This window comes from Novosphingobium sp. HNCC26BN242 (assembly GCF_057180525.1).
In genome coordinates this window covers 1-55134 of sequence record NZ_JBXUGM010000003.1, presented here as the reverse complement: position 1 = coordinate 55134, position 55134 = coordinate 1, and the positions used below count along the sequence as shown (strand labels likewise).

General features: G+C 60.6%; 61 protein-coding genes, 1 tRNA gene and 1 pseudogene (1 of these 63 only partly in view). 37 read left to right on the top strand and 26 right to left on the bottom strand.

Features of this window, described 5'->3' with window-relative positions:
• The 5 genes from fusA to AC2A1F_RS12330 form a co-directional block, all read right to left on the bottom strand.
• A protein-coding gene (fusA, locus tag AC2A1F_RS12350; RefSeq protein WP_484209092.1) for an elongation factor G crosses the window boundary here: on the bottom strand, positions 1–1249 show its 5' portion. It extends 824 nt beyond the left edge of the window; the window shows 1249 of its 2073 coding nt (coding positions 1–1249); its start codon is at positions 1247–1249; its stop codon lies beyond the left edge, outside the window.
• A gap of 150 nt (positions 1250–1399) precedes the next feature.
• A complete protein-coding gene (rpsG, locus tag AC2A1F_RS12345; RefSeq protein WP_292632077.1) occupies positions 1400–1870 on the bottom strand; it encodes a 30S ribosomal protein S7 in 471 nt (156 codons plus the stop codon).
• A 144-nt stretch (positions 1871–2014) separates the two neighbouring features.
• Entirely contained in the window at positions 2015–2386 is a 372-nt protein-coding gene (gene rpsL / locus AC2A1F_RS12340; RefSeq protein ID WP_292632075.1) for a 30S ribosomal protein S12, read from the bottom strand.
• Between the two features lie 319 nt (positions 2387–2705).
• Positions 2706–4091: a DNA cytosine methyltransferase gene (locus AC2A1F_RS12335; RefSeq protein WP_484209091.1), complete on the bottom strand. Its 1386-nt coding sequence runs from the start codon at positions 4089–4091 to the stop codon at positions 2706–2708.
• 58 nt (positions 4092–4149) lie between these two features.
• Positions 4150–5007: a hypothetical protein gene (locus AC2A1F_RS12330; protein ID WP_484209090.1), complete on the bottom strand. Its 858-nt coding sequence runs from the start codon at positions 5005–5007 to the stop codon at positions 4150–4152.
• A gap of 877 nt (positions 5008–5884) precedes the next feature.
• On the opposite strand from AC2A1F_RS12330, the gene AC2A1F_RS12325 reads away from it, so the two are divergent.
• Positions 5885–6484 carry a hypothetical protein gene (locus AC2A1F_RS12325; RefSeq protein ID WP_484209089.1) on the top strand — a complete coding sequence of 200 codons (600 nt, stop codon included), beginning with the start codon at positions 5885–5887 and terminating at the stop codon, positions 6482–6484.
• A gap of 82 nt (positions 6485–6566) precedes the next feature.
• Here the strand turns inward: AC2A1F_RS12325 and AC2A1F_RS12320 are convergent, their stop codons facing one another.
• Entirely contained in the window at positions 6567–6935 is a 369-nt protein-coding gene (locus AC2A1F_RS12320; protein ID WP_484209088.1) for a hypothetical protein, read from the bottom strand.
• Between the two features lie 274 nt (positions 6936–7209).
• Between AC2A1F_RS12320 and AC2A1F_RS12315 the strand changes: the two genes are divergently transcribed.
• Together AC2A1F_RS12315 and AC2A1F_RS12310 are read left to right on the top strand one after the other, a co-directional pair.
• Positions 7210–7641, top strand: coding sequence for a protocatechuate 4,5-dioxygenase subunit alpha (locus AC2A1F_RS12315; protein WP_484209087.1), 432 nt, complete (start codon positions 7210–7212; stop codon positions 7639–7641).
• Entirely contained in the window at positions 7641–8483 is an 843-nt protein-coding gene (locus AC2A1F_RS12310) for a class III extradiol dioxygenase family protein (RefSeq protein WP_484209086.1), read from the top strand. Before AC2A1F_RS12315 ends, AC2A1F_RS12310 begins: the two co-directional genes overlap by 1 nt.
• Here AC2A1F_RS12310 and AC2A1F_RS12305 read toward each other — a convergent pair whose 3' ends face one another.
• From AC2A1F_RS12305 to AC2A1F_RS12295, 3 genes are read right to left on the bottom strand one after another with little or no spacing between them, the layout of a single operon-like run.
• Positions 8484–8852: a Rap1a/Tai family immunity protein gene (locus tag AC2A1F_RS12305; protein ID WP_484209085.1), complete on the bottom strand. Its 369-nt coding sequence runs from the start codon at positions 8850–8852 to the stop codon at positions 8484–8486. It abuts the gene before it with no gap.
• Positions 8853–8906: 54 nt separating this feature from the next.
• Positions 8907–9533, bottom strand: a complete 627-nt coding sequence (locus AC2A1F_RS12300) for a response regulator (RefSeq protein WP_484209084.1) — start codon at positions 9531–9533, stop codon at positions 8907–8909.
• Positions 9530–11134, bottom strand: coding sequence for a sensor histidine kinase (locus tag AC2A1F_RS12295; RefSeq protein WP_484209083.1), 1605 nt, complete (start codon positions 11132–11134; stop codon positions 9530–9532). The genes AC2A1F_RS12300 and AC2A1F_RS12295 overlap by 4 nt, the downstream gene beginning before the upstream one ends.
• 389 nt (positions 11135–11523) lie before the next feature.
• Between AC2A1F_RS12295 and AC2A1F_RS12290 the strand changes: the two genes are divergently transcribed.
• The 5 genes from AC2A1F_RS12290 (at position 11524) to AC2A1F_RS12270 (ending at position 15176) form a co-directional block, all read left to right on the top strand.
• Complete coding sequence (locus AC2A1F_RS12290; protein ID WP_484209082.1) at positions 11524–12144, top strand: helix-turn-helix transcriptional regulator; 621 nt, start codon at positions 11524–11526, stop codon at positions 12142–12144.
• A 149-nt stretch (positions 12145–12293) separates the two neighbouring features.
• Positions 12294–12707 (top strand): hypothetical protein, encoded by a 414-nt coding sequence (locus AC2A1F_RS12285; protein ID WP_484209081.1) that lies wholly within the window; start codon positions 12294–12296, stop codon positions 12705–12707.
• 58 nt (positions 12708–12765) lie between these two features.
• On the top strand, positions 12766–13197 hold the full coding sequence (locus AC2A1F_RS12280; protein ID WP_484209080.1) for a hypothetical protein: 432 nt from the start codon (positions 12766–12768) through the stop codon (positions 13195–13197).
• 229 nt (positions 13198–13426) lie between these two features.
• Complete coding sequence (locus AC2A1F_RS12275) at positions 13427–13942, top strand: winged helix DNA-binding protein (protein ID WP_484209079.1); 516 nt, start codon at positions 13427–13429, stop codon at positions 13940–13942.
• 298 nt (positions 13943–14240) lie between these two features.
• Positions 14241–15176, top strand: a complete 936-nt coding sequence (locus tag AC2A1F_RS12270; protein WP_484209588.1) for a sensor histidine kinase — start codon at positions 14241–14243, stop codon at positions 15174–15176.
• Between the two features lie 20 nt (positions 15177–15196).
• Here AC2A1F_RS12270 and AC2A1F_RS12265 read toward each other — a convergent pair whose 3' ends face one another.
• Complete coding sequence (locus tag AC2A1F_RS12265; protein ID WP_484209587.1) at positions 15197–15787, bottom strand: PAS domain-containing protein; 591 nt, start codon at positions 15785–15787, stop codon at positions 15197–15199.
• A 181-nt stretch (positions 15788–15968) separates the two neighbouring features.
• Here AC2A1F_RS12265 and folE point away from each other — a divergent pair, with 181 nt between their 5' ends.
• Entirely contained in the window at positions 15969–16565 is a 597-nt protein-coding gene (folE, locus tag AC2A1F_RS12260) for a GTP cyclohydrolase I FolE (protein WP_484209586.1), read from the top strand.
• A 22-nt stretch (positions 16566–16587) separates the two neighbouring features.
• Positions 16588–17556: an NAD(P)/FAD-dependent oxidoreductase gene (locus tag AC2A1F_RS12255; protein ID WP_484209078.1), complete on the top strand. Its 969-nt coding sequence runs from the start codon at positions 16588–16590 to the stop codon at positions 17554–17556.
• A 1-nt stretch (position 17557) separates the two neighbouring features.
• On the opposite strand, the gene AC2A1F_RS12250 is transcribed toward AC2A1F_RS12255, so the two are convergent.
• Positions 17558–18631, bottom strand: a complete 1074-nt coding sequence (locus AC2A1F_RS12250) for a hypothetical protein (protein WP_484209077.1) — start codon at positions 18629–18631, stop codon at positions 17558–17560.
• Between the two features lie 147 nt (positions 18632–18778).
• Between AC2A1F_RS12250 and AC2A1F_RS12245 the strand changes: the two genes are divergently transcribed.
• Complete coding sequence (locus AC2A1F_RS12245) at positions 18779–19255, top strand: PaaI family thioesterase (RefSeq protein WP_484209076.1); 477 nt, start codon at positions 18779–18781, stop codon at positions 19253–19255.
• Positions 19256–19299: 44 nt separating this feature from the next.
• Here AC2A1F_RS12245 and AC2A1F_RS12240 read toward each other — a convergent pair whose 3' ends face one another.
• The 10 genes from AC2A1F_RS12240 to AC2A1F_RS12195 form a co-directional block, all read right to left on the bottom strand.
• Positions 19300–19602, bottom strand: a complete 303-nt coding sequence (locus tag AC2A1F_RS12240; RefSeq protein ID WP_484209075.1) for a HigA family addiction module antitoxin — start codon at positions 19600–19602, stop codon at positions 19300–19302.
• Positions 19592–19882, bottom strand: coding sequence for a type II toxin-antitoxin system RelE/ParE family toxin (locus AC2A1F_RS12235; protein WP_484209074.1), 291 nt, complete (start codon positions 19880–19882; stop codon positions 19592–19594). The genes AC2A1F_RS12240 and AC2A1F_RS12235 overlap by 11 nt, the downstream gene beginning before the upstream one ends.
• 281 nt (positions 19883–20163) lie before the next feature.
• Positions 20164–20637, bottom strand: coding sequence for a BLUF domain-containing protein (locus AC2A1F_RS12230; protein WP_484209073.1), 474 nt, complete (start codon positions 20635–20637; stop codon positions 20164–20166).
• Between the two features lie 57 nt (positions 20638–20694).
• Entirely contained in the window at positions 20695–21141 is a 447-nt protein-coding gene (nusB, locus tag AC2A1F_RS12225) for a transcription antitermination factor NusB (RefSeq protein WP_484209072.1), read from the bottom strand.
• On the bottom strand, positions 21138–22427 hold the full coding sequence (gene hisD / locus AC2A1F_RS12220) for a histidinol dehydrogenase (RefSeq protein ID WP_484209071.1): 1290 nt from the start codon (positions 22425–22427) through the stop codon (positions 21138–21140). The genes nusB and hisD overlap by 4 nt, the downstream gene beginning before the upstream one ends.
• On the bottom strand, positions 22427–23098 hold the full coding sequence (hisG, locus tag AC2A1F_RS12215) for an ATP phosphoribosyltransferase (RefSeq protein WP_484209070.1): 672 nt from the start codon (positions 23096–23098) through the stop codon (positions 22427–22429). The genes hisD and hisG overlap by 1 nt, the downstream gene beginning before the upstream one ends.
• Positions 23099–23190: 92 nt before the next feature.
• Positions 23191–24078, bottom strand: coding sequence for an alpha/beta fold hydrolase (locus AC2A1F_RS12210; protein WP_484209069.1), 888 nt, complete (start codon positions 24076–24078; stop codon positions 23191–23193).
• Positions 24079–24208: 130 nt separating this feature from the next.
• A complete protein-coding gene (locus tag AC2A1F_RS12205) occupies positions 24209–25618 on the bottom strand; it encodes an efflux transporter outer membrane subunit (protein ID WP_484209068.1) in 1410 nt (469 codons plus the stop codon).
• A complete protein-coding gene (locus AC2A1F_RS12200; RefSeq protein WP_484209067.1) occupies positions 25615–28752 on the bottom strand; it encodes an efflux RND transporter permease subunit in 3138 nt (1045 codons plus the stop codon). The genes AC2A1F_RS12205 and AC2A1F_RS12200 overlap by 4 nt, the downstream gene beginning before the upstream one ends.
• Before the next feature lie 6 nt (positions 28753–28758).
• Positions 28759–29850 carry an efflux RND transporter periplasmic adaptor subunit gene (locus AC2A1F_RS12195; RefSeq protein WP_484209066.1) on the bottom strand — a complete coding sequence of 364 codons (1092 nt, stop codon included), beginning with the start codon at positions 29848–29850 and terminating at the stop codon, positions 28759–28761.
• A 456-nt stretch (positions 29851–30306) separates the two neighbouring features.
• Here AC2A1F_RS12195 and AC2A1F_RS12190 point away from each other — a divergent pair, with 456 nt between their 5' ends.
• Positions 30307–30582 carry an HU family DNA-binding protein gene (locus AC2A1F_RS12190; protein ID WP_292629933.1) on the top strand — a complete coding sequence of 92 codons (276 nt, stop codon included), beginning with the start codon at positions 30307–30309 and terminating at the stop codon, positions 30580–30582.
• A gap of 58 nt (positions 30583–30640) precedes the next feature.
• Here AC2A1F_RS12190 and AC2A1F_RS12185 read toward each other — a convergent pair whose 3' ends face one another.
• Complete coding sequence (locus AC2A1F_RS12185; protein WP_484209065.1) at positions 30641–32236, bottom strand: fatty acid--CoA ligase; 1596 nt, start codon at positions 32234–32236, stop codon at positions 30641–30643.
• A 105-nt stretch (positions 32237–32341) separates the two neighbouring features.
• On the bottom strand, positions 32342–32929 hold the full coding sequence (locus AC2A1F_RS12180) for an HD domain-containing protein (protein ID WP_484209064.1): 588 nt from the start codon (positions 32927–32929) through the stop codon (positions 32342–32344).
• 209 nt (positions 32930–33138) lie between these two features.
• Between AC2A1F_RS12180 and AC2A1F_RS12175 the strand changes: the two genes are divergently transcribed.
• Positions 33139–33215, top strand: a tRNA-Pro gene (locus AC2A1F_RS12175).
• A 225-nt stretch (positions 33216–33440) separates the two neighbouring features.
• On the opposite strand, the gene AC2A1F_RS12170 is transcribed toward AC2A1F_RS12175, so the two are convergent.
• A complete protein-coding gene (locus AC2A1F_RS12170) occupies positions 33441–33680 on the bottom strand; it encodes a hypothetical protein (RefSeq protein WP_484209063.1) in 240 nt (79 codons plus the stop codon).
• 334 nt (positions 33681–34014) lie between these two features.
• Between AC2A1F_RS12170 and chrA the strand changes: the two genes are divergently transcribed.
• The 24 genes from chrA to AC2A1F_RS12050 all read left to right on the top strand — a co-directional run bounded on the left by chrA (position 34015) and on the right by AC2A1F_RS12050 (position 53808).
• Entirely contained in the window at positions 34015–35328 is a 1314-nt protein-coding gene (gene chrA, locus AC2A1F_RS12165; RefSeq protein ID WP_484209062.1) for a chromate efflux transporter, read from the top strand.
• Between the two features lie 27 nt (positions 35329–35355).
• Complete coding sequence (locus tag AC2A1F_RS12160; protein ID WP_484209061.1) at positions 35356–36105, top strand: superoxide dismutase; 750 nt, start codon at positions 35356–35358, stop codon at positions 36103–36105.
• Positions 36106–36167: 62 nt separating this feature from the next.
• A complete protein-coding gene (locus tag AC2A1F_RS12155) occupies positions 36168–36746 on the top strand; it encodes an ANTAR domain-containing response regulator (protein ID WP_484209060.1) in 579 nt (192 codons plus the stop codon).
• On the top strand, positions 36743–37966 hold the full coding sequence (locus AC2A1F_RS12150) for an ABC transporter substrate-binding protein (protein ID WP_484209059.1): 1224 nt from the start codon (positions 36743–36745) through the stop codon (positions 37964–37966). Before AC2A1F_RS12155 ends, AC2A1F_RS12150 begins: the two co-directional genes overlap by 4 nt.
• Positions 37967–38183: 217 nt before the next feature.
• Complete coding sequence (locus tag AC2A1F_RS12145; RefSeq protein ID WP_484209058.1) at positions 38184–39590, top strand: CmpA/NrtA family ABC transporter substrate-binding protein; 1407 nt, start codon at positions 38184–38186, stop codon at positions 39588–39590.
• 15 nt (positions 39591–39605) lie between these two features.
• The gene (locus tag AC2A1F_RS12140; protein ID WP_484209057.1) at positions 39606–40613 is read left to right on the top strand and encodes an ABC transporter permease; all 1008 of its coding nucleotides are present in this window, start codon (positions 39606–39608) and stop codon (positions 40611–40613) included.
• Between the two features lie 12 nt (positions 40614–40625).
• On the top strand, positions 40626–42305 hold the full coding sequence (locus tag AC2A1F_RS12135; RefSeq protein ID WP_484209056.1) for an ABC transporter ATP-binding protein: 1680 nt from the start codon (positions 40626–40628) through the stop codon (positions 42303–42305).
• An 80-nt stretch (positions 42306–42385) separates the two neighbouring features.
• The gene (locus tag AC2A1F_RS12130) at positions 42386–43645 is read left to right on the top strand and encodes an alginate export family protein (RefSeq protein WP_484209055.1); all 1260 of its coding nucleotides are present in this window, start codon (positions 42386–42388) and stop codon (positions 43643–43645) included.
• A gap of 361 nt (positions 43646–44006) precedes the next feature.
• The gene (nirB, locus tag AC2A1F_RS12125) at positions 44007–46487 is read left to right on the top strand and encodes a nitrite reductase large subunit NirB (protein WP_484209585.1); all 2481 of its coding nucleotides are present in this window, start codon (positions 44007–44009) and stop codon (positions 46485–46487) included.
• On the top strand, positions 46484–46825 hold the full coding sequence (gene nirD / locus AC2A1F_RS12120) for a nitrite reductase small subunit NirD (protein ID WP_484209054.1): 342 nt from the start codon (positions 46484–46486) through the stop codon (positions 46823–46825). The genes nirB and nirD overlap by 4 nt, the downstream gene beginning before the upstream one ends.
• Positions 46822–49389, top strand: coding sequence for a nitrate reductase (locus AC2A1F_RS12115; RefSeq protein ID WP_484209053.1), 2568 nt, complete (start codon positions 46822–46824; stop codon positions 49387–49389). Before nirD ends, AC2A1F_RS12115 begins: the two co-directional genes overlap by 4 nt.
• Positions 49386–50168, top strand: coding sequence for a uroporphyrinogen-III C-methyltransferase (cobA, locus tag AC2A1F_RS12110; RefSeq protein WP_484209052.1), 783 nt, complete (start codon positions 49386–49388; stop codon positions 50166–50168). The genes AC2A1F_RS12115 and cobA overlap by 4 nt, the downstream gene beginning before the upstream one ends.
• Positions 50169–50679: 511 nt before the next feature.
• Positions 50680–50862 (top strand): hypothetical protein, encoded by a 183-nt coding sequence (locus tag AC2A1F_RS12105; protein ID WP_484209051.1) that lies wholly within the window; start codon positions 50680–50682, stop codon positions 50860–50862.
• Positions 50859–51035 (top strand): hypothetical protein, encoded by a 177-nt coding sequence (locus AC2A1F_RS12100; RefSeq protein WP_484209050.1) that lies wholly within the window; start codon positions 50859–50861, stop codon positions 51033–51035. The genes AC2A1F_RS12105 and AC2A1F_RS12100 overlap by 4 nt, the downstream gene beginning before the upstream one ends.
• A complete protein-coding gene (locus AC2A1F_RS12095) occupies positions 51032–51379 on the top strand; it encodes a Lar family restriction alleviation protein (protein WP_484209049.1) in 348 nt (115 codons plus the stop codon). Before AC2A1F_RS12100 ends, AC2A1F_RS12095 begins: the two co-directional genes overlap by 4 nt.
• Positions 51376–51579 (top strand): hypothetical protein, encoded by a 204-nt coding sequence (locus tag AC2A1F_RS12090; protein ID WP_484209048.1) that lies wholly within the window; start codon positions 51376–51378, stop codon positions 51577–51579. Before AC2A1F_RS12095 ends, AC2A1F_RS12090 begins: the two co-directional genes overlap by 4 nt.
• Entirely contained in the window at positions 51576–51836 is a 261-nt protein-coding gene (locus tag AC2A1F_RS12085; RefSeq protein ID WP_484209047.1) for a hypothetical protein, read from the top strand. Before AC2A1F_RS12090 ends, AC2A1F_RS12085 begins: the two co-directional genes overlap by 4 nt.
• Positions 51826–52263, top strand: a complete 438-nt coding sequence (locus AC2A1F_RS12080) for a hypothetical protein (protein WP_484209046.1) — start codon at positions 51826–51828, stop codon at positions 52261–52263. Before AC2A1F_RS12085 ends, AC2A1F_RS12080 begins: the two co-directional genes overlap by 11 nt.
• A complete protein-coding gene (locus AC2A1F_RS12075) occupies positions 52260–52472 on the top strand; it encodes a hypothetical protein (protein WP_484209045.1) in 213 nt (70 codons plus the stop codon). The genes AC2A1F_RS12080 and AC2A1F_RS12075 overlap by 4 nt, the downstream gene beginning before the upstream one ends.
• A complete protein-coding gene (locus tag AC2A1F_RS12070; protein WP_484209044.1) occupies positions 52462–52752 on the top strand; it encodes a hypothetical protein in 291 nt (96 codons plus the stop codon). The genes AC2A1F_RS12075 and AC2A1F_RS12070 overlap by 11 nt, the downstream gene beginning before the upstream one ends.
• Positions 52745–52990, top strand: a complete 246-nt coding sequence (locus AC2A1F_RS12065) for a hypothetical protein (protein ID WP_484209043.1) — start codon at positions 52745–52747, stop codon at positions 52988–52990. The genes AC2A1F_RS12070 and AC2A1F_RS12065 overlap by 8 nt, the downstream gene beginning before the upstream one ends.
• Positions 52987–53289 carry a hypothetical protein gene (locus tag AC2A1F_RS12060; RefSeq protein WP_484209042.1) on the top strand — a complete coding sequence of 101 codons (303 nt, stop codon included), beginning with the start codon at positions 52987–52989 and terminating at the stop codon, positions 53287–53289. Before AC2A1F_RS12065 ends, AC2A1F_RS12060 begins: the two co-directional genes overlap by 4 nt.
• Positions 53286–53651: a hypothetical protein gene (locus tag AC2A1F_RS12055; protein ID WP_484209041.1), complete on the top strand. Its 366-nt coding sequence runs from the start codon at positions 53286–53288 to the stop codon at positions 53649–53651. Before AC2A1F_RS12060 ends, AC2A1F_RS12055 begins: the two co-directional genes overlap by 4 nt.
• Complete coding sequence (locus tag AC2A1F_RS12050; protein WP_484209040.1) at positions 53641–53808, top strand: hypothetical protein; 168 nt, start codon at positions 53641–53643, stop codon at positions 53806–53808. The genes AC2A1F_RS12055 and AC2A1F_RS12050 overlap by 11 nt, the downstream gene beginning before the upstream one ends.
• A gap of 189 nt (positions 53809–53997) precedes the next feature.
• Here the strand turns inward: AC2A1F_RS12050 and AC2A1F_RS12045 are convergent, their stop codons facing one another.
• Together AC2A1F_RS12045 and AC2A1F_RS12040 are read right to left on the bottom strand one after the other, a co-directional pair.
• Positions 53998–54912 (bottom strand): hypothetical protein, encoded by a 915-nt coding sequence (locus AC2A1F_RS12045; protein ID WP_484209039.1) that lies wholly within the window; start codon positions 54910–54912, stop codon positions 53998–54000.
• Positions 54912–55134, bottom strand: a pseudogene (locus AC2A1F_RS12040) (hypothetical protein); the annotation flags it as partial. The gene AC2A1F_RS12045 and the pseudogene AC2A1F_RS12040, both read right to left, overlap by 1 nt.

The following is a 55134-nucleotide window of genomic DNA, read 5'->3' as shown; positions in this document are numbered from 1 at the left end:
CCTTGGTCTTGGGTTCCACCGACAGTTCGATCACCGGCTCGGGGAATTCCATGCGCTCAAGAATGATCGGCTGCTTTTCCGAACACAGGGTATCACCCGTGGTCGTTTCCTTGAGCCCTGCCAAAGCAACGATATCGCCTGCGAAGGCTTCATCGATATCTTCACGGCTGTTGGCATGCATCAGCAGCATGCGGCCAACCTTTTCCTTCTTGTTCTTCACCGAGTTCAGGTAGCCGCCCTTGTTGAGCGTGCCCGAATAGATGCGCGTGAAGGTGAGCGAGCCAACGAACGGATCGTTCATGATCTTGAACGCCAGCGCCGAGAACGGTGCGTCGTCTGCCGTTGCGCGGCTGTCCGGCTCGTTCGTGTCAGGGTGCACACCCTGCACGTCCTCGATATCGAGCGGCGAAGGCAGATAATCGACCACGGCATCAAGCAGGGGCTGCACGCCCTTGTTCTTGAACGCCGAACCGCAAATGACCGGAACGAACGACTGGTTCAGCGTGCCCTTGCGGATCAACGCCTTGAGCGTCGCCACATCAGGCTCGTTGCCGTCAAGATACGCTTCCATCGCGTCATCGTCCTGCTCGACGGCAAGTTCGATAAGCTGGTTGCGATAATCCGCAGCCTTGTCGGCCATGTCTGCCGGAATTTCCTCGTAGAAGAATTCAGCGCCCAGCGCCTCGTCCTTCCAGATGATCGCACGGTTCTCAACCAGATCGACGAGCCCCTTGAAATCGGCTTCTGCGCCGATCGGCAGATACAGCACCGCAGGCTTGGCACCCAAGCGATCGATGATCGTCTGGACGCAATAGTAGAAGTTGGCGCCGGTGCGGTCCAACTTGTTGATGAAGCACATGCGGGGGACTTTGTATTTGTCCGCCTGGCGCCATACGGTTTCGGACTGGGGTTCGACCCCGGCGACGCCATCAAATGCGGCGACAGCGCCGTCCAACACGCGCAGCGAACGTTCGACTTCGATGGTGAAATCAACGTGGCCGGGGGTGTCGATGATGTTCAGGCGGTGGTCGTTCCAGATGCAGGTCGTGGCGGCCGACGTGATCGTGATGCCGCGCTCCTGCTCCTGTTCCATCCAGTCCATGGTCGCAGCGCCGTCATGGACTTCGCCGATCTTGTAGGACTTGCCGGTATAATAGAGGATGCGCTCGGTCGTCGTCGTCTTGCCGGCGTCGATGTGCGCCATGATTCCGAAGTTGCGGTAGCGCTCGAGCGGATGGCTGCGTGCCATGGTGCGTTTCCTTGGGAGTATGGGGGGACCGGGTAGGCCCCGCCCATATGGTTACCAGTGTGACCGTTTGAAGACGTTCGTCCGTTGGTCCTTCGATCCTTCGACAAGCTCAGGATGAGCGGAACGCGGGTTGAACGGCTCCAAAGACAATTACCAGCGGTAGTGGCTGAACGCGCGGTTTGCGTCGGCCATGCGGTGGGTGTCTTCGCGCTTCTTCACAGCGTTGCCACGGTTGTTGGCGGCATCGAGCAGTTCGGCCGAGAGGCGCGCGGCCATCGTGGTTTCGCTGCGGTTGCGCGCTGCGGTGATCAGCCAGCGGATGGCGAGCGCCTGGGCACGTTCGGGGCGAACCTCGACCGGCACCTGATAGGTCGCACCGCCAACGCGGCGGCTGCGCACTTCGATCTGCGGACGGACATTGTTCAGCGCATCGTGGAACAGCTGAACCGGGTCCGCCTTCGCACGCGTCTGCATGGTTTCGAGCGCACCGTAAACGATGCTTTCTGCAACCGACTTCTTACCATCGAGCATGAGATTGTTCATGAACTTCGACAGGGTCTGATCACCGAACTTGGGATCGGGCAGGATGACCCGCTTTTCCGGACGACGACGACGTGACATACTTTTAACTCCTTCGGAGTGCGGCCCGCCCATCCGGGCGTGCCTTCCAGTTCCGGCCCGCTCCCCCGCCCGGCCACCCAAATGCTACCTTCGCAAAGGTAACCGGGCGGGGGAGCGGGCCGGAACCGGACCTGACCAATTGGCTTACTTCGGGCGCTTGGCGCCGTACTTCGAGCGGGACTTCTTGCGGTTCTTCACACCCTGCGTATCGAGCACGCCGCGCAGGACGTGGTACCGAACGCCGGGAAGATCGCGCACGCGGCCGCCGCGGATGAGCACGACCGAGTGCTCCTGCAGGTTGTGGCCTTCACCCGGAATGTACGAAATGACTTCGCGGCTGTTGGTCAGGCGGATCTTGGCGACCTTGCGAAGTGCCGAGTTCGGCTTCTTCGGGGTGGTGGTGTAAACGCGGGTGCAAACGCCGCGCTTCTGCGGGTTCTGCTCCATCGCAGGGACCTTGGACTTGGCCTTCTGCGGTTCGCGGCCCTTGCGGACCAGCTGATTGATTGTGGGCATGAAGTACTCTTCACCTGTGTTGGTGGCGCTGGTGCCAAAGGTGAAGGATCGCGGATGCCGCAAAAGCATGTGCGCGGGAACACAAGCGCCCCGCCCTCAAGCGATCACGAACCGAAACGCTCCACCCGCAACATTCGTCGCCGGGTTACTTTGACGGATTATCTTCGGCCCTTCGACAAGCTCAGGGTGAGCGCAGACGCACCGGCAATGTTCAGCTCAAGCCACTGGCAGGGGTCGGCCCACCTGTGGAAGTGAGCGCCCTTAGTTGGGTTTGGGGGTGGGGTCAAGCACGATCAAAAATCGAAGGTCTGCATCACTGCTAAACGTCAGCAGCGTCTAGAAGAGCCGAAAAATGCTTAGCGACGGCTTCAGCCAATTTGACGGGCACAGCGTTTCCAATCTGTGTATATTTCGGCACTTCGCGGTCAAAGTTGCCTGCCTGAGGATTGCCCGCGCGGCGAAGACCGCCAGTCGTTCGCTTGCCCTTAAAAACGTAGTTGTCTGGAAAAGTCTGGAGACGTGCCCATTCTCTTACTGTCAAAGAGCGCGGCTGACTATAGTGAACATAATCATCGGCTAAAGAGCACGCAGTAATAGACGGACCTTGGTTATTCCAAGATCTAGGCAAAACTCTTTGAGCGAATTTCTTCGTCTTAAACTCTTCTGGTATTTTTCCTCCGTTGCTTATCATGGCGGAGAATTTCTCTACCACCTTTGCTGAATGCCGACTATACTCTTGTTCGAAAAGCGGGGCCATCGACCTCGACATTGATCCCGGGCGAAAATACTCTTGCCATTTGCCAGAGGCTGCCTTGGGATAAAAATGTGTCGCAAACCTCTCGTCAAAATCTTGCGCCCGAAGCATTCGAGAGACCTGTTTATCTTCTAAGTCAGCGAAAATCTCTTCAAGGTCAGGCGCTTTGTCGCCATATGCTGGAAGCATACCACATAAAACAGCGTCCTCGCTGTGCGCGTCAGGCCTTACCCGTTCACCCAGACTATCGACAAGGTCATTGCGAAAGCCGACGATCAATACACGAGGGCGATTTTGCGGCACGCCGTAATCTTTGGCGTGGACAAGTTTCCAACGGACGACATACCCATGCTCTTCACCCAAGCGCACAAAGCGACCATAAACGTCACGCCAGATTTCACCTTTTTCACCTTCGGACGTCCATCGGGATGAGAGGAGTCCCTTCACATTCTCAAACAAGAAAATGCGAGGTCTGACAGTTTCGATGATAGAGGCCATCCTTGCATAGAGCTGATTAGATGGCAGACATGCTTTATCCACAGCATAAGACCGACGGTGTCCAATACCAGAGAACCCCTGACACGGAGGCCCTCCGGCGAGAACTGCCAAGTTGCTACGCTCTCCGAACTTCAAGCCAATATCCAACGACTCCAAGTGCTTCATGAGAGATTCAAGACGTGGTCGATCCAAGTCGTTTACATCAGCCGAGTGAAGCTCCCGTCGCTCATTAAAAGGCTTCCCCGCAATGAGATACGAGCGGTTTGCGAGATAGGTAGCCCGCGCGTCATCATTGAGTTCGTTTACAAAAACAGGGGTAAAATTGGCTTGCTCAAAACCAAGAGAAAGACCGCCGCACCCGGCAAAAAGGTCAATCATTGGCCGAGCAATCTTTGATGCGGCAGAATCTTTCACCGCTTCACTCTCAAGATCACGGCTAATTTCAAGCAGCATATCTGCGTCCTATCAACTCAGAAGATACGGTACAAATCGCGAACAAGGCATGCCTGTGTCAAGACTCCCTGAGGCTAATGGAGCCATTCCCGATCTGTCTGGCGATATGGCCCTTTATATCACCGTCAAAGGCCAACTTAAACACGCGCTTGAAAATTTCCGATACGCCTTCCGCAACGCCTGCCGCACTGGGCTTTCCCCAGTAGTTTCCACCAGAAAGCGACTCCACCCTACGTACTGCCATTGAATTCGGTTTGATATCCTTGCTCTGGCTAGGCACCGTCACGAAAGAGTATGTAAAAGCTGCTAAGTCGTCTAGATCAAAGCCAGACGATCCAATATGCACACTCTTCGACTCAACTCCACTAAATTGATAAATCATATCCCAAAGCATCGGAACTTGCGCATTATCATTCCAATTTGTTTTACATTGAATATTGTGAAGTGAAAAATCGCGAATGTGCTTCTCAATGTAATCATCAAGCAATTTTTTGTTATAGCCTGAATTAGCCAGAGAAAAATTCTTTGGAAAAACTATGCCTGACAAGTCAGACTCGGTGTTTGTAGGGACATTTTTGTAAGTAATGGTCATAGCATTGAGAAGTGGTGATGGCATCAAATTTTTGCTTTGCTTTATCACGACTGCCCTCGATCCGGTCATAACCGTGTTTAGGTACCAGCAGACTAATCCTTCCCAGGCCGCCCCCCCGCCGGAAAGTGATCCCTGATCACGGCCACTTTCAGCTGTGAGCTTGAATACGTCTCGCAACCGACCTCCAAGCTCGTAAATCTTTGTTGGATTTGAAAAGTCGTCGGTCAGATCTAAAATCATAGCGCGCCAACTAGGCCAACAAGCTTGAAACGTTCCCATCCTGAAAATGGAGTCCAGTGCCCCGGAACGCAGACCTTCAATCATTAAGAACCCCACCCAGTTTTAAGTCGTCGCCAGGATAAGTGCCTATTTCGAAGAGTTGATGCAACAATTTCGGCTCTCGGCAAACATCTTCACAGACCTTGGGGGTGGAAGATAGGGTGAGGCCTCTCCTGCTTGCGGGAGGGGTGTTGGCTTTGTTGCCGGGGCTTGGCTTAAAACGGCTGAGGCCCCCGCCTTCGCGGGGTAGCGGGGTTTGGGGGGTGGGTGCCCCTCTACCACCGCGGATCAGGTCCGAGGTGGTCCCCCTCCCCGTTCCGGGGAGGTTTTTGGGTGGGAGCTTGGCCTCCCCGCCTTCGCGGGGACAGGCTGGGGAGGAATTTCGGTTGGCTCCGATTTTTGGGAGCGCGAGGGTTTTGACCCTCGCGGTTTTGGTGGGTGCTTTTGCGCTTTTTCCTTTTTTGCTTTCCTACATTTAACCGTATGGGTTAGTTTCCCTTCGGCAGGCTCAGGATGCCCCTTCGACAAGCTCAGGGTGAGCGGGGGGTGAGGCGGGAGCGGAGGTGGTATGGTCCTTCGACAGGCTCAGGATGGGCGGGGTGAATCGCTTGGGGGCGGGTGCGCCTGTGGCGTTTGTGGTGGTTTTCTTCCGGCGGTGGGGGAGGGTTGTGACGGGTTGCGGCCTTCCGACCCCTCCACCACCTGCTACGCAGGCGGTCCCCCTCCCTCCCCGCCTTCGCGGGGACAGGCTGGGGAGGTTTTGAGTGGGAGCTTGGCCTCCCCGCCTTCGCGGGGACAGGCTGGGGAGGTATTTTCTGTGGCGCTTGGTGGTGAGGTTTCGACCCCTCCACCACCGCGTCGCGGCGGTCCCCCTCCCCGTTCCGGGGAGGAATCAACGAAGCGGACTTCTCGGGTGGCTCGGGTGGATTTGGTGGATGAGGGGGTGTTGGACTTTGCGCCTTATGTGCATGTGGCGCCGCGGCGCAATTCTATCACGCCGGACAAGCAGCGGCGGTTTATTGCTACGCTGGCCGCGACCGGCATCGTGAGTCAGGCGGCGCGGGCTATCGGGGCTTCGATGGAGGCGCTTTACAAGTTGCGGCATCGCCCAGGGGCGGAGGGCTTTGCCGCGGCGTGGGATGCGGCGGTGGAGCGGGGGTATGCTCGGCTGGAGGATTGTGCGCTGGAGCGGGCGATTGCGGGGGAAGTGCGGCCGGTGGTCTCTCGCGGGAAGGTCGTCGCCACGTGGACGCATCACAACACCGGGCTGCTGATGTTCCTGCTGCGCGCGCGGCGGCCCGAAAAGTATGGGGCGGTGAAGCTGGGCGATCTGCGCGAGGGACATCCGGTGTATGAGGCGCTGAAGGCCAAGTGGGCGGCGGAGCGGGAGGCGGAGGACTTTGCGCGGACCGAGGACGTGCGCGCTTCGCTGCATGCGCGGTTGCTTGCGATGCGGGATGAGGTTTTGGCGGCGCGGGCGCTGGGGCAGGCTCAGGATGATCCTTCGACAGGCTCAGGATGAGCGGGGTTGGTTGGACCTTGCACACGTTCCGCTCATGCTGAGCTTGTCGAAGCAGGGGCTGGGCGCGAACGGGGTTCCGGGTTCAGGTGCTGGAGATGTGGATGGGTGTGGGGGTGGCGAGGCGCAGGGCGTCGGCGATCTGGATCACATCGGCCACGGTGCGGGCCTCGGCAGGGGTGAGGCCTTCGAAGCCGGGGAGGAAGGCGCGGCAGGCCTGGATGAGGTTGCCGGGCGAGCGTTCAAGCTCTGACCGGTACTGGCCCAGCGTGTGGCAGCCATCGATATTGGCCCATGATACGCCGCCGGGGCCGGGCCGCTGATGATAGGCCCAGAGCGCGTGGATGGCGCGCTCAACCGCGGATTGGACTTGCTCGACCACATTGGCGCCGCTGGCCTTGGCTTTGAGGCGCTGGCGATAGCGGCGCTGGCGATCGGCGTTGGTGAGCGGCATGGCGCGTGGGGTAGCGCTTTGGTTTGGGTGGGGAAATTCCGTTACGTTACTTATATATGCCGAAACCTTTTCGGTTTCGGAGGCGGCACCGGCCCGCTCCCCCGCCCGGCCACCCATTCAGGATACTTGCGTGGGTGGCCGGGCGGGGGAGCAGGCCGTTGCCGCAGGCCTCTGACGGATGGAGGGACGCAGCGACCGGTGTGTTTGATCTGGGTCAAGGCGGGATTGTATGTGTTGCATATGAATTGTCCCGAGCCAATGGGAGGGCGATTCGATGTCAGTTGATCTGGTGAGCGACAATATGGCCATGTCAGACAAAGAGCTCCGGCGGGCGATACCGCTGTTTGATGGCGGGCTGGCGCGGCGGGGCTTTGCGCTCAATGCGATGTGCTTTTCGTTCAATGACAGGGCGAACCGGGAGGCTTTTGTGGCCGACGAGGAGGCCTATTGCGCGAAGTTTGGGCTGACGCCTGAGCAGCGCGATGCGGTGGCGCGGCGCGATGTGCTGGCGATGCTGGAGGCGGGTGGGAACGTCTATTACCTGGCCAAGCTGGCGGGGATATTCGGGCTTGGCGTGCAGGATCTGGGCGCTTTGCAGACCGGCATGTCGGTGGACGAATTCAAGGCGATGCTGGCGCGCTGGGCGGACAAGGTTCCGGCAGATGCGCGCGTGCCTTTGTCTGCAAACTTTGGGGAGGCGGTGTGATGGCCAAGATCATCGGAGGCTATTTCACCAGCCACGTGCCCGGTATCGGCGGGGCGATTGTGCGGGGCGATCAGGAGACGCCTTATTGGAAGCCGTTCTTCGCAGGCTTTCCGCCGATCCGCGAGTGGCTGGCGCAGGCAAAGCCCGATGTGGCAGTGGTGTTTTCCAACGACCATGGGCTGAACTTCTTCCTCGACACGATGCCGACTTTCGCGGTGGGGGCCGCTGCGCAGTATGACAATGCGGACGAAGGCTGGGGGCTGCCGGTCTACAAGAGCTTTGCGGGGCATCCGGCGCTGTCGTGGCATGTGATCGATGCGCTGGTGCGCGACGAGTTTGACATCACGACGTGCCAGAAGATGCTGGTGGACCATGCGGTGTCGATCCCGTTCGAGCTGATCTATCCGGGGGTGGAGAGCTGGCCGATCAAGCTGGTGCCGATATCGATCAACACGGTGCAATATCCGCTGCCCAGCCCGAAGCGCTGTCTGGCGCTGGGGCGCGCGGTGCATCGGGCGTTGACGAGTTGGGGCGGTGACGAGCGGGTGCTAGCGTGCGGGACGGGCGGGCTATCGCACCAGCTCGACGGGCCGCGCGCGGGGTTCATGAACCCGGACTATGACATGTTTTGCCTGGACAACCTGGCCGCCCATCCCGACGCGCTGACCGGGCATTCGGCCGAGCAGGTGGCGGAGCTGGCAGGCACGCAAGGGGTGGAGATCCTCAACTGGATCGCCGCGCGCGGGGCGATGGGCGATGCGGCGATGACTGAAGTGAGCCGCAATTACCACATCCCGATCAGCAATACGGCCGCGGCGAGCCTGCTGCTGGAGCCGGCCTGACTAGCGACGCTTTTTGCGGGGTTTGGGTTTGGGTTTGGCGGGCTGAAGCGTCGGCCATTGCGCTACGATGGCGGCGCGGATGACCTCGCGGCCCTGGAGGATGCGCTGTTCGGGGTGGTCTGCGAGGTAGCGGGTGACGACGTCGCGCACTTGCCCGGCGCTGGCATCGATCGGGGTTTTGGGCGGGCGATCCAGATCGCGGAAGCCATCGAGCACGCCGATCACGTAGGACAGGCACATCGCGCGGTCTACCGGGGCTTTGGCCACGCAAGTTTCGTGCAACTGTTCGCCGCTCATCCATTCGGCGTGGGCGGGGGTGGCGGTAGCGGCGAGGACAAGCAGCGCGAATGGCAGGGTGCGGGCGGTCATGACAAGCCTAACGCATCACGCCCGGCAATTGATCCCCTCACCCGTCCTGGCCCATTACCCATCCTGTTCGTTGACCGCCAGCAGCGCGAGTTCGGTGCGATTGTCGATGCCGAGCTTCTGGTAGATGGTGTGGAGGTAGACCTTCACGGTGCCCTCACCAATCCCGAGTTCAGCGCCGATATCGCGGTTGCGCATACCGCGTGCGACCAGCGCTGTGATCTTGCGTTCACGCGGGTTGAGTTTGGACAGCGGCCCTTGGACGTTCGGGCGGAGCGAAAGATCGACCGCGCGCTGGAGGAAAGCAGGTTCGATGGCCTTTTGCCCGGCATGGACCTTGTCGAGCACATCGATCAACGCATCTTCGCCACCGTCTTTTGACACGATGCCTTCCACTCCGGCCCGCATGACGGAAATGAGCTGGCGATCATTGATCTCGGCAGTGAGCAGGACCACGGCGCGGGTATCGCCACGCGCGCGCAGCGCTTCGAGTGTCTGCACGCCATTCATGCCCGGCATGTTGATATCAAGCAGCACAATCTTGGGATCGTGCGTTTTGATAGCATCGAGCGTTTCCTCGCCGCTGGCCGTGGCTGCCACGATCGAGAACCGGGTGCCGCGCAGCACGGCTTCGACCCCGGCCCGGATAAAGCCATGATCATCAGCAACGAGTACGGGAATCATGCCATTTCTCCAGATTTCAAAAGGATTTCCAGACGAGCGCCCCGGCTGGTGCTGTGAAGTTCGAATTGCCCGCCCAGCGCTTCGACCCGTTCGCTGATCGAACGGGGCCGACGCGCCGCGGCGATTTCGGAAAAGCCGATGCCATCATCACTGATGCTGAGCCGCAATTGCCCATCGGTATGGCCAATCCGCACGATGACTTTCTTGCACTGGCCATGGCGCGCAGCGTTGGCAATGGCTTCGCGCACCAACTGGCGGATTTCGTGGCTTAGCTGAACCGATACCGGCAGCGGGGCATCGGGCGAGAGCAGTTCAGTGGTGATGGACCAGTGCACGCCTGCTTCGGCCAGTAGTGCCTTAAGCTCATCTGTAATCTCGGTGCGCCGATCGCTTTCCTGACCGCGCCTGAGCCGTTCGATCAGCAAGCGCAGCTGGGACTGTTCGCGCCGCAGCGCATTCTTGATCGAATCAATCTCACCATCAGGATCATGGCCTTCGCGAATCCAGCGACGCAACGCTTCAAGACGGAACAGGGTACCGGCCAGAAACTGGGCTACGCTATCATGCAGATCGCGGGCAACCGCTTGCCGGACACCCGTTTCGACCTCGACACGGGCCAGACGCGACATTTCTTCGCGATCCAGCGCGCGGCCAATCTCTTCGCCAAAAGCGGCAAACAGGCGGATATCGTCGAAGCTGAGTGTTTCAGCTTCCCAGATAATGATCTGCCCGCTGCCGGTGGCACAATATACCGGGACGACCAGTCCTTCATCAATTCCGAGGTGGACCGCAAGCTGGGGACAGACCGCGCCGCTTTTTGCCCCTGCCCTGGCAATCAGGAGCGTGCCGTCATCGGATTGCACCAGTTCGCGCTGCTTGACCGTGCTGAACAGAGCAGTGCGGTGCAAAGACAGCAGTTCTTCGGCAAAGAGTTCGGGATCGAGCTGGCGCGAAGTGAAGCCTTCAGGACCAAGCATGCGCAGATCAATCCAAGGTTCTTCGCTGCCGGCAAAGGCAAATGCGGCTTTTTTGGCTTCGAGCATGGAGGTTACGAATACAAGCGCAGCATCGAACACGAGATTTCGCCGTTCACCCGGCACGCCCGGGGGTTCAGGCATGGCCTGCACCCGTTCACCACCGCGCGACATGCTGAGCCAGATCAGCATGGATGACAGCAAAACAATGTAAAAAATACGGCGGAAGAAGCGGAACACATCAACTTCAAAGCCAATGCTGTAAAGAAGAAGCCCAAGCAGCATGTTGGCAACCAGCAGCACGATCGCCGTAAGCGCGGTGGCACGCCAGTTCCAGCGCACCATGGCCGCGATCAGCAGAAACGCCGCAAAGGCGAGAAAAGGGCTCTGAAATTCGCTCGACCGGCTTTCCGTGAAATAGACGGCCCCTAGAAACATGGCGATATCAACGCCCTGTGCCAGCGGGGCAAGGCGGTAGTCGAACCACCAGCTTTGCCATGCGATGATCATCAGCGCTGCAGCCCATGTCAGATAGATGCTGATGAGTGGAAAGCCGACACTGCTGGTGCTGCGGACCGGTGCGGTCGGATCAACGAGCAGCACCACCAGAAAGGCAAGCGCAAGCACGGCGCGTCCCGTGGCTACGACCCGCCCTGCGTTCCGCCGCTGCGTTTTTCCGAAATGCAAACGCAAATCCCCCGATTCGGCCCTTAGACCGAACTTTGCGCCTGTATGTGCCGCATTCCGGCCATGATGAACAGTGCCGTGACTCACTGCCACCTGATCCTGAGTAGCAGGATGGATGTCAAACCATTGCCAGACCATGCCGGACAAAGGATGAACATTGGCACACCATGCTGCCACGGCAAATCATGTTAGCGATACACCCAAAGTGAGACAGATTAACGAAAGAATAATTGGAATAGTGGGACTTGTCAGGCATTATCCATTGATGGTTCGTTTACCCTATCTTCGGGGTAAGGGAATGGTCGGGACACGAAAAGACAATGACGGTAGTGGGCGAACTGTTCGATAATCCGTTGGCTGAGCTGACGGTGAAGCAGCGTGAAGTGCTCGACCTGCTTATCCAGCACAAGACGTCCAAGGAGATATCGCGTCTTCTCGGGATCTCGCATCACACCGTAGACCAGCGGATCATGCTGGCCCGGGCCAAGCTTGGTGTGGCCACCCGCGGAGAGGTTGCGCAGGCCTATCGCAAGCTGATCGAGACATACGAACAACCCGTATACGAGTTTTCCCATGTAGGCTTTCCGCCCCTTCCCGGTGCACCAACGGTTGAGAAGGAGACGGATGACGAGCCATCCATCGCAAAGTCCCGACCTGCCGAGTTGACGATGTCCGAGGCCGAAATGCCCGGAGCGGTACAGCAAGGACCAACAGGCAAAGACGAAGCAATGGCTGCCATAGCGGATGTACCGGTGTTTGTTCCGGGTTATGCCAAAGCAGCCGAGCAGGATGAGATCGCCTATTACCGTGTCCTTCCGGAGATGTTCGACGGGCCTAATGGCACCTTGTGGCGGCTGGGTTTCATCGGCGGCTTGACGGTGTTCATGATCCTGATCGTGCTGGGAGGGTTGACCATGTTTGCTCAGCTTTCATCAATGCTCGATCACTGACCCGTTCGATTGCGGAAAGGTGCGCGGCCCTTAAAGGTCTGCCGCCAGGACGACATCTCCTTTCGTCAACCGGGTGACCGGCGCGGGGGCGCCGCCATCCTTGTAAAAAGGGGCCAGTTGCATCTCTGGTGCAACTGGTGGGAGCGACCATGAAAACCATTACTGCAACACACGAAGCAGCGATTTCCAATCTGGGTGCGGCAAATGTGTCTGGATCAGGCAGCAACAACGCCACGCTTGTTCACGGCATGCGAATTACCCGCGATCTGCACGAGGCCGAAGCTGCGCTGGACGAAGCATTGATACGGCAAGCAAATTTGCTGGCCACCATGGTTCGTGCACGCCGCGAAACATCCGTCGGACCATTCACCGGGCAGGACGCATTGCTGCGGCTGGCAGCGAGCCAAAAGGCCATCCTGCAAGCCAGCGGAGAGCTTGCCCGCGTTCACGGGAAGCTGATCGACGTGGGCCACGAAGTGAAGGCCGGCGTTGCCGACGGCTGCCCGCCTGCCGGATCACTTGATCAGGACGACACATCTTTCGGTCTGGTTCAGGCCGCCTGAGCATCTTCCAGCCCTGCCAATTCTGCATGACTGGTAATGCACAATGCATCTGATCTGGATGTACAGACTTCTATTTGTTGCCATCGTGCTCTTCGCCCTGCGCAAGGGCGAAGAGCCGGAGCGACTGGTAGCAACGATCATGATTGCTGCGGGCGTGCTGGATGTCATCAATCATCTTGTCTGGGGTGATCCGACGTTCTTCGCGGTGAACCCCGGCCACATCGTGATTGATACGTGGTCCCTGCTGGCGATGCTGTGGATTGCACTTCGGGCAAATCGCGGCTGGCCGATGTGGGTCTGTGCTGCGCAGATCATTGTGGTCTTGTCGCATTTTGCGAAGCTCACCGAACTGTCGCTGGTGCGTTATGGGTACTTTGCGATGGCGCAGTTGCCTCTGCCCATCCAGACCACGGCCCTGTTGCTTGGCACCATCGCGCATACGCGTAGATCGGAACGGATCGGACGCTATCACGCATGGCGGCTTACCTGAAAAGGCAAGCCACCATCTGAAGTGTGGTGAGCCCGAAACCTTGGGGAAGGTTTGCCGGGAGAAGCAGGGGCTGCGCCCTTTCAACCAGATGCCGGTTCATCATGCAATGCGAGCGGCCTTGCGCACCCCATGGGTTGGGCAATCGCAAAATCAGCCGGGCTACCATGTCTTTTGAACCATCAGGACGACAGCATTTCCGGGGCTTTTTGAATTTCTAGGGGAGCAATTCATGACCGTACGTTCCATGCGTGCCACGATTGGCAACGCACGCGAAGGCGAAGTTGGGCGCCGTGGCCATCCACGCCTGGTTGAACCTGCCGTATCGAACGCAACATTCGACCAGGAGACACTGGCCAGACATGCGGCCATCGCGCGGGAAGTTTACGCCGTAAGAAGGCGACGGCACAAGGCTTTGCCGGCCGATCTGTTTGGTGAGCCCACGTGGGATATCCTGCTGGATCTGTACATTGCAGCGCGCGAGGACCGCCGTGTGCCGACCACAAGCGCCTGCATCGGTGCCCATGTGCCGCCGACGACGGCGTTGCGATGGTTGCGCATTCTGGAAACCCGTGGCCTGATCGAGCGTGAAGACGATGGCCGCGATGGTCGCCGGACATTCGTGCGGCTGACCCGCTACGGCATCGATGCGATGGACCAGACACTGGCCATGCTGTCCCGTTCAATCAACACCTTCAACGATCCCAAACCGTCAACCACGCCCGTTGCGCCCACGCAGCCCGGATGAGCGTTCCCCGGAAGGCCGGGCGGAATTGCACCCCCCGCCCGGCCGACCGGAGAACTGCCTAGGCGGTGACGCTGAGCATGGACAGAATCAGGCCTTGCATTGGACGAGACCCCGGCGATTGGCTGGCCCGACAATGAGGCTTTGACGACCATCGAAAACCTCTTTCGAAGACCTGCACTTTAGGGCATACTATCTTTAGATATAGGGCGAAACGGTTCAGAATGATGCCGATGTGCCCTGAGTGCAGCGGAGAAAGTGGTTGAGTTCACACGAGCGCGCGAGCCAACGTTTCGTGCGCATGTTGGTGGAGCGGGACAAATCCCCGGCCGAATCGCTTGGCTGGATTATTGGCCTGCTGATTGTTCCGACAACCTTGCGCGCAACGATGGACGGGGGCGCTCTGGGCCTGCCGTTCATAACCTATTGGCCAAGCCTGCTGCTGGCCTCCGTCACGCTGCGCTTGCGATACGCAGCGGCCTTTGCGCTGGTCGCGGCGATTTTTTCGCAAAGGCTTTTTGGTGGCGGCGCATGGTTCCGCGATTTGACAGCAGCGCGCTTTGCGTTTTTTGGCCTGTTCGCAATGTCAGCTGCGCTGATTTTGATGACCGGGATGCATCTGCGCCGCCTCGTGCGGGCGCTGGGACAAGTCAATGAACAACAGGAAGTCTTTAACCGCGAATTGCGCCACCGTGTTCGCAACCTGCTGACGCTTATACAGTCTCTGGCCGCACGCGGGCCCAAGGCGGCTTCGCCGCTTGATTTCTTCAAGGAGTTCAGTCTGCGGATCGAAGGGCTGGCTGCCGCAAGCGATCTGCTGCAAATCGGTGCAGAGGCAGAGGGGCGTCTACCTCAACTAGCGCGCCAGACCATTGCACCGTTTGACCGCGACGGCCGGATCAGCCTGACCGGGGAACCGTGCGTGCTGCCACCGAACAGCTGCATTCCCCTGATCATGGCCTTGCACGAGCTTTGCACCAACGCGATCAAGCATGGCGCGCTATCGACAGAGAAAGGACGCGTGGAACTGACGTGGTTTAGCGGGGCCGACAGGACGACGCTTTACATACTTTGGACGGAGAAAGGCGGGCCGCCAGTGAGGCCGCCAACGCAGGCCGGATTGGGCACGAAACTGCTTGTGCCGCAATCGGGGCTTGACGGGGTTGAGCTGTCGTTTGATCCGACAGGCGTGTGGTGCGAATTCAGGATCGACGGTGCCGCGCCAATGCGGCGATGATGTTCAAATTCCGGGGAGGTTTAAAACCCAGCTTCGATGGCCACACGAATGGCATCGGCGCTGGTTTTCACGTCCAACCCTTTAAGCACAGCAGAGCGATGCATCTTGACCGTGCGTTCGCTGAGGCCCAGTTCGTAGGCAATCTGCTTGTTCAGTTTGCCGGCGGCCATCAGCACGAGGATTTCCTTTTGCCGGCGGCTGAGGCGTTCGACACGGTCGGCGGCTTCGTTGCGACGCACATCGTTGGCCTGCCCGAGGTCTTCGTTGATCTCTACCTGTGAGCCCAGGTAATATTCAAGTTCGCCGTCAGCATCGAAAATCGGCGCGACCATAACCGCGTTGCGGAAACGGGTGCCGTCTTTCTTGTAGTTCAGGATTTCGACCATGACGGGCTGTTTGCGCCAGATACCTTCGCGCAGGATGCGGGCCTTGTCGTCCTCTGTCGTCGGGCCGCGCAGGAAGCGGCAGTTTCGTCCGATGATCTCCTCGCGGCTATAACCCGTCAGTTCGACGAACGCATCATTGCAGGCAATGATCGGGTTATCCGGCAAGCGCGGATTGCTGATGACGGCGGCCGTCGGGCTGGAGCTGATCATTTCGGCTATGGACATAGTGCATGTATACGCGCTTTGCGGCGCGTTGCCAGCCCGTGCCCTTTGGTCCGTGTTGTTCCTGATCGGGCTGCGGCGCATCCGGTCATCATCCCGCAATGATTGCCTTATGGCTTGATGCCGCAAAGGACTGGAGCCGCCGATGAACGTCTATTCCCCCACCATTGCCGCCGCGACCGGCATGGCCGACGTGATCGGCGAAGATGGCAAGGTTGTCGTGCCTGATGAAGTGCAGGAGGCGATCCGCACGCTGATCCGCTGGTCGGGCGACGAGCCGGAACGCGAAGGCCTGGTCGATACGCCGAAGCGCGTGGCGCGCGCCTGGCGCGAATACTGCGGCGGCTATGCCGAAGACCCCGGCGCGCACCTTTCGCGCACGTTCAAGGAAGTGGGCGGCTATGACGAAGTCGTGCTGCTGAAAGACATTCCGTTCCAGAGCCATTGCGAACACCACATGGCCCCGATCACCGGAACAGCCTCAATCGCTTATCTGCCCAAGGACCGGGTGGTCGGCATTTCCAAGCTGGCGCGCGTGCTGCATGGCTATGCCCGCCGCCTGCAGGTGCAGGAGCGGTTGACCGCCGAAGTGGCACAGGCGATCTGGGAGCACCTGCAACCGCAGGGCGTGGCCGTGGTGATCGAAGCGCAGCATGGCTGCATGACCGGACGCGGCGTGCGCACCCATGGCGTGGGCATGGTAACCAGCCGCATGCTGGGATGCTTCCTCGATGATCCAAGCAGCCGTAAAGAAGTGCTGGCGTTGATGGGACGTGGCTGACGCCCCGAAACAGGTCATGAAAATGCAAGTTGCCATCATCGGCGCAGGGATGTCCGGTCTCTCGTGCGCCGCTCAACTCGTTCGTTCCGGTCACACGGTTTCGTTGTTTGACAAGGGGCGTGGTCCCGGTGGGCGCATGGCGACCCGGCGCATGGCCACGCCGCTTGGCGAAGCCCATTTCGATCATGGGGCGCAGTATTTCACCGTGCGCGATCCGGCTTTCATGTCGCAAGTGGCGCGTTGGTCTGCCAGTGGGGTCGCATCTCCATGGCCAGCGGCCGGCACTGGCGCATGGGTGGGCGTGCCCACCATGAACGCCGTGGTCAAGGATATGGCCGACCAGCAGGACGTGACGTTCGGCTGGCATGTGCGAGGACTGGTGCGGCGCGATGGTGCCTGGTTCCTTTCGGGCGAGGACCGCGAAGGCGAGCGGCAAAGCAAGGGACCGTTTGACACGGTGGTTATCTCGCTCCCGCCTGAGCAGGCCGCAGCAATCGTTGCACTGCATGATCTCTCGCTTGCATCCACGGCTCTGGCAGCGCGCTCACAGCCCTGCTGGACCGGCATGTTTGCCTTTGACGACCGAGTAATGAGCAAGGCTGATACCGTGCGCGACGCCGGGCTGATCAGCTGGGCGGCGCGCGATGCTGCCAAGCCGGGGCGCAAGGGGCCCGAAACGTGGGTGGTTCAGGCCAACCCACACTGGTCGGCCAAGCATATCGAAGACAGCACCGACGATGTGGCGCAAGCCCTGCTCGTTGCGCTTTCGGCAGCGCTGTCAGTAGAATTGCCCACAGCCGTGGTCGCCACCGCGCATCGCTGGCGTTATGCCATGTCCACGGGCAGCAACATGGGTGCACTGTGGAGCGCAAATTCGCGCATCGGCATCTGCGGCGACTGGTTGCTGGGCCCGCGCGTGGAAAATGCGTGGATTTCAGGCCGCACACTGGCGATGCAGATGATGGCGATGAGTCACGAAAAGGTGGCTTAAACTATTCTTGCAGTTGCTCGGCCTTCATCCTTACCGCCGCGCAGTGCATTGCAACGATAACATCAACTTTGGCATGGCCGGGCTTGCTGCAGGACCATGACAGTTGCATCGTGTAGTCCTCCCAACGGGAGCCGGGCAGCGGGCCGCGCCAGCCGGTTACGGGTTCTGCGATCCGGCCATCCTTCATCGCGGCGAGCATGGCCGCCCGGATCGTGTCGGACTGCGCCACTTCGGCAATCAATTCCGACAGGTAACGCCAGTGGTGCCGTTCGAACTGGGGCGGATAGGTGGCGTCCAGACTGCTGCCGCAAGCGCGGGTGGAGCGCCAGTCGACCAGATCAGCGTCGGTGAGTTCGAGCCGCTTGTCTTTGAACAAAGTGCCCAGCAGTGTGAACAGACGGCGGACTGGCACTTCGTGCGCCTGCAGCGTGCTGCACACGAAACCGCGATAGAGCTTGCCGGGGCCGAGGCAGTCGGAACCTGTCTGGCGCGGATTCAAGCCTGAGCGATAAGCGCCATCGACCATGATGTTGCACACTCTGGTGCGGGCCTCATCCAGCAGCACCACATCCAGCAGCGTGCTGCGGATGGAGCGCACTGCATCATCGCTGTACTGCGCTTTTTGATCGCTGGAGATATAGGTCACGGCGTAACGGCGGCTGTCCCGATATTGCGCGAACAGCAGCGGCTCCTCGCTGTAGATATCGGGTTCGCCCAGCAACGAGCGCTCACGGCGGAGCGTCAGGTGGGGGAGCGGGGTTTGGTCGGCTCCCTTTGTTACGGATGGCGTGATCGGCGGCGGAGCCTTTGGTGTGGTTGGCGCGGCGGGCACTGGCTTGCCCCACAAGGGCGAATCTTCCGGCACCGAGATGGTATAGCCGCCCTGCCCCGGCTGGACCGACGGCACATGGATGAAGCGCTCTCGCACCGGGGCCGATCGTGTTGGCTCTGCCGGTCGCGCATGTGCTTCAGGGTCTGATTGGGCGGCGGCAGGAGCGGCGAGGAGGCACATGGCGCCGAGCATGGACAAGACGTTGCGGTTGCGTGTTTTGACAGGCAGCATCTGCGAAGACATGCCCTGCTCTCCCCTGACTTTGCCTTCTGATAGCGCTCCCATAAAGTAACACAGCGCTTTGTCCGTGCAAGCGGCATATCCGGCGCCGATGGAGGAGTCTGGTCATTCCGCTCGACAGGGGTTTGGCCGTGCGGTTAGAGCCGTGGCATGAGCGATACAGATGAAGCTCCGATCCGGGGCGGTTTCGAACAGGTTGGCGAAGGACCTTGGTCCGGCTGGTGGAAGTGGGCGGGCAAGGACCCGTTCGAAGATGGCACTGGGCCGTTCTTCGTGAAGCGTGACGAGCGCGGGATCGTGACGGGGTTCCGGCCCGAGGCGAAGAACCTGAACGGCCACGGCATCGTCCATGGCGGATCTCTGATGACTTTTGCCGATTTCTCGCTGTTCATGGTGGCCGCATCGGGCGGCGACGAAGTGTTCGGCGTGACCGTGACGATGAACTGCGAATTCGTGAGCGGCGCGCAGGCGGGTGACCTGCTGACAGCGCGCGGCGAATGCGTGCGCGCAGGCGGAAGTCTGGTGTTTGCACGCGGCACGATTTTGCGTGTGGGGGCCGATGGGGCGGAAGAGCCGGTGCTGAGCTTTTCTGGCACGATCAAGCGGGCGAAGCGCACTTCGCATTAGGGGTGGGCATTGATCGGGCGGGTTTATCCTACAACGCGTTCCTATCACGCCGCCCTGTCGAACTTCTTCACCTTGATGTCGTCCTCGCGTGTTCGCGCTTGGGCGAGGTCATAAGCGGTTTGCATACGCAGCAAGGTATCTGCCCTTGTGCCAAAGGCCTTCTCAAAGCGGATCGCCATATCTGCCGAAAGACTGGCGTGACCGTTCAAAAGCGCGCTGAGCGCCTGACGGGATACCCCGAAATGCTGGGCCAATTCTGTAACACTGAGGCCAGCAGGCTGAACGATTTCCGTCTTCAGCCAGTCACCAACGTGAACTGCCAGCGAAGGGTGCATTTTAAGCGCCATGGTAATCCTCCAGATCCAGATCGATCAACGCCCCTGCGGGACCGATCCGAAATGTCATCCGCCAGTTGCGTGTCACGATCATCGACCACGTTCCTTTGCGATCCCCGGTCAATTCGTGCAGGCCGAAGTTGGGCGGGACGGCCAATTCACTCAAATCCTCGGCGGCATCGATAAAGGCGAGCATCTTTCGCAACCTGAGGGCATCACCAACCACACCCTTGGCGTTGCCGGTTTCAAAGAAACGACGCAGGCCCTTGTGCCGAATGCTATCGTTTTCCATGCCGAGTCTATAGCCGTCTTGCGGCAATTCGTAAAGTGTCTGGTGACACTTTACATGCTGCTTCTGGCAGACGATGGAAGCGCACGTAGCGTGCGCCTGCGCGCTGGCGGAAACAGCATGTTTGCTTGCGGGACGACCAAGCGGGCGAAGCGCACTTCGCATTGATCGGGCGGGGGTTCATGAATTGAGGTTTGAGGAAGCGGGACCACGGGTCAAGCCCGGAGTGACGACTGGTTTTTGGCGGCCACCTGCACTTTTGAACTTAAACCAAGCTGAACTGATCAGCCTCGTCCAAGCAAAGGCAGTGGCCCTGAATCGATGTGCGCCAGAATGCGCTTGAGCGCGGCGGTGTTGTTTTCGTCTTCGGCGCTGTCGAGTGCATCTTGCAGCACGGCGCGGATGTCGTCGGCTTCTACCAGTTCCATTTCCCAGTTCGGGTAGAGACGCTCGCGCTTTTCAACGCTGCGGTCGAGCGTGACGATATCAAAGTGGCGCGTATCGTTGTGCAGGTCTGCGATCAGAATATCCACCTCGGCGGGTGGGCCTTCGACCCACTGGAAGAATACACCGCTGCCAAAAACCAGCACGCCGGTAATGCCACGTTCGACATTGCGGGCTTGCGAAAATGTGATGATGCGGCCGACCTCGGCATCATCAACACCTTCGGCGGCGCGGCTGCAATAGACGAACATTTCTAGCGTCTGCTCAGCATGGCCCGAACCTTCTGCGCCCGGGAAACCATATTCATCGAACATAGATCAGCTCGCCTTCTTGCTGGCGGAGCGATGCACGTATCACCCCAGTGTTGGTTTTTATCTGACGTCCTTGGCCACGGCATCGAGCACGCCGTTGACGAATTTGGCTTCGCGTTCTTCGAAGAAGGCGTGGGCGACGTCGACGTATTCGGTGATCACGGTGGCGATGGGCACGTCCTTGCGGGCCAGCAGTTCGTACGAACCGGCGCGCAGGATTTGCAGCATGGTCTTGTCGAGGCGGGCCAGTGACCAGCCTTTGGCGAGTTTGGCTGAGAGCAGCAGGTCGATCTCGTTGCGGCGGGCATCGACGCCTTTGACGAGGTCGTCAAAGAAGGGGACGTCGGCCTTCAGGTATTCGACGTCCTCGATTTCTGCGCCCAGACGGTGCTGGTGGAATTCATCGAGCAGCAGATAGAGCTTCGTATGCTCCATGTCTGACTGGTAGAGCGCCTGCACGGCGGCAAGGCGCGAGGCGGCGCGCGCTTTTCCCGAGATGGCGGTCACAGGCCCAACCTCAGTTCAATCGAGCGGGCGTGGGCGGCAAGGCCCTCGGCCTCGGCCAGGGCGATGGCGGCGGGACCGACGGCGGCGAGCGCCGCATCGGAGGCCGCGATAAAGCTGGTGCGTTTCATGAAATCCAGAACGGAAAGGCCCGAGGAGAAGCGCGCGCGGCGCCCGGTGGGCAGGACGTGGTTTGGCCCGGCGATGTAATCACCGACGGCTTCGGGGGTCATTCGGCCAAGGAAGACCGAGCCTGCGTGGCGGATCTGGTCGAACAGGACTTGCGGATCGTCGGTGGCGATTTCCACGTGTTCGGCGGCGAGCGCATTGGCGAGCGCGGGGGCTTCATCAAGCGAATCCACGACGATGATGACGCCGTGATTGTCCCAGCTGGCCTTGGCGACGCGCGCGGTGGGCAGCATGGCGATTTCGACGCCGATCATGTCTGCCACCTGATCAGCGAAGGCCGCATCATCGGTGATGAGGATCGATTGGGCGACGGGATCGTGTTCGGCCTGGCTGAGCAGATCGGCGGCGATCCACTGGGGATCGTTATTTGCGTCGGCAATCACGAGGATTTCCGAGGGGCCTGCGACCATATCGATGCCGACAACGCCGAACAGCTGGCGCTTTGCTTCGGCGACCCACGCGTTGCCGGGGCCGGTGATGACATCGACCGGCTTGATGCGATTTGTGCCATAGGCGAGCGCGGCCACGGCCTGTGCACCGCCGACGCGCCATACCTCGTCAGCACCGGCAAGGTGCGCGGCGGCGAGGACGAGCGGGTTGGCTTCGCCTTTGGGTGTGGGGGTGACGACGACGAGGCGGCCGACGCCTGCGACCTTGGCGGGGATGGCGTTCATCAAGAGCGAGGACGGATAGGCCGCGCGGCCGCCGGGGACATAAAGGCCTGCGCCGTCGACGGGGGTCCAGCGCGCGCCGAGGCGCATGCCGGTCTCGTCCGTATAGTCGCGGTCTTCGGGCAACTGGGCGCGGTGGTAATCGCCGATGCGCTGGGCAGCGAGTTCCAAGGCGGCGCGCAGATCGGGCTTCAGCGCATCGAAGGCTTCGCGGCAGTCTTCGGGGCTGATGCGCCAAGCGTCTTGCGCAGGGCTGTGGCCATCGAACTTGGCAGTGTATTCGGCCAAAGCCTCATCGCCGCGCAGGCGCACGTCTTCGATGATGGTTTGGACATCGCGGGCGACGCCTTCATCGCTTTCGCGGCGGTCTTTGACGAGGCGGGCGAAATCGCGGGCGAAATCAGCGTCGCTGGATTTGAGGCGGAGCATCAGGCGGCTTCCTTTTCCGCGACGAGCGCACGAAAGGCATCGACCAGCGCGCCAAGGCGGGCGCTGTCGGTCTTCAAGGCGGCGCGGTTTACGATCAGGCGGGCCGAGACGGGCAGGATCTGGCTGGTTTCCACCAAGCCGTTTTCCTTGAGCGTGCGGCCGGTGGAGACGAGATCGACGATGCGGCTGGCAAGGCCGAGCGAGGGGGCCAGTTCCATTGCACCGTTGAGCTTCACGACCTCTGCCTGCACGCCCAGCTTTTCAAAGTGGCGGCGGGTGAGGTTCGGGTATTTGGTGGCGACGCGGGCGTGGCTTTCACGGGCATTTGCGCCGGATTCGACCATACTGACCGGCTCTGCGACCGACAGGCGGCAGTGGCCGATGTTGAGGTCAACGGGGGCGTAAAGGTCGGCATAGTCGAACTCGTCGATCACATCGGACCCGACTACGCCAGCGTGCGCGGCACCGTGGGCGACAAAGGTTGCCACATCGAACGCGCGGACGCGGATGATCTTTACATCGGGTCGGTTGGTGGCAAACGACAGGGCGCGCGAGGATTTGTTGAAGAAATCGGCCTCGGGCACGATACCGGCCTTCTCGAGCAGAGGCAGGGCCTCTTCGAGAATGCGGCCCTTGGGCAGGGCGAAGACGAGCGGTGCGACGGTTGTCATAACCCGCCGCCCTTATGCCAGAGCGCTGGAAAGGGCAACCGAATGAACCCGATCACGGCAATCGGGTGCATCGAAAAGTGGCCGGGGCAGTGTCAGGCCAGAAAGCGGTCGAGCGTCGCATTGACCTTTTCCGGGGCTTCCCACGGCACGAAGTGGCCGCAATCGTGGATGGGTTCGATGGTCAGTTTGGTGACCAGCTTGTCCATGCCATCAAGATTGCAGGGCGGCAGGGCCATGTCGTCCATTGCCCAGATCACTAGCGTGGGGATTTGCAGCGGGGGGAGCGGGGCGTCGGTGTAGCCTTCGGGCAGTTCGAACGGGGCGTCCATCGGCGGGACAGCCATTGGGCTGGCGCGGTACCAGTTGAGCATGGCGATGGCGGCGTCGGGGTTGGACCAGTCTTTGAACAGGGCATCGCGCTCAGCCTCTTCCAGCGCGGGGGAGCGTTCCCAGTTGAGCGCCTTGAGCAAGAGAGCGCCGAGGCCGTGTTCGCGGACCATGGCATCGTTGGCCGGATCGCGGAAGGCGCGCATGTATTGGCTGGCGGCGCGTTGCTGTGGGTCGGTCCAGAGCAGGCGGGGGAAGATCACCGGGTGCGGGGCGTTGGCGATGACGGCGCGGGTCACGCGCGTCCCCTGCCCCAACAACGCAACGCCCCATGCGAGCGCGCCGCCCCAATCGTGGCCGAGGATCGTGAACTGCTGGACGCCCAGCGCATCGGCCAATTGGAACACATCGCCGACGAGTTTGTCGGGCGTGTAGTTTTCTGCGCCTTCGGGCTTGGACGAGCCGCGATAGCCGCGCTGATCGGGGGCGATGCAGCGGAAGCGGGTAGAAAGGTGCGCGATCTGGTGCCGCCAGGTGCGGTGGCTTTCAGGGAAGCCGTGGAGGAAGATAAGCACGGGGGCGTCCTTTGGGCCTGTATCGAGCACGTCGAGTTCTATTCCACTGGCGAGCGTGACGCGTTGCAGGTCTGTCATGGGGGGCTCCTCTTCCCGTTGGAGCGTTAATCGCTTGATTAAGGGATGGGAGTCAAGCCCCGCTTGAAGCGGTAAGACGGTAGCGAAGCTCAACAAACTGCCGTCATCCCGGGCGTGATCCTGGGTCCCCCTACCCTTCCGGCGATGTCGTTGTCTCCACCAGACCGCCACCCAGCGCGCGGTAGAGTTCGACCATATTGCTAGCCTTCGTCAGCCGCGCCGAAATCAGCGACTGCTGCGCATTGTAGAGCGTGCGTTGCGCGTCGAGCGGTTCGAGGAAGTTGGCTACGCCGGAATCGTAGCGCAGCTTGCTGAGGCGATAGGCCGTGGCGGCGTTGGCAGCGAGGCTGGTCTGCGCGCGCAGGCTTTCATCGATGGTGCCGCGCCGCGCGAGGGCATCAGCCACTTCGCGGAAAGCCACCTGAATTGCGCGTTCATACGTGGCGAGCGCGGCATCGCGCGTGGCCTTGGTGGCCTTGAGGTTGTTGGCGGTGGCACCGCCATCGAAGATGCGCTGGCCGAGCGCGGTATTGGCGGTTTTCTGGAAATCGCCACTCTCAAAAATGCGCGTGAGGCCCGGCGAGGCGAAGCCGAACAGGCCGGTGATCGACAGGCGCGGAAAAAATGCTGCGCGGGCCGCGCCGATATTGGCATAGGCCGCGCGCAGCGTGTGTTCTGCCGACAGCACATCCGGGCGGCGCAGCAGAATGTCCGACGACAGGCCCACCGGCAGCGCGCCCAGCACCTGATCGCCTGCGCCCAATGTAGTGGGCAGCAAATCATCCGGCAGTGGGCCGCCAGTGATCAATTCAAGCGCATTGCGCGCCTGCGCCAGATTTGTCTGCAAGTCTGCCACATTGGTTTCGGCAGTGTTGAGCAGCGACGTTGCCGTGGCAACCTCCAGCTTCGTACCGATACCAATGGCTTCGCGCCGCACGTTGAGGCCGAGCGTGTCCTTGCGCGTGGCAACGGTTTCCTGCGCGATCCGCAGGGCATCGGCGGTGGCGCCATAGCTGAGCCAGGCACTGGCAGTTTCAGCGACGAGCGCGATTTGGGTGGATTTGCGGCCCTCGTCCGTAGCCAGCCATGTCTGGAAGCCTGCTTCGCTGAGATTGCGCAAGCGGCCCCACAGGTCGATTTCGTATGAGCTTGATCCGGCTTGCACGAGGAAATTGTCGGTTACGCGGCCTTGTGTGCCCTGCACCGCAGACAGCGTGCCCGAGCCGTTGACGATGGGGAACAAGGCCGCGCGATTAACTCGATAGAGCGCGCGGGCGCGTTCCACATTGGCAAGTGAGGCCCGCAAGTTGCGATTGTCGGCCAGTGATCGGGCGATCACCTGTTGCAGCCGCAGATCGGTGAAGAAATCGCGCCAGCCGATGGCATCGACTTGCGCTTCTGTGGTTGCCAGCGCGGGATAGGCGGTCCCTTGCGGAAGCGCTGGCGCAACCGGTGCATCCGGGCGGACATACTTCGGCGCGAAATTGCACGATGCCAGCGCGAGAGCGGGCAGGGTGGCGAGGAACAGGCGCAGCTTCATGCCGGTTCCCCTTCCGGCAGCGCGGCCTCTTCAGCAGGCTGCTTGCGCTTGAACGCGCCTTTCACCAGTACGAAGAACACCGGCACGAGGAAGACCGCGAGGAAGGTTGCCGAGAGCATGCCGCCCATCACGCCCGTGCCGATGGCGCGGCGACCATTGGCCCCTGCCCCGCTGGCCAGGACCAGCGGGAGAACGCCCGCGATGAAGGCGACGCTGGTCATGATGATCGGACGCAGGCGCAGGCGCGCACCTTCGAGCGCAGCCGCCACCGGGGTTGCGCCTTTCTGCATGGCAAATTCGGCGAATTCCACGATCAGAATCGCGTTCTTGGCCGAAAGGCCAATGGTGGTGAGCAGCGCCACCTGAAAATAGATGTCGTTGTCATACCCGCGCAGCGTGACCGCCAGCACCGCGCCGATGATTCCCAGTGGGATCACCAGCAGCACGGCAACCGGCACCGACCAGCTTTCATAAAGCGCGGCAAGGCACAGGAAGATGAAGAAGATCGACGCGGCATAGAGCAGGCCCGACTGGCTGGAGGCAGCGCGTTCCTGATAGGACAGGCCAGACCAAGCGACCGAGAAACCACCGTCGAGTGTGCCCGCGTTCTCTTCCATGATGTTCATCGCATCGCCCGAACTGACGCCGGGCGCCCCACCACCGTTGAGCTGCTGTGCAGCAACGCCGTTGAAGCGATCGAGGCGCACCGGACCTTGCGTCCATGTGGTGGAGGCGAAGGACGAGAACGGGGCCATCTGGCCAGAGTTGCTGCGCACGAACCATTGGCCCAGATCAGCCGGTTTGGTGCGATAGGGCGCATCGCCCTGAACATAGACGCGCTTCACGCGGCCACGATCCACGAAATCGTTCACATAAAGCCCACCCCATGCAATCGACAGGGTGGAGTTGGCCGCAGCAGGGGCAATCTGAAACGCGGTCAGCGCTTCGTCATCGATATTGACCTTGAGTTGCGGCGTGTCCTCAAGACCGCTGAGGCGCACTTGCCCGAGGCGCGGGTTTTCGCCTGCCATCTGCACCAGTTTGCGCCGTGCGGCGGTGAGAGCATCGCGGCCAGCGCCGGTGGCATCCTGCAGCCACATTTCAAACCCGGCAGACGATCCCAAGCCCCGGATTGGCGGTGGGCTGAGGATGAAGATCTGCGCCTCGCGCGATTTGCGGAAATGGGCGTTCAGACGTTCGGCAATGGCCGATGCGGAACGCTCTGCCCCTTTGCGTTCCGACCAGTCCTTGAGCAGCACGAAGCCCTGACCGGCGTTCTGCGCCGAGCCGGATGGCCCGCGACCCATGTTCACGAACACGGCCTTGACGTTGTCCTTCTCCGCCTCGCGAATGTAATCGGAAACGGCAAAGGCTACGGCGCGGGTCTGTTCGGACGTGGAGCCGACCGGCAGCTGATAGTTGATCGAGATGTTGCCCTGATCTTCATCGGGCAGGAAGCTGGTCGGCAGGCGCTGATACAGCAGGACCATACCCACGGTGATCGCCACGAAGGCCAGCAGCCAAGGAACGGGCCGTGCCACAGTACGGGCCAGACGTCCCTTGTAGCGGTGTTCCAACTTCGCGTAGGCGCTGTTGAACTTGCCGAAGAAACGGCCCTTGGGCTTTTCATGTTCCACCGGTGCAAGCAGCGTGGCGCACAAGGCAGGCGTGAAGATCAGCGCCACGAAGGCCGAGAGCACCATTGCCGATACGATAGTGACCGAAAACTGCCGATAGATCGCGCCGGTTGATCCGCCGAAAAACGCCATTGGCACGAACACCGCGGTGAGCACCAGCGTGATGCCGATCAGGGCCGAGGTGATTTCGTCCATCGACTTGACCGTGGCTTCAAGCGGTCCGAGCTTTTCCTCGTGCATCACGCGTTCGACGTTTTCGACCACTACGATGGCATCGTCGACCAAAAGGCCAATGGCCAGCACCAGCCCGAACATCGTCAGCGTGTTGATGGTATAGCCAAACAGCGACAGCACGCCGAACGTGCCAAGCAGCACCACCGGCACGGCGATGGCCGGGATCAGCGTGGCGCGCCAGTTTTGCAGGAACAGGAACATCACGATCACGACCAGCACGATCGCTTCGATCAGGGATTTGACGACTTCCTCGATCGAGATCTTGACGAAGATGCTGCTGTCACGCGGGTAGGCGATGTAAAATCCGGGCGGCAGATCCTTGGCGAGTTCGGCAACCTTTTCCTTGACCAGTTCGGCGGTCAGCGTGGCATTCGCGCCCGAGGCAAGGTTGATCGACAAGCCGGTGGCGGGCATGCCATTGAACCGGTTGAGCGCGCCGTAGTTTTCCTCGCCCATTTCGACGCGGGCGACATCTTTCAGCTTGACCACCGAGCCATCGACGTTGGTCTTGACCACGATGTTTTCAAACTGATCGGGCGTTTCCAGACGCGAGCGGGCAGTGATCGTGGCGTTCAGCCGCTGGCCTTCGGGCGAAGGGTTCCCACCGATTTCACCTGCGGCAACTTGCGTGTTCTGGGCCTGCAGCGCCGCAGTCACGTCTGACGGCATAAGCTGCACCGCGGCCAGACGCAGCGGATCGAGCCAGATGCGCATGGCGAACGAGCCACCGAACACGTTGGTGCTGCCCACGCCTTCGATGCGTGAAAGCGGATCCTGGAAGTGCGTGGTGAGGTAATCGGAAATGTCGGAGTTGGTGGCGCGCCCGGTCTCGTCATAGATGGCCACAACCATCAGCATGTCGGCCTGCGCCTTGTTGACGTTCACGCCCTGCTGCTGGACCACCGCTGGCAGGCGGCTGATCGCGCGCGAGATGGCGTTTTGCACCTGAACTTGCGCAGTATCGGGATCGGTGCCCTTGTCGAACGTCACCGTGATGCTGGACGATCCGTTCGACGAGGACGAATTGAAGTACAGCATCCCGTCCAGCCCCTTGAGCTGCTGCTCAAGGATCTGAGTGACAGAATTTTCGACCGTGGCCGCATCGGCACCGCCATAGTTGGCGTTGATCGAAACGGTGGGTGGGGCAATGTCCGGGTACTGCTCGACGCCCATGTTGGTAACAGCAAACAGGCCGCCGGCCATAATGACGATGGCCAGCACCCAGGCGAAGATCGGACGATAGGCGAAGAAACGCGAAATCATCGGCCGTCAGTTCCCTGCGGCCGGGCGCTTGGCCTTATCTTCAGCGGCAGGTTTGCTACCCGCAGGCACGACCTTCGCCTTGGCGCCTTCACGCGCGTTAATCAGGCCTTCCACTACCACGCGATCACCCGGCTTCAGCCCGGACGTGACCAGCCAGTTCTGCCCGACCGGTGAATCAGCAGTGATCTCGCGCTTTTCCAGCTCATCCTTGGCATTGGCGACCAGCACACTGGCACGGCCACGCGGATCGCGGGTGACGGCAGCTTGCGGCACCAGAATGCCATTGGGCACCGTGCCCTGCCCCACCTTGGCGCGCACGAACAGGCCGGGCAGCAGATCACCCTTGGGGTTGGGCACGACAGCGCGGATCGTGATCGTGCCGGTTTCGGCGTTCACATCAATATCGGCAGGGTTAAGCTTTCCGGCAATCGGATAAGTGCTGCCATCGGGCAGGATGACGGTGACCGGCGCACCGCCTGCCACCAGCTTGCCGCTTTCAATAGCGCGGCGCAGCGCGATGAAATCGGCCCCGGACTGGCGGATGTTCACATACATCGGATCAAGCCGCTGGACCTTGGCCATCGGCGTTGCCTGTGCGTTGGTAACCAGTGCGCCCTTGGTAACCAGCGAAATGCCGATGCGGCCGCTGATGGGCGATGTGACGCGGGTGAAGCCCAGATTGACTTGCGCCGAGGCCAAGGCTGCGCGGGCTTGCCCTACGCCAGCCAGCGATTGGTTGTAGGTCGCACGCGCGTCTGCGGCTTCCTGCTTGCTCACGCCCCCTTGCGCGGCCAGCGATTCAAACCGTTCAGCCCGCAGCCGATTGGCCTCGACCGTAGCCTGTGCAGATGTCAGCGCAGCCGATGCCTGTGCTTGCGTTGCAGCAAGCAGCCGGGAATCGATCTGATACAGTGGTTGCCCCGCACGCACATAGGAGCCTTCCTGGAACAGGCGGGCCATGACGATCCCGGCCACCTGCGGACGCACTTCGGCAATTTCGTAGGCTTCGGTGCGCCCGGCCAGTTCGGTGGTGATTTCCACTGGCTGCGTATTGGCAATCATCACGCCCACGACCGGGGTGGGTTTGGGCTTGTCCACATCTGAAGCGCCGCACGCAGCGAGTGCGAACGGGGCAGAGACAATGGCGATTGCGTGGGAAAAGGACCGCGTGTGGAACCGCAAGGATATTCTCACTCAAAAAATCACAGGCAAGGATGCACACCGAAATACCGCACAAATGCGCCTGCCTGATTCGTCTGGAACGAACCCTGCAAACGCCTGACCAGCATCGATTGTGCGCGTGTCTAGCAGATTGCTGCGACTGCGCACGTTCCTTGATGGTCAGGATCGGCGGCTGCGACACAAAGTTACAAATCGCTCAATTGAGGCTGAAAATGCGTCGCCCGGTCTGATTGATGCGAATGCAACCCCAAAATAGACGTAAAAACGCTCCACATAAGTGAATTTCCGTGGAAAGACGCCCGCGGGCCATGGCTTTCGCGGCCAGCGTTGCGTTAGCCGTGCCATCCCTTTCCAGCAGAGGACTACACTACAATGAATAACAGCGACCTCGCCGACATCATCGCCGCCAACCACGGCCTTTCAAAGGCAGACGCCCGCAAGGCCGTCGACAGCGTATTTGCCTCGATTGCAGACGCTGCAGCAAAGGGCGAAGAAGTCTCGCTGAACGGCTTTGGCAAGTTCAAGGTCAAGAACACCCCGGCCCGTGAAGGCCGCAACCCATCGACCGGCGCGACCATCCAGATCGCCGCTTCGAACAAGCTGACTTTTGCTGCGGCAAAGGCAGTCAAGGACAAGCTCAACGGCTGATCCCTTCCGGACCGGCGTCTGCCAGAGGCAGACGCCGGACGGACTGCACAATCTGACCTCAGTTTATCTGCCGCTCAAACCCCTGCCAATAAGGTTCGCGCAAGACGCGGCGCAGGATTTTCCCCGAAGAATTGCGGGGCAATGCTTCCACCACATCCACCGATTTTGGCACTTTGAACCCGGCCAAGCGTTCCCGGGTCCATTCGATCACCGATGGCGGTGCGATGACGTGGCCCGGCTTGGCCACGCAGACGGCCTTGACCGCCTCTCCCCAAGTTTCGTCCGGCACTCCGATGACGGCCACCTCCAGCACATCTGGGTGACCATAGATCGCGCTTTCAACTTGCGCAGGATAGACGTTTTCACCGCCGGAAATGATCAAGTCCTTGATCCGATCGTGTATGTAAAGGTAGCCGTCTTCATCCAGATAGCCAGCATCCCCGGTAGCGATCCAGCCATCGGCAGTCATCGTTGCTGCGGTCGCCTTGGGCAGGTTCCAGTAGCCAAGCATGTTGTTCGAAGACCGAGTCTGAATCTCGCCGATGGCATTCGGGCCGAGCGCCGTGCCGTCATCGCCCATGATCCGCATTTCGACCCCCGGCAGCGGATTTCCGGCAGAGCGCATGCGCCGGTTGCCTTCAATGCAGTGGTCCTCAGGCGGCAGCATGCAGATGGTGCCTGTGGTTTCGGTCATGCCATAGGCTTGAATGAACTCTGCCCTGAACATGGCGATGCATTCCCGCAGTAGCGCCAGTGGGATCGGTGATGCACCATAGATGATGTACTTCACGCAGGAGAAATCCACGCCGGGGCAATCAGGATGGTTAAGCAGCATCTGCAGCGCCGCAGGCACAATAAAAAAGCGCGTTACGCCCTTCCGCTCGACCGCGTCAAACACCGCTCTTGGTTCGAATTCTGGCAGGATCACCCCCGGAAGGCCTGCCGCGACCGCCATGACGCCGAGCCCAGTTCCACCGATATGCGCGCAGGGCATCGCCACCAGAATAGCCTCATCATCGGTCATCGTGGTGTAGGGCAGTTGGGACCCTGTCGATTGCTTGCGCAAGCCGAACAGGTTGCGGTTGGAAAGCACTGCCCCTTTGGGATTCCCGGTCGTGCCCGAGGTGTAAAGCTGCAGCACGGCGTCATCTGCGCCTGCCGGCTCAAACACCGTGCGGGGCTGTTCGTCGATCCAGTCCCACGCAGCGGCTTGAGTGAAACACAGGTATACGTTCGGCAGTTCAGAAAATACCCCTGCAAGAGCTTCAAATCCCTGCCCGAGGAATACGGCCTTGGCCTGCGCATCACGCGCGATCCAGGTCGCCTCTGCCGGTGCCAGCCGCCATCCAATCGGCACCATGATCACGCCAAGGCGTGCTGCCGCGTAGAACAGCGTAAAATAGAGCGTGCTGTTCTTGCCAAACCACGCAATCCGATCACCTTTGCCTATGCCCGCAGCTTGCAATCCGGCGACAGCCTGATCCGAAGTATGTTCCAGCTCACCATAATTCAGCGTCCGGTCCGGCCCATCAAGCGCTTTGCCACGAGGCCGGTCTTTGGCCCAGAAACGCAGGAATTCATCGAAAGTATAGAGATGAGCGGTCCGTTCTGCTGTTGACGGCGTCAATTTCAGCGGTCCAGCAGCTTCAGGCATGCTTCGCTCTCCCGTATGCTTTGGGCTGATAGGCTTTCGAGGAGTTAATCTCGCAGTGAAGGTACAGTGCAAGCCTGCCCCGCCCCGGCCGGCCGTCTTCCGTGCTCAAGCCTGCTCCATCGCCTTCTTGTAAATGCTTGCGCGCGGCGCTGCGAAAAGGCGCATCACCATCGGTTCAAAGAAGGACAAGGGCAGCGTATCGTAATCTGGATCAAACGCCGGACAATCATACTTTTCGATGAATTCGGCCGTAGCCGCTGCAAAGGGGTGATCGCCAAACCTGTCACGCATATCGCGGTCCAGACCGATAAAATGGAAGAAATTGTAGCCTTGGAAGATTCCGTGATGTTGCACGATCCAGTGCAATTCTTCGGACAAGAAGGGCTTCAGAATGGCCGCTGCCACGTCAGGATGGTTATAGGCTCCCAGCGTATCGCCAATATCGTGGAGCAGCGCCATCACGACATATTCTTCATCTCTCCCATCACGGTGGGCGCGCGTGGCGGTTTGCAGGCAGTGTGTGAGCCGATCAACGGCAAAACCGCCACAATCGCCTTCGAGCAATCGCAGATGGTCAAGCACACGCGCGCCGCCGCTGCTGGCATAAGGGCGCATATGCGTCATGATCGCATCCCAATCGGCCTGCGTGCCTTCGGTCATGCTGTGGAACTTGGCGACTGGCAGATCGTCCATCGGGTTCATCCTTCTCCCGCGCATCGCGGCGCGCTGTTCTTGGAAAACAGACTATCGCGTTTGTGGCACTTGGGAAGGGGATAAAGGTGCAGAACACGGCGCGCATTGCGATGCAATCGCCGCTATAGCGATTGAAACACGCGGTGGTGCAAAAGCCCAAGCAAACCCCCTTGCCCCCGCGCGCCTATCAGACTAGGGGCGTCAGCAGTCGGGGAGTAGCGCAGCCTGGTAGCGCATCTGGTTTGGGACCAGAGGGTCGTAGGTTCGAATCCTATCTCCCCGACCACTTTCGGCATATGCCCGCTCCAAAGCCTCGCAAATACGCCATTTCCTCCACTTGAGGTCAGTGGTCGGGAATCGTTTTGCGTGATCGTGCCCTGCCTTTGCTTGCACCATGGGGTTCGCCCCGGAGCATGGTAGCGATGGCCGTGTACCAAAGAGGTAGCGTCTTCTGGCGAAAGTCGCGATTGCGTTTCCGATGTGTTCCAGTTCAGCCTACTTCCAGCTCAGGTTACAAGGGTTCGCATCGTGCTGCGCACAGCATGCCCTTGAACGGGGCCGCGCCGAACTCCATCGGGCTACAAACCAGCACAACGCCCGATATCTGACGCTGGTTGCGACAGAACCAAGGCTGCTCGGCGGGAGCCAAGATAGTCATGCCGAACTGCAAAAACGTGGCCTGAGCACCGCCGATGCCGATGCCCTTTCGATTCTCTTGCAGAAACATCGATAGCTGAGTTCTGTCCAGCATCGACCGCGAACATCCGGCAGGACCCGACCAACTTGCGCCGATTAGCGTGGGTGCCGGGAACTTCGATTTTTACCAAAACCCACAATGCTCTAGGCGCGCTTTCTTGCAGCGGTTTGGCTGAAAATGTTGAATGTAACAACATGGTGCGGGCATCATTAGGCGGATCAGACCGGATGAGCAGAAGTTCTGCGCTTGCCCGACGGATAGGTTTCCGCATATCATAAAGCTACCGGGGCTCAAGCAACCTCCCGACCAGGCCCTACGGCCCAAGCCCTTGATGGCCAAGTGTTGCCTTGTTGGTCCGCTGCTCGGCGGATGGTAAGGCATAGGGCAAATGGCGATTTCCAGCACACCTCCTGATTTCCGTGACATGGTCTGCGTATTTGCGCGCATCGGTTTCCTAAGCTTTGGCGGCCCCGCTGGCCAGATCGCCCTGATGCACCGTGAACTGGTGGACGAACGGCATTGGGTGGATGAAGAGCAATACCTCCACGCATTGAACTTCTGCCACCTTCTGCCCGGCCCCGAAGCACAGCAACTGGCCACATGGATCGGCTGGAAACTGCACGGTCTGCGCGGTGGCCTTGCTGCCGGACTGCTGTTCGTGCTGCCTGGCGCGCTTATCATGCTGGCACTTACCGGCCTCTATGCCGTTGCCGCAGATCTTGATTGGTTTGTAGCGCTGTTCCTTGGCATCAAGGCCGCCGTTCTGGCCATTGTGGTGCAAGCCCTGCTTCGCATTGCCGGACGCGCGCTGAATACACGGTTCAAGCGGGGACTGTCGGTAGCAGCCTTCATTGCGCTATTTTTGCTTAACGCGCCCTTCCCACTGATCGTGCTGGGTGCAGGCGCAATCGGCATGGTAGTTGCCGCCGCGCGCCCTGATTGGCTTGCACTAAAGCCCAGCAGTGGCGCCCGTATCACCTCACCGCAGCCTTGGGGTCAATCCGTCCGCACCGTGCTGGTTTGGGGCACAATCTGGGCCGCACCCATGGCGCTCGTGCTTTTGACGCTGGGCCACAACCATGTGCTGTGGGATATCGGCAGCTTCTTCTCGCAACTTGCCGTGGTGACGTTTGGCGGAGCCTATGCCGTACTTGCTTACATGGCGCAGGAATCGGTCCAACACTATGGTTGGCTGAACGCGGGCGAGATGGCCGATGGCCTCGGCCTTGCCGAAACAACGCCCGGCCCGCTCATCATGGTCACGCAATTCGTCGGCTACCTTGCCGCATTCCGCGCGCCTGAACCATTTTCACCGCTGGTCGCGGGCCTGCTTGGTGCATTGCTGACCACATGGGTCACCTTCGCCCCCTGCTTCCTGTGGATTTTCACGTTCGCACCGTGGATCGAGCGTATGGAGCACTCCCCGCGTCTCAAAGGCGGCCTCGCTGCCCTGACTGCTGCCGTGGTCGGCGTGATCGCCAACCTGACCGCATGGTTTTTCATCCACGTTTTGTTTTCGGCCGTAACCGCTACACAGATCGGGCCGATGAACCTTAGCATACCGGTCTTGTCCAGCTTCGATTGGCGCGCCGCCGTGCTGGCCGCAATGGCCGCCGTGCTGCTGTTCTGGTTCAAATGGAACATCATCCGCGTACTGGCCGCAGCCGCAACGGGCGGGCTTATTCTCGGCCTAGCCGTTTGACAGCGCCACATGACAGGAGACGACACCATGAACCAGTTTTCACGCCGCGATGCGATGGGTAGCCTTGCCGCAGGTGTGGCCGGGGCGGTGGCCAGCACGGGCACAGTGGCGCAGGCGCAGATCGCAGGAGGGAGCGCCGCCTCCCCGGCCCTCCCCGCCTCCCCGGCCCTCCCCGCCTTCGCTGGCAATCACATCCCCAAACCGCTGCGCTTCGATCCGGCAAAGCTTACCGGTCTGTCGGAACGGCTGATCCGCTCGCACTGGGAAAACAATTATCAAGGTTCCGTCCGCGCACTGAACATGATCGAGGGCAAGCTGGCCGCAGCGATGGCCGACAAGGACTATCCGCCAGTCGCCTATGGCGGGCTGAAGCGCGAGGAACTGCACCGCACCGGCTCGGTCGTGCTGCACGAACTCTATTTCGGCGCGCTGGGCGGCAATGGCGTGGCAGGCGGCAAGATCAAAGCAGCACTTGGCGCAACATATGGCTCATTCGAGGCATGGGAGGCTGAATTTCGCCGCACGGCCATGTCGCTTGCGGGCGGTTCGGGCTGGTGCATTCTGGCATGGAACACGCACACGGCCTCGCTCCACAACTACTGGTGCTGGGATCACACCAATGGCCCTGCCACCGGTGTGCCGCTCATCGCGCTCGATATGTATGAGCACGCATTCCACATGGATTACGGTGCGGCTGCGGCAAAGTATGTCGATGCTTTCATGCGCAACCTTAATTGGGAGATCGTGGAGACGCGGTTCAGTTCAGCCGTGACGTGAACGCAACGCCGTCTCCAAAATTGCCTTGAAACTCCACTCGGTCCCGCGCAGTAGGCGAACTTATGCGGATTGCCATCGTCGATGAAAGCGCCAGCCGCGCCGCGGTGATCCGCGAAGGGCTTGCAGCACTCAATGACTGCGAAATCTTCGTAGTGACAGAGAGGCGCGGCCTTGTGGCCCGCATCGGTGAGATCGCGCCAGACATCGTGCTGATGGACCTCGGCAACCCTTCGCGCGATGTGCTGGAAGAATACTTCGCTGTCAGCCGCGTGCTGGGCCGCCCCATTGCCATGTTCGTGGATGAAAGCGACGAGGAATCGATCGCCGCCTCGGTCGATGCAGGCGTTTCGTCCTATGTGGTCGATGGCCTTGCCCCGCACCGCATCCGCCCTATCCTCGATCTGGCCGTCCGTCGCTTCAACGCCTTCTCCCGCCTCCAGTCCGATCTGGCAGAGGCAAAGGGCAAGCTGGCCGACCATGAAGTGATTTCCAAGGCCAAGCGCATCTTGATGGACAGCCGCGGCTTTACCGAACCGCAGGCCTATACCGAACTGCGCAAGACCGCGATGAATCAAGGCAAACGCATCGCCGATATTGCCGAAGCAGTTGTCACCGCGCACCAGCTGATGGGAGGGAAATGATGGCCGAAAACGCCCCGAATGGCGAACTAACGGTCGGCTTCCTGCCACTGGTCGATGCCTGCCTGCCCATCCTCGCGCGCGAACATGGCTTTGCCGAAGCCGAGGGCCTGTCCCTGCGCCTCGTGCGTGACATGAGCTGGGCGACAGTGCTTGATCGGCTGCTTTACGGCCACAGCGATGCCGCGCACATGGTCGCCCCGCTAGCCATTGCCACCACACTGGGTCGCGGTCGCCCGGCACAACCGCTGTCGGTGCCCTTCGTGCTGGGTCTGAATGGCAATGCGATTACGATGCGCCCCGATCTGGCGCGCGCGGTAAACCCGGCGGGCGGCCTGGGCGATCCGGCGGCGGTGGGTGCGGCGCTAAAGGCCCACATCGCAGCCTCCGGCCAGAAACTGCGGTTCGGTGTGGTACACCGTTATTCCAGCCACAACTACATGCTACGCTACTGGCTGGCCGCGTGCGGAATCCGCCCGGATGTGGACGTGGAAATCACCACCGTCGCCCCGCCGTTTTGCGCCGATGCGCTGGAATTTGGTGAAGTCGATGCGATCTGCGTGGGCGAACCGTGGAACAGCGTGGCAGTGGAACGCGGCACCGGCAAGATCGTGATGGTCACCGCGCAAATCTGGCGGCGTGGCGTGGAAAAGGTCCTCGCCTTCCGTGAACCGGTGATGGAAGCCCGCCGTCCGCAGGCCGAAGCGCTGATCCGCGCGCTGCGCAAGGCCGGTGAGCACTTCGTCGATCCCGCCAATCTTGAAGCCAATGCGGCGATACTTGCGCGGGCAGAGTACCTCGATGGCGATGCTACGCTAATCCGCCGCGCCATTTCAGACCGGCTCCTGCTCCGGCAGGGTGGCGATCTGCTGCATTATCCAGACTTCATGTTCCAGCACCGTGAGGCTGCGAACTTCCCTTGGGTCAGCCAGGCCGAATGGCTCTACAGCCAGATGGTGCGGTGGGACGGGCTGGAATTCGACTCAGGCGATGCCCGAAAAGCGGCCCGCGTATTCCGCCCTGATTTATACCGCAGCGCACTATTGGGCACAGGGGAGCCGTTGCCGGGCGCCAGTTCCAAGGTCGAAGGCAGCCTTGCCGGACCCACTTCAGTATCAATGCAGCAGGGCTTTATCACGCTGGAAAACAACAGTTTCTTTGATGGACGGCCTTTCGACCCAGTGTTGCTCGAATCCTACATACAGGGGCAGCGCTCTGCATAAAATTCTATTGCGGTGCAAAAAGCGCTTGCCGAATAGCAGCCGAATCACATAGCCTATAGGTCAAGCCGAGTGGTGCCGCCCAAGGATGGTCGGAAACATCGCAACCCGGCTCAGCATTTTCATCGCGTGGCAACGTCGCCGCCCAGACCTCCCCATTTCGGGATGCGTTCGGGCGGCTTTTTCGTGTTTGCCACGTCACTTCCAAGGGGTGTTCGAAGTGAACGGACGGAACACATTTAACCGGCGCAACATGGTCGCAGCGCTGCTCGCCGGCATCGCGCTGGCAAGCTGCGGCAAAAGCGGCGATGCGCCGGAAAAGCCCGCTGCTTCGGCCAATGGCATTGAAAAGCCGGTGCTGAAGCTCGGCTTCATCAAGCTGACAGACATCGCCCCGCTGGTCGTGGCGCAGGAAAAAGGTTTCTTCCGCGAAGAGGGCCTCACCGTTACGCTCGAACCACAGGCCAACTGGAAAGTCCTGCTCGATGGCGTGACCGACGGTCAGCTTGATGGCGCGCACATGCTGGCAGGCCAGGTGCTGGCTGCTGGCGCGGGCATCGGCAGCAAGGTTCCGCTGGTTACGCCGTTCTCGCTCGACATCAACGGCAAGGGTGTGACCGTTTCCAATCAGGTGTGGGACATGATCGCACCGACCCTGCCAAAGGGAGCCGATGGCAAGGTGCAGATGCCAATTTCAGCCGCTGCGCTGAAGCCCGTCGTCGCCAAGTTCAAGGCTGAGGGCAAGCCCTTCAAGATGGGCATGGTCTTTCCCGTCTCCACTCATAACTATGCGCTACGTTATTGGCTGGCCGCTGGTGGGCTGAACCCCGGCTTCTATCTGCCTGCCGATACCGCTGGCGTCACCGCTGCCGATGTGCAGCTTTCCGTCACTCCGCCGCCGCAGATGCCCTCCACGATGGAAGCCGGCACGATCAACGGCTATTCGGTGGGTGAACCTTGGAACCAGGCCGCTGTTGCCAAGAGGATCGGCGTGCCGATCATCGTTGACCCCGATATTGCCGGGACCACGGGTGACAAGGTGTTTGGCCTGACTGCCGATTTCGTGAAAAAGAACCCCGGCACGGTCAAGGCGCTCACCCGCGCGCTGATCCGCGCTTCGATGTGGCTCGATGCCGAAGGCGGTAAGAACCGGCCTGAAGCGGTAAAACTGCTCTCTAATTCCAAATATGTCGGTGCCGATGAAAAGGTGTTGATGGCGTCGATGACCGGCAAGTTCACATTCGGCGCAGGCGACACCCGCGACACGCCGGAATTTAACCTCTTCTTCGATCAACAGGCGAGCTATCCGTTCTATTCGGACGGCATCTGGTTCCTCACGCAGATGCGCCGCTGGGGCCAGATTTCGGAAGACAAGACTGACCAGTGGTATCTTGATACGGTCAAGTCAGTCTATCGCCCTGACCTCTATGACGAAGCTGCCAAGTCGCTCGTCGCCGATGGCAAGGCCAGCGCCGATGCCTTTCCGCAGACCGATGGCTTCCGCGTCTATACCCGCAAGGCCATTGATGGCGTGGCCTTCGATGCCAAAAAGCCCGCCGCCTACGCCGCCAGCTTCGCTATCGGCCTGAAGCCGGGCCAGAAGGTTACGCCTGCGGGCGTCAAGTAAGACAGGAATAAGCCCATGAACGCCGTACTGCTCCGCAAGGACGAGTTCCTCCAGAACCTGCCGCAGGATAAAGAAGAGAGCCAGTCTCTCCTCCCGATCCCAGAGGAAACACCTGTGACCGCATCGCTCAAGCTTCCCTTCGGCATCAAGCTTCCGGCAGGGCGGGCAGTGTTTGAATCGCTGTGGCCGCCGCTTGCCGGGATTGGCGGCTTCCTCCTGCTGTGGGCACTATTGGCACCGCTGGTGCAGACCTCGCTGGGGGCATTGCCGGGGCCGGGCGATGTGTGGACCGCGTTCGGCGGTTTGATGGAAGAAAACGCAGCGGCGCGCGTGGCTGAAGCCGAAGCAATTGCTTCAGGCTATGGATACACCGGCCCGCCAACCTTCATCGATCAGATATTCACCTCGCTGGAAACCGTTGCCGCTGGCTTTATTCTGGCCACAATCTTTGCGGTGCCGCTCGGCCTTGTTGCGGGCATGTCAAAGCGGGTCAACGCGGCCATCAATCCGCTGGTGCAGGTGATGCGTCCGGTCAGCCCGCTGGCATGGCTGCCGATCGTCACGATGGTCGTCTCTGCCTCGGTCACCAGCGACGACCCGACTTTGGCCAAAAGCTTCATCATCTCTGCCGTAGTCGTAATGCTCTGCTCGCTGTGGCCAACACTTATCAACACCGCCATCGGCACGGCCAGCATCGACAAGGATCTGATCGCGGTGGGCCGGGTGCTGCGCCTTGGCTGGTTTGCCAAGCTCACGCGTCTCGTCCTGCCATCGTCGCTGCCTTATATTTTCACCGGGATGCGCCTTTCGCTCGGCACCGGCTGGATGGTGCTGATCGCCGCAGAAATGCTCGCCCAGAACCCAGGCCTTGGCAAGTTTGTGTGGGATGAATTCCAGAACGGGTCTGAAAAGTCGCTGGCGCGCATCATGGTTGCGGTCGTCGTGATCGGCCTGATCGGCTTCGCGCTCGACCGCTTGATGATGGCCATGCAGGCCTTCGTCAGCCGCAACCGCAACGTCTGAGGAGCAACCATCATGGCCACGATCCTCTCGCTCAACAATGTCCGCAAGAGCTATACCGGCAAGGCGGGCGGCGTTTCCGAAGTTCTCGGCGGCATCGACCTTGATGTTGAGGAAGGCGAATTCATCGCCATCCTCGGCTTCTCCGGCGCGGGCAAGACCACGCTGATTTCGGCCATTGCTGGCCTAGTCGAACCCGATGCGGGCGAAATCCTGCTGCATGGCAAGGCGGTTGATGGGCCGGGCAAGGATCGGGGCCTCGTATTCCAATCCTATTCGCTGTTCCCGTGGTTGACCGTCGAACAGAACGTCGCGCTGGCGGTGGACGCAGTCCACAAGGACCGCAGCAAGCAGGCGCGGGCTGATCTGGTGCGGCAGAAGGTTGAACTGGTCGGCCTTGGCCACGCGATGGACCGCAAGCCCGCGCAGCTTTCGGGCGGAATGCGCCAACGTGTTTCGGTGGCCCGCGCCTTGGCAATGGAGCCTGAAATACTCCTTCTGGATGAACCACTTTCGGCGCTCGATGCCCTCACCCGCGCCAAGCTGCAGGACGAGATCGACCGTATCCGTGAAGAGGAAAAGCGCACGATCATTCTTGTCACAAACGACGTGGACGAAGCGCTGCTGCTGGCCGACCGTGTTGCTGTGCTGACTCCCGCCCCGGCGGCGCGGATTGGCAAGATATTCACCGTCAATCTGCCCCGTCCACGGGATCGCGAGGCGGTGAACGATAGCGTTGAGTTTCAGGCCCTTCGCACGGAAATCGTTACCTATCTTGGCGGACTGGCCGGTGACAAGGCAGCGCTCGGCAGCGAAGCGGGAAGACTGCCCAACATCATCCCGCTCGATCTTGCCCCGCTGCCCAAGGCCTATCAGGACGCGGCGAAAAAGGGCGCGACCCGGCGCTACATGGAGTTCTGGAAGCTTCACAAAGTCTATCCGACGCCCAAGGGTCCGCTGACCGTGGTCGAAGACTTCAACCTGTTGATGGACAAAGGAGAATTCGTTTCGCTGATTGGCCATTCGGGTTGCGGCAAATCCACCGTGCTGACGATGGCGGCGGGCCTCAATGAAATCAGCAAGGGCGGCATCATCCTGGACAACCGTGAGATTGACGTGGCCGGGCCGGACAAGGCGGTGGTGTTCCAATCGCCTAGCCTGATGCCCTGGCTTACTGCAAGGCAGAATGTAGCGTTGGGGGTGGAGCGGGTTTATCCGCATGCAACCCGTTCGGAACGCAGGGAAATCGTCGACTACTATCTGGAGCGTGTCGGCCTTGCCGACGCGCGCGACAAGATGGCGGCGGAAATGTCCAACGGGATGCGCCAGCGCGTGGGCATCGCCCGCGCCTTCGCCCTGTCCCCTCGCTTGCTGCTGTTGGATGAACCTTTCGGCATGTTGGACAGCCTGACGCGCTGGGATTTGCAGGACGTGCTGGTCGAAGTGTGGAACCGCACGAAGGTGACCGCGATCATGGTGACGCACGATGTCGATGAAGCAATCCTTCTGGCCGACCGTGTCGTGATGATGACCAATGGGCCGAACGCGACCATCGGCAAAGTGCTGAAAGTGGACCTTCCGCGCCCGCGCGACCGCAAGGAATTGCTAAAGCATCCAATGTTTTATGCCTACCGTCAGGAGGTCTTGCACTTCCTGGCGGAGTACGATCACGGGCCGAAATCGAACGCGGCCTGAAGTGCACCTAGCAGCACCTAAGCGCCGCTAAGGCGCACGAGAGGATGCCTGATCGGCCCAACTGAGGGGGTTCAGGTACAATGAAGAAGACCACATTCGCGGCGACGCTGCTCGCGTCGTCGATCGCATGCGCGCACCCTGCGCACGCCGCCGGAAAACCCGCTTTCGGTGATCCGATTCCGGTGGGAGAGGGGCTTACGCTCGATCCGATCATCGATGCGCGCATTCGGTATGAAGGCGTCGATCAGCCGACCGTCGATGCCGATGCGTTGACCTTGCGGCTGCGCACGGGGTTGGAATTGAAGCACGCGCCTTCGCATCTTTCGGTGCTGGTCGAGGCCGAAGGCACGCTGGGATTGGTCAATGATTACAACGCTTTTCCCTTCGCCCTGCCCGGCAGTTCGCAGCGCCGCCCGCAGTATGCCGTGGTGGCCGATGCCGAAAGCATCGACCTGAACCGCGCGCAGATCATGTACAAGGTGAAGAACTTCGCGCTGACGGTGGGGCGGCAGCGGATAAACCTTGATGATCAACGTTTTGTCGGTTCCGTGGCCTGGCGGCAGAACGAACAGACATTCGATGCTGTGCGCGCCGAAGCCACGCTCGGACCCGTTAGCCTTGATGCGACTTATGCGATCCAGCAGGATTCGATTTTCGGATCGGAAGCGGGACCGCGCCGGGCTATGGATGGCGCTTTCGTGTTCCTCCAGGCCAGCACGAAGGCGGGACCGTTGCAGGTGAAAGGCTTCTCCTACATCATTGATTATGATGAGGCTTTTGCTTTCGCCAATTCCTCGCAGACGTATGGCGGGCGCGTTTCTGGCAACATTCCGTTATCGAAGGCGGTGAAGCTCAACGTGCTGGCAAGCTATGCTCGGCAGATGGAGATCGGCCGGAATCCGGTGAATTATACGGCGGATTTCTTCGCGGGCGAACTGGGGCTGGGCTATCAAGGCTTTACCCTGACCGGCGGATACGAAAAGCTGGGCGCAGATAAGGCCGTGGGCAAGGCCTTCCAGACGCCGCTGGCCACGCTCCACAAGTTCAACGGCTGGGCCGATCTGTTCCTGACCACGCCGGGAAATGGGCTGGAGGATTACTACGTCACGCTCGCCAAGGTTCTGCCAAAAGTGACGGCGTTTCAGGGACTTAATGCCAACGTGACGTATCACGAGTTTCGCAGCGATGTGGGCGGGGTGAAGTTCGGCACCGAATGGGATGCGAGCCTGGCATTCAAGACCAAGAAGGTCGGCTGGCTGGTGAAATATGCCAATTACAACGCGGACAAGTTTGGCGTGGATCGGGAAATCTTGTGGTTGCAGGCTGAGGTGGCGTTTTGATTTTGCTTTGATGGGTTGTGCTGGGTGCTTCGACAAGCTCAACATGAGCGGATTCTTTGGGGTTGGAGATTTTTCTGCCGCTCATCCTGAACCTGTCGAAGTCCGCTCATCCTGAGCTTGTCGAAGGATCGACTTGCTGCACTGCAAAATAACGCTTGCAGTGCAGCGCCCGAATCGGTTAGCCAAGTGTCCGAAGGCCGATGTGCCGCCCAGAGTCGGGCGATCCAGCGCAAAGCCTGAACAATCAACATCGCGTGGCAATGTCGCCGCCCTGACCTCCCAATTTCGGGATGCGTTCGGGCGGCTTTTTCGTGTTGCGCGTCTGACAAGGAAGACCCGAGTGAACGCGCCTTCGACCCTAATGGACAAGGACCGCACCGCGCCTGTGAAGGAGCGGTTGGTGGTGATCGGCAACGGCATGGCCGGGTGCCGCGCGGTGGAGGAAATCCTTGCCCGCGATCCGGCCCGCTTCGATGTGACGATCTTTGGCGCGGAACCGCGCGTGAATTACAACCGTATCATGCTTTCACCGGTGCTGGCGGGAGAGAAAGCGTTTGAGGACATCGTCATCAATGGTGACGACTGGTACGCCGACAATGCAATCACGCTGGTGGCGGGCGATCCGGTGGTGTCGATCGACCGCGCGACGCGGACCGTGGTGGCGAAGTCTGGCCGGGTCGAACCCTATGACCGGCTGCTGATTGCGACGGGTTCCGACCCGTTCATCATCCCGGTGCCAGGCAAGGATCTGGTAGGCGTAGTGACGTTCCGCGATCTGGATGACGTGGATAAAATGCTGTCCGCAGCCGAAAAGGGTGGTTCAGCGGTGGTGATCGGCGGTGGCCTGCTCGGGCTGGAGGCAGCGCATGGCCTCTCGCTTCGCGGCATGAAAGTCACCGTCGTTCACCTGATGCCCACGCTGATGGAGCGACAGCTGGATGAAGCTGCAGGATACCTGCTGAAGACCGAACTGGAACGGCGCGGCCAGACCATCGTGACCGGCGGCGATACCGCTGAAATCGTTGGGCGCGATGGCCATGTTGCTGCGGTTCGCCTGAAGGATGGGCGGGAATTTACTGCCGATATCGTGGTGATGGCGGTTGGCATCCGCCCCGGCACAACGCTGGCCAAATCAGCTGGAATCGAGGTGGAACGCGGCATCGTGGTGGACGACCACATGGTGACGAGCGACCCGGCGATCATGGCCGTGGGCGAATGTGTGCAGCATCGCGGCGCCTGCTATGGTCTGGTTGCGCCGCTGTGGGACATGTGCCGTGCGCTGGCCGATGCGGCTTGCGAAAGCCCCAGCGGGTATGAAGGTTCGGTCACGTCTACCAAGCTGAAGGTTTCAGGAATCGACCTGTTTTCCGCCGGGGACTTTTCGGGCGGAGACGGAGCCGAAGACATCGTGATGCGCGATGCCGCGCGCGGGGTCTACAAGCGGGTGGTCGTGAAGGACAACCGACTGGTCGGCGCGGTGCTCTATGGTGATACGGCAGACGGCAGCTGGTACTTCGACCTGCTGAAAAAGGGCGAGGACATTTCCACCATCCGCGAGGCGCTGATCTTTGGTCAGGCTTTCGCTTCCGGGGGTGCCCTGCTGGACCCTAATGCCGCCGTTGCAGCACTTTCGGACGACGCAGAAATCTGCGGCTGCAACGGCGTTTCCAAGGGCAAAGTGATCGCGACGATCAACGCGGGCGCGTGCAGCCTTGATGCGGTGCGCAGCACTTGCAAGGCTTCGGCTTCATGCGGATCATGCACTGGCCTTGTTGAAAGTCTGCTGGCGCTGACGCTGGGCGGCGAGGTCCAGTCCGGGCCGAAGACGATGTGCAAGTGCACCAGCTTCAGCCACGATGACGTGCGCCGCCTAATCGGTGAAAAGGCGCTGCGGTCCATCCCGCAAGCGATGCAGGAATTGCACTGGACCACGCCGGATGGCTGCTCGTCATGCCGCCCTGCGCTCAACTACTACCTGCTGTGCGCATGGCCCGGCGAGTATGAGGACGACCAGAAGAGCCGCTTCGTAAATGAGCGCCTTCACGCCAATATCCAGAAGGACGGGACATATTCGGTGGTTCCGCGGATGTGGGGCGGGCTTACCAATCCCCGCGAATTGCGCGCGATTGCCGATGTGGTCGAGAAGTTCAACGCGCCGATGGTCAAGGTAACCGGCGGGCAGCGGCTGGATATTTTCGGGATCAAGAAGGAAGACCTGCCTGCGGTGTGGGCTGATCTGAACGCAGCAGGCATGGTTTCGGGCCACGCCTATGGCAAGAGCTTGCGCACCGTGAAGACCTGTGTTGGCAGCGAATGGTGCCGCTTTGGCACGCAGGATTCCACCGGCCTTGGCGTGAAGCTGGAGCGGATGACGTGGGGATCGTGGATGCCCCACAAGTTCAAGATCGCGGTATCGGGATGCCCCCGGAATTGCGCGGAAGCGACGATCAAGGACTTTGGCGTGGTCTGCGTGGACAGCGGCTACGAACTCCACGTTGGCGGGAACGGCGGGATCAAGGTGCGCGCCACCGACTTGCTGTGCAAGGTGGCGACCGAGGCCGAGGTGATGGACACATGCGCGGCCTTCATCCAGCTTTACCGCGAACAAGCCCACTATCTGGAACGCACTGCGCCGTGGATCGAACGGGTGGGGCTGGCCCACGTGAAGGCCGGACTGTTCGATGATGCGGACAGCGTAAAGCGGCTCGCCGCGCGGTTCCGCTATTCGCAAACCTTCTGTCAGGACGATCCATGGGCCGAGCGCGTGGCGGGCAAGGACGCGGACTTGCATCAGCACCTGGCCGAAGTGCGGCCCTTTTCGATCACGGAGTACGCGCAATGATCGGCGATTGGCTCGACATCGGTTCGGTGGACCAGATCACCCCCGGAACCGCGCGCACGCTGCCGGTAGTGGGGTTTGACGAAATCGCAGTGTTCCGCACGCAGAAGAACGAATTCTATGCGCTGGTGAACAAGTGCCCGCACAAACAGGGACCGCTTTCGCAAGGCATCGTCCACGATAATGTCGTCACCTGCCCGCTGCACAACTGGAACATCTCGCTGAAGACTGGCGAAGCGCTGGGCGAGGACAAGGGGTGCGTCCCCATCATTCCGATGAAGGTGGATGCGGGGCGGATGTATTTGCTGCGCTCTGCCGTGGTGGGGAAGCGGGCGGCTTGACGCAGGTTCGCACCACTTGCGCCTATTGCGGCGTCGGCTGCGGCATCGCTGCCGAGGTGACGGGCGAGCGTTCCGTCACCATCCGGGGCGATGCGGGGCATCCGGCGAACTTTGGCAAGTTGTGTTCGAAGGGCACGCATCTGGGGGAGACGGTCTCGCTTGATGGCAGGCTGCTGCACCCGATGATCGGGGAACGGCGCGCGGGGTGGGACGAGGCTCTGGATCTGGTGGCGGGCAAGATGCGCGATTGCATCGCGCAGCATGGGCCGGACAGCGTGGCGCTTTACGTTTCGGGGCAGTTGCTGACCGAGGATTATTACGTCGCCAACAAGCTGATGAAAGGCTTTGTCGGCAGCGCCAACATCGACACCAATTCCCGCCTGTGCATGGCCAGCGCAGTGGCGGCGCACAATCGCGCGTTTGGTGAGGATATCGTTCCGGTCACCTATGACGATCTGGATGAGGCGGACCTGATCCTGCTGGTGGGATCGAACACTGCGTGGTGCCATCCGGTGATCTGGCAGCGGATCGAGGCGGCGCGGGAGAAGCGCGGCACAAAAATCGTGGTGATCGATCCGCGCCGGACCGAGACGGCTGAGCAGGCGGACTTGTTTGTTCCCGTCGCGCCGGATGGGGATGTGGGGCTATTTAATGCCTTGCTGGCCGAGATGGCGGCGCGGGGGTTGGTGGGTGAACATGCCCACCCCCAACCCCTTCCCCCTGCGGGAGGGGAGAATGGCAGCGTGTCAGCGGAAGTGTTTGCCGCGCTGGCCGATCTCGTCGCCGCACATCCGCGCATGGTTACGGTGTTCTCTATGGGCGCGAACCAGTCTGTTGCAGGGACGGACAAGGGCAATGCCATCATCAACCTGCATCTGGCGACAGGGCGGATCAATGTGCCGGGCGCGGGGCCGTTTTCGATGACCGGGCAGCCCAATGCGATGGGCGGGCGCGAGGTGGGTGGCCTTGCCAATATGCTGGCGTGCCATCTGGGCTTTTCGGAGGAGGAGCGCGCCGATGTGGCGGCGTTCTGGCAAGCTCCGCGCATGTGCAGCGGGCCGGGGCTGAAAGCGGTGGACCTGTTCCGTGCGGTGCATGACGGACGGGTGAAATTCTTATGGGTGATGGCGACCAATCCCGCCGTGTCGATGCCCGATGCAGGCTTTGTACGCGAGGCTTTGGCGCGGTGCGAAACGGTGGTGGTTTCGGACGTGATGGCCGATACCGATACGGCGAAGTTTGCGCATGTCCGCTTGCCCGCGCTGGCGTGGGGCGAGAAGGACGGGACGGTGACCAATTCGGAACGCCGCGTCAGCCGTCAGCGCGCTTTGTTTGCCGCGCCGGGCGAGGCGCGGGCCGATTGGGCGATCATCGGCGATGTGGCGCAGCGCATGGGCTTTACAGGGTTCGACTGGGCCAATGCGGCAGACGTGTTCCGTGAATATGCAGGAATGACAGCACTGGCGGTGAAGCATGGCAAGGTGTTGGACCTGACCGGAAAGGCGGCTGTTTCCGACGCGGAATACGAGACGATGGAACCGTTCTTGTGGGGCGGGCGGCATCCGATGGCCGGACGTGCGATGCGGCATGTGCCGGTAGAGGCGCGTGTGCGGGCATTCGACACCGATTATCCGTTGCGGCTGAATACCGGACGCTATCGCGATCAATGGCACACGATGACGCGCACAGGCCTTTCGCCCACATTGGCGCAGCATCGGCGGGAGCCTTTGTTGGAAGTGCATCCCGATGATGCGGCAGCAGCGGGCGTGGTGGATGGCGCTTTGGCGCGGGTAGTTTCAGCCAGCGGCGCTTCGGTGTTCCGCCTCAACGTGACCGATAGGCAAGGCCGAGGACAAGTTTTTGCGCCCATGCACTGGACCGATACGATGGCCAGCGAAGGACGGGTCAACTTTTTGCCGGATCAGTTGGTCGATCCCGTATCCGGTCAGCCTGGCTTCAAAAACAATGCCTGCCGAATCGAGCCTGTAACGAGCGAATGGCGCGCTTTTCTGGTGCGATCAGACATACTGGCACCACTGGGTATCGTATGGTGGAGCCGCTCGGCCATCACCGGCGGATGGCTATACGAGCTGGCAGGCAATGGTGCGGTCGACGCCGATGCGCTGCTCCCTGCGGGCGAGCGTGTTGAAGCGGTGGATATGGCGCGCGGAATGCGGCGGCTGGCGGTGTTTGACAAGGATGGCACGCTCACCGCTGCGCTCTATGTCACGCGGATCGGGCAGCTTCCGGCGCGGGACTGGATTTCCGGCCAGCTTGGCACTGCGGGGGCCGCATTGCCCGAACTGCTGGCCGCGCGGCCCAGCACCCCTGCCCCGGATCGCGGACCAGTAGTCTGCGTGTGCCATGGAATTGGCGCAAAGCAAATCCTCGCCACGATAAAACAGGGCGCGGGCAGTGTGGCTGACGTAGGCAAGGACTGTGGAGCGGGCACGAATTGCGGATCATGCCGCCCGGCTATCGCCCGGCTGCTGCGGGAATGGAACGAGACATGCGCACAGCATCCGGGCGATGGTCTGGCCGCGCAATGGGAGGCAGCGGAATGAGCGATTTTCCTGACGGGACAGTGTGGCTGGTGGGCGCGGGTCCGGGCGATCCCGAACTGCTGACGCGCAAGGCAGAACGGCTGATCGGTATGGCAACCGTCGTGTTTCATGATGCGCTGGTTAGCCCAGAAGTTCTGAACATGGCAGCTCGCGGCGCGCGGTTGGTGCATGTTGGCAAACGGTCCGGGAGGCATTCAAAGGATCAGGGGACCATCGACAAACTGATCGTAGCGGCGGCACTTTGCGGTGATCGCGTAGTCCGCCTGAAAGGGGGCGATCCGGCAATTTTTGGCCGCGCGACTGAGGAACTTGCCGCCTGCCACGTCGCCGGCGTGCCTGTACGTATCTGCCCCGGCGTGACGGCGGCCAGCGCGGCTGCGGCAAGCCTTGGGCAGTCACTCACGCTGCGGGGGCTGGCACGCAAGCTGACTTTCGTAACGGCCCATGTGCGGGCGGGCGAGGCACTGGATCTCGATTGGGCGACGCTGGCGGATCCCGAGGCGACGTTGGCGATATATATGGGCAAGGCCGCAGCGAGCGACGTTTCGCGCCAGCTGATTGCAGCGGGTCTGCCTGCTGACACGCCGGTGGCTCTGGTGGAAAACGCAAGCCTGCCAACGGAGCGGCAATTCCATTCACGATTGGACCTTCTGCCATTGGTGGCCCGAACGGCGCTTGCCGATGGTCCGGCCGTTATACTGATCGGTAAGGCCATGCGGCAGGTATCACCGACATATCTGCCGTGGAGAGGTGAAGCAGCGGTAATGTGCGGGCGATGACGATAGGCGGTGAAGTGCCTCTCGGGCAGCTTTAGAACGCAAGACGAAGGGACGAAAAATCACCGCGATTGTTCGCGCAGTTTCGCATATGCTTTTTGTATTCTGATGGAAATCTCGACCATCTCTTCCCAGCCATCCGAAGATGGTGGGCGCGGCAGGGATTGAACCTGCGACCCCACCCGTGTGAAGGGTTTTCCACGGTGTCAAACGCTTATATCCCGTCACTTGCCGAAAGAACGGACCGTGACTCGACCGCGAACGAAGCGGAATTTTCTGACCATCTGCTGACCACCCCCAAACAAACCGGTAGCTTGGGGCAGTCGGGGGAAAGCGCCGTTGAACTCAAATTCGTGAACAGCGATGCCAAGCCCAAGACGGCAATCGTCCATTGCAGCAGATCGAGCGTTGCGTTGATCATGGCTTGGTATGGGGCTTATTTCGCTGGCGACCGATACGCGGTTTATGCGGATGGCGAGAGGTTGGCCAAGGATCGGAACGGGGAGCTGGTGGCATGGCCCCGCCCATTGCCGCCTTCATTGGCTTCCTTGCTGGCTACATTGCCTGCAACACAATGTGGCAATTCCTGATGCGCTTGCATGTCAAGCTGATTGATGAGCAGCGTAAATGCATCCGCGAACAGGGTGACCTGATCGACAAACTGGCTACGCGGTTGAACCTGCGAGGTGACGCATGACCCCGCCCGATCAAACCAATGCAGGTGGCTGGATGCCGCCGTTGTGTCTGTTCATCCAATTCAGTGAATGCGGCCAGCATATCCGCAAGTGGTCAAAGCACCATTTCGACGGCGCGACTGGCTACACCATTTACTGCACCCCCCACCCCACCCCACCGGAGCCAAGCGCATGACCACCCCGACGCATACGCTGGAGCCGTGCCCTTTTTGTGGACACACTGAGCCTGTCGTCGTGATTGGTCTAAAAGGACCAGATCACGGCTATGGCGTCCGCTGCGGATTTGGCACCTGTCACTGCGCTATCATGCCACGGGGATTGTCGCGCGCCGAAGCCATCACCGCATGGAACACCAGAACCCCCAGCCACAGCCACAGCGATCTGGTGGAGGCTTTGCGGGGGCTTCTGGATACATTCATCGCCAACAAGCGCGCTGGTGGTTTTACCGACGAAACAATTGAGCAGTTTTCAGTTGTCACCAACGCCCGCGCCATCCTCACCAAGGCGGCAGAGCGATGAGCTACGATAGCGCGCCAACCATTGCGCAACGCAAGATCACCCGCCTTGATGAACGCATCGCAGAATTGCGGGCCAAGCGTGACGATGCCTTGCGCGAACGCGGGCAGGAACTTGGCTTCAGGCCGTGCGATGATTGCTTTGACGGCTTCTGCACCATGAACTGCTCCGACGTTCCAACCATCATGAAGGTGATGCCATGAACAGCATGACCCAACCTTACACCTGCAACCGCTGCGAAAGCCCGACCAAATGGAACGGTCTGTGCAGCGACTGTATGCTGGCCGAATTTGAAGGCGATGACGATCAGCAATGCTGGCAGTGCCACGGCGAAGGCTACACCTACGATTGCTTCGAAGAATGGGCCTGTGTTGATCCTGAAAGCGGCTGCGACCTGTGCATGAGGCGCTGTGATGTTTGCCGCCCCCACACCCCCAAGGAGCCACCCCATGCAGGATGAAGTGACGCAGGCTGACGAACTGCTTGAACAGCTTTCCGATGAAGCCGACCTTTGCCGGAATGACGGCGCAAACGACATTGCCGAACTGCTGGACAAGGCGCGGGAATGGATTGCCCGCCACCAAGCCGAACAGCGCGGCGGTGATGTGGTGGCTTGGATGTATGAGCGAGAAGCAGACGCCCACAATGAGCGCTGCGTCCTGCATTTTGAACACCGATGGGCCGCTGACGATCCTGCCCGGTCAGTTTGGGCTGAAACCCCCCTCTACGCTCACCCCACCCCGAAGGCCGATGCGATGAGGGAGGCGTTGATCACTATGCGCAGTTTTGGTTGCCCTGTCTGCAATGGCGATTGCGGCAGTGCCAATCCACCTGTGATGTGCTGCCCGATGCAGATGATTGAAGAAGCCCTCGGAGAAACCGCATGACCGAAGTTGAAATCGCGGCGGGGTTGAGTGAGGCGCAGAAGCGGGCGGTGCTTGACGACATGGATTGCACCATCCGCATTGGCCTTGATCTCGTGGACATTGGCTTGGCTGACTACGAAACAAACTATGACGACGACATGTTTTTTTGGCTCACGGACAAAGGCCTATCCGTCCGCGCAATCCTTCAGGAGCAATCAAATGACAGATAGCACGGTAGAGCAGTGGGCCAGCGATTTGGTTGAACAGGTTATCCCGGCGTGGTGGAAGGATAGCGAGGGCGTTGACGGCGCTTGGCATAGCCCCGCCGCCGCTGCGATCATCCAGCGTGCTTTTGAGGAGCGAGAGCGGGCGTTGCGCGGGGAAATGGCAATGGTTCAGCAAAGCCATGATTGGCTTTATGGCGAAAAGCAGAGGCTTGAGAACGCGCTCAAGGACATTGCAAGCCGTGCCCATGCTCACTTGCCATCAAAGGACGCACCCCATGATTGACCTGACACTAGAGCAGAGGGCGGAGGGGTGGCGAGTGCATGATGGTGGGCCGTGTCCGGTGACTGACGATGTGATCGTCAAAGTGAAATTTAAGCCGCGCTTCAATTCCGAAGTAGAGCGTTCAACAACATCGGGACGAGCCGGATTTTGGCGAACTGTCGGAACAGACTGGTGGAGGCATCAATCGCCAAACGAATGGAACCGCATCATCGCCTATCGAGAGGACCCCAAGCCATGACGATCACACCAGAGGCGCTGGAAACATGGGCCAACATCGTCATGCACGAGGAAGGTCAATTCGATCACAAGGCACTTTGCAATGTGCTAGGTGAGATCGCCACTGCCCTCCGCACCGGCCAGCTTGTCCTTGTGGACGATGGGGCGGTGGAGAGGGTGAAAACCAGTTTCGTCATGCAGATGGAAGCGCGGGCAGACGACACTACGCCGTCATCTGTGCATCGCGACCAAGGCCACGTTTGGCTTGAAGGTTGGTTCGATCTGCCCGCCGCCCTCGCAGCCCTACAGGTGAAGCCATGACCGACCCACGCACCGCGCTGGAAGAGACGTTCAAGGCGATCTATCCGCCGCCGCCTGCTGAGTGGCACGATTGGCCTGAGGACCGCATCGACGAAAAGCGGGCAGAGGACATTGCATCCTTTACCGCGTGGCTTGATCACCAGAAGTCAGAGCAGAAGTTCCGCCGCTTCCTCGACGCAGAAGCATGGACAGACGCGGCGTTGATGCTGGTGCCGCAGAATATGCAGTGGTCAATTACGAATTACCGCTCGCCCAAGACTGTTGCGCAGGTGGGGGCATTTAATCAAGCAAGCGCTGCCCTTCCAGCCCTAGCCCTCGCAGCCGCCTGCCTGAAAGCAAAGGAGGCCGGTGATGGCCGATGAACTGGTAGAGGCGCTTTCGGATGCTATTGCCGTGACATTCCCGGCTTATGGTGCAGATGAAGAACAACACGCCACTTGGCTAATACCAGAAATCCGCGCCCGCCTGTGGTATAGGGGATGCACGAGCCCCGCACGCCTCTCGATGCGAAAGCCTTGATCAAGCGAGTAGTGAAGCGCACCAGCGGGGACCATCGAACTATTGAGCGTTAGTTAATAGTTCCCGCTCTACATGGGCAACACTGTGCGCACAGTGCCATGTATCGGGCTAGGCGAGGCGTCTAACGCTTCTCCGCTTCCGGGGCGGCAACGTCTCCGCAGAGGGCGGTTCTTTCGGGGGCCGCCCTTTTTACCGCACCGTAACGCTAAAGACCTGATCCGGCTTCTGACCATCCTGCAGCGTGGCCAGCAAAACGATTGTCGAGATCGTCCCCGCCGTGCCACCAGACATGCGAAACCGCAGCGTGCCGTCTTCTTCAGGATCTAGCTTCGTCGCCACCACATCGCCCATGGTGACGGCCACCGTGTAATCCGTCACCGGGTTGTCCGTGGTCACCATCGGCCAGTTCGTGATTGGCATGCGGATCACCAGAATTTCCGATGCGCCTTTTTCGTCCAGGACAATCATTCTGCGAACTCCTTTGGGCCATGCCGGGAAAGACACGCGCTTGCGCTGCGCTGGCCATGTCGTGATTTTACGCTGCGACGGCCATGTCACCCGCTTGCGTTGAGCGGGCGCGGTGATCAGGGGGAATACTTCGCCGCTTGGGTCGATGTAAGTGCCGACAAGCGCTGCCACGGGTTGCGCGAATATCAATCCCGCGTTGGTCGCTGAAATTGTGCCTGATACTACAGGGACCGCAAATGCACCCGCACCGCTGGCAATGGGCTGGCTGAACACAAGAGCCGGGCCGGTCGCTGCAATCGCACCAGAGACAGCGCCCACCGTTTGAGCGGCCACACCAGCAGCAATGGGCTGGGCAAAGACAAGTGCGGGACCGGTCGCTGTGATAACGCCCGAAACCGGCGAGATGGTCTGCCCGCCTGTTGCGCTCGCCATCGGCGCGTTGAACAAGAGTGTCGGACCGGTGGCTGTGATGGTGCCAGAAGCCGTGCCAATGGTTTGGCTTCCTGATGCGCTGGCAGTAGGTGCGGCGAAAAGCAGGGCCGGTCCGGTTGCTGCTATTGTGCCTGTTGCGGGCAGGGTGCCATTCGACGGTATCCAGCCAAGCGGCCCTACCGCGAGGGGCGAAAAGCCAAGCATCAGAAGTAGCTGATGATGATCGCGCGGCCCGCGCCGCCGTTTCCGCCCGCGCCGGAATCGCCCACATCGTTGACGCTCGATCCGCCACCACCACCGCCGCCGCCCGGTGTCTGGCCATTACCGCCGTCACCAGCCTTGCCGGTGATGCTCGATCCGCCACCACCGCCGCCTGCGCCTGCTTGCGTGAGATGCGCCGCTAAATCGCTACCACCAGACCCGCCG

Coding starts and splice junctions, on each gene's coding strand:
- rpsG (WP_292632077.1), bottom strand. CDS start 1,870: ATGTCACGTCGTCGTCGTCCGGAAAAGCGGGTCATCCTGCCCGATCCC.
- rpsL (WP_292632075.1), bottom strand. CDS start 2,386: ATGCCCACAATCAATCAGCTGGTCCGCAAGGGCCGCGAACCGCAGAAG.
- AC2A1F_RS12335 (WP_484209091.1), bottom strand. CDS start 4,091: ATGCTGCTTGAAATTAGCCGTGATCTTGAGAGTGAAGCGGTGAAAGAT.
- AC2A1F_RS12330 (WP_484209090.1), bottom strand. CDS start 5,007: ATGATTGAAGGTCTGCGTTCCGGGGCACTGGACTCCATTTTCAGGATG.
- AC2A1F_RS12320 (WP_484209088.1), bottom strand. CDS start 6,935: ATGCCGCTCACCAACGCCGATCGCCAGCGCCGCTATCGCCAGCGCCTC.
- AC2A1F_RS12315 (WP_484209087.1), top strand. CDS start 7,210: ATGTCAGTTGATCTGGTGAGCGACAATATGGCCATGTCAGACAAAGAG.
- AC2A1F_RS12310 (WP_484209086.1), top strand. CDS start 7,641: ATGGCCAAGATCATCGGAGGCTATTTCACCAGCCACGTGCCCGGTATC.
- AC2A1F_RS12305 (WP_484209085.1), bottom strand. CDS start 8,852: ATGACCGCCCGCACCCTGCCATTCGCGCTGCTTGTCCTCGCCGCTACC.
- AC2A1F_RS12300 (WP_484209084.1), bottom strand. CDS start 9,533: ATGATTCCCGTACTCGTTGCTGATGATCATGGCTTTATCCGGGCCGGG.
- AC2A1F_RS12285 (WP_484209081.1), top strand. CDS start 12,294: ATGAAAACCATTACTGCAACACACGAAGCAGCGATTTCCAATCTGGGT.
- AC2A1F_RS12280 (WP_484209080.1), top strand. CDS start 12,766: ATGTACAGACTTCTATTTGTTGCCATCGTGCTCTTCGCCCTGCGCAAG.
- AC2A1F_RS12275 (WP_484209079.1), top strand. CDS start 13,427: ATGACCGTACGTTCCATGCGTGCCACGATTGGCAACGCACGCGAAGGC.
- AC2A1F_RS12270 (WP_484209588.1), top strand. CDS start 14,241: ATGTTGGTGGAGCGGGACAAATCCCCGGCCGAATCGCTTGGCTGGATT.
- AC2A1F_RS12265 (WP_484209587.1), bottom strand. CDS start 15,787: ATGTCCATAGCCGAAATGATCAGCTCCAGCCCGACGGCCGCCGTCATC.
- folE (WP_484209586.1), top strand. CDS start 15,969: ATGGCCGACGTGATCGGCGAAGATGGCAAGGTTGTCGTGCCTGATGAA.
- AC2A1F_RS12255 (WP_484209078.1), top strand. CDS start 16,588: ATGCAAGTTGCCATCATCGGCGCAGGGATGTCCGGTCTCTCGTGCGCC.
- AC2A1F_RS12250 (WP_484209077.1), bottom strand. CDS start 18,631: ATGTCTTCGCAGATGCTGCCTGTCAAAACACGCAACCGCAACGTCTTG.
- AC2A1F_RS12245 (WP_484209076.1), top strand. CDS start 18,779: ATGAGCGATACAGATGAAGCTCCGATCCGGGGCGGTTTCGAACAGGTT.
- AC2A1F_RS12240 (WP_484209075.1), bottom strand. CDS start 19,602: ATGGCGCTTAAAATGCACCCTTCGCTGGCAGTTCACGTTGGTGACTGG.
- AC2A1F_RS12235 (WP_484209074.1), bottom strand. CDS start 19,882: ATGGAAAACGATAGCATTCGGCACAAGGGCCTGCGTCGTTTCTTTGAA.
- AC2A1F_RS12230 (WP_484209073.1), bottom strand. CDS start 20,637: ATGTTCGATGAATATGGTTTCCCGGGCGCAGAAGGTTCGGGCCATGCT.
- hisD (WP_484209071.1), bottom strand. CDS start 22,427: ATGCTCCGCCTCAAATCCAGCGACGCTGATTTCGCCCGCGATTTCGCC.
- hisG (WP_484209070.1), bottom strand. CDS start 23,098: ATGACAACCGTCGCACCGCTCGTCTTCGCCCTGCCCAAGGGCCGCATT.
- AC2A1F_RS12210 (WP_484209069.1), bottom strand. CDS start 24,078: ATGACAGACCTGCAACGCGTCACGCTCGCCAGTGGAATAGAACTCGAC.
- AC2A1F_RS12205 (WP_484209068.1), bottom strand. CDS start 25,618: ATGAAGCTGCGCCTGTTCCTCGCCACCCTGCCCGCTCTCGCGCTGGCA.
- AC2A1F_RS12200 (WP_484209067.1), bottom strand. CDS start 28,752: ATGATTTCGCGTTTCTTCGCCTATCGTCCGATCTTCGCCTGGGTGCTG.
- AC2A1F_RS12190 (WP_292629933.1), top strand. CDS start 30,307: ATGAATAACAGCGACCTCGCCGACATCATCGCCGCCAACCACGGCCTT.
- AC2A1F_RS12185 (WP_484209065.1), bottom strand. CDS start 32,236: ATGCCTGAAGCTGCTGGACCGCTGAAATTGACGCCGTCAACAGCAGAA.
- AC2A1F_RS12180 (WP_484209064.1), bottom strand. CDS start 32,929: ATGGACGATCTGCCAGTCGCCAAGTTCCACAGCATGACCGAAGGCACG.
- AC2A1F_RS12170 (WP_484209063.1), bottom strand. CDS start 33,680: ATGCTGGACAGAACTCAGCTATCGATGTTTCTGCAAGAGAATCGAAAG.
- chrA (WP_484209062.1), top strand. CDS start 34,015: ATGGCGATTTCCAGCACACCTCCTGATTTCCGTGACATGGTCTGCGTA.
- AC2A1F_RS12160 (WP_484209061.1), top strand. CDS start 35,356: ATGAACCAGTTTTCACGCCGCGATGCGATGGGTAGCCTTGCCGCAGGT.
- AC2A1F_RS12155 (WP_484209060.1), top strand. CDS start 36,168: ATGCGGATTGCCATCGTCGATGAAAGCGCCAGCCGCGCCGCGGTGATC.
- AC2A1F_RS12150 (WP_484209059.1), top strand. CDS start 36,743: ATGATGGCCGAAAACGCCCCGAATGGCGAACTAACGGTCGGCTTCCTG.
- AC2A1F_RS12140 (WP_484209057.1), top strand. CDS start 39,606: ATGAACGCCGTACTGCTCCGCAAGGACGAGTTCCTCCAGAACCTGCCG.
- AC2A1F_RS12135 (WP_484209056.1), top strand. CDS start 40,626: ATGGCCACGATCCTCTCGCTCAACAATGTCCGCAAGAGCTATACCGGC.
- AC2A1F_RS12130 (WP_484209055.1), top strand. CDS start 42,386: ATGAAGAAGACCACATTCGCGGCGACGCTGCTCGCGTCGTCGATCGCA.
- nirB (WP_484209585.1), top strand. CDS start 44,007: ATGGACAAGGACCGCACCGCGCCTGTGAAGGAGCGGTTGGTGGTGATC.
- nirD (WP_484209054.1), top strand. CDS start 46,484: ATGATCGGCGATTGGCTCGACATCGGTTCGGTGGACCAGATCACCCCC.
- cobA (WP_484209052.1), top strand. CDS start 49,386: ATGAGCGATTTTCCTGACGGGACAGTGTGGCTGGTGGGCGCGGGTCCG.
- AC2A1F_RS12105 (WP_484209051.1), top strand. CDS start 50,680: ATGGCCCCGCCCATTGCCGCCTTCATTGGCTTCCTTGCTGGCTACATT.
- AC2A1F_RS12100 (WP_484209050.1), top strand. CDS start 50,859: ATGACCCCGCCCGATCAAACCAATGCAGGTGGCTGGATGCCGCCGTTG.
- AC2A1F_RS12095 (WP_484209049.1), top strand. CDS start 51,032: ATGACCACCCCGACGCATACGCTGGAGCCGTGCCCTTTTTGTGGACAC.
- AC2A1F_RS12090 (WP_484209048.1), top strand. CDS start 51,376: ATGAGCTACGATAGCGCGCCAACCATTGCGCAACGCAAGATCACCCGC.
- AC2A1F_RS12085 (WP_484209047.1), top strand. CDS start 51,576: ATGAACAGCATGACCCAACCTTACACCTGCAACCGCTGCGAAAGCCCG.
- AC2A1F_RS12080 (WP_484209046.1), top strand. CDS start 51,826: ATGCAGGATGAAGTGACGCAGGCTGACGAACTGCTTGAACAGCTTTCC.
- AC2A1F_RS12075 (WP_484209045.1), top strand. CDS start 52,260: ATGACCGAAGTTGAAATCGCGGCGGGGTTGAGTGAGGCGCAGAAGCGG.
- AC2A1F_RS12070 (WP_484209044.1), top strand. CDS start 52,462: ATGACAGATAGCACGGTAGAGCAGTGGGCCAGCGATTTGGTTGAACAG.
- AC2A1F_RS12065 (WP_484209043.1), top strand. CDS start 52,745: ATGATTGACCTGACACTAGAGCAGAGGGCGGAGGGGTGGCGAGTGCAT.
- AC2A1F_RS12060 (WP_484209042.1), top strand. CDS start 52,987: ATGACGATCACACCAGAGGCGCTGGAAACATGGGCCAACATCGTCATG.
- AC2A1F_RS12055 (WP_484209041.1), top strand. CDS start 53,286: ATGACCGACCCACGCACCGCGCTGGAAGAGACGTTCAAGGCGATCTAT.
- AC2A1F_RS12050 (WP_484209040.1), top strand. CDS start 53,641: ATGGCCGATGAACTGGTAGAGGCGCTTTCGGATGCTATTGCCGTGACA.
- AC2A1F_RS12045 (WP_484209039.1), bottom strand. CDS start 54,912: ATGCTTGGCTTTTCGCCCCTCGCGGTAGGGCCGCTTGGCTGGATACCG.